Annotated in this window: 55 protein-coding genes (2 of these 55 only partly in view); 22 read left to right on the forward strand and 33 right to left on the reverse strand. The window is 58.2% G+C overall.

The features are described 5' to 3' along the window. A protein-coding gene (locus GDA65_17620) for a hypothetical protein (protein ID MBA5864502.1) crosses the window boundary here: on the reverse strand, positions 1-236 show its 5' portion. 292 nt of this gene lie to the left of the window's left edge; only the first 236 of its 528 coding nucleotides appear in the window; the start codon lies at positions 234-236; the stop codon falls past the left edge of the window. Positions 237-625: 389 nt separating this feature from the next. Next, complete coding sequence (locus GDA65_17625; protein MBA5864503.1) at positions 626-1,102, reverse strand: hypothetical protein; 477 nt, start codon at positions 1,100-1,102, stop codon at positions 626-628. A 190-nt stretch (positions 1,103-1,292) separates the two neighbouring features. On the opposite strand from GDA65_17625, the gene GDA65_17630 reads away from it, so the two are divergent. Continuing rightward, entirely contained in the window at positions 1,293-1,607 is a 315-nt protein-coding gene (locus GDA65_17630; GenBank protein ID MBA5864504.1) for a hypothetical protein, read from the forward strand. A gap of 430 nt (positions 1,608-2,037) precedes the next feature. Here GDA65_17630 and GDA65_17635 read toward each other — a convergent pair whose 3' ends face one another. After that, on the reverse strand, positions 2,038-2,841 hold the full coding sequence (locus GDA65_17635) for a transglycosylase SLT domain-containing protein (GenBank protein ID MBA5864505.1): 804 nt from the start codon (positions 2,839-2,841) through the stop codon (positions 2,038-2,040). A 556-nt stretch (positions 2,842-3,397) separates the two neighbouring features. On the opposite strand from GDA65_17635, the gene GDA65_17640 reads away from it, so the two are divergent. Further along, positions 3,398-4,327: a diguanylate cyclase gene (locus GDA65_17640; protein MBA5864506.1), complete on the forward strand. Its 930-nt coding sequence runs from the start codon at positions 3,398-3,400 to the stop codon at positions 4,325-4,327. Between the two features lie 64 nt (positions 4,328-4,391). Here the strand turns inward: GDA65_17640 and GDA65_17645 are convergent, their stop codons facing one another. Continuing rightward, on the reverse strand, positions 4,392-5,225 hold the full coding sequence (locus GDA65_17645) for a hypothetical protein (protein ID MBA5864507.1): 834 nt from the start codon (positions 5,223-5,225) through the stop codon (positions 4,392-4,394). 316 nt (positions 5,226-5,541) lie between these two features. On the opposite strand from GDA65_17645, the gene ybgF reads away from it, so the two are divergent. Further along, the gene (gene ybgF, locus GDA65_17650; GenBank protein ID MBA5864508.1) at positions 5,542-6,063 is read left to right on the forward strand and encodes a tol-pal system protein YbgF; all 522 of its coding nucleotides are present in this window, start codon (positions 5,542-5,544) and stop codon (positions 6,061-6,063) included. A 65-nt stretch (positions 6,064-6,128) separates the two neighbouring features. Here the strand turns inward: ybgF and GDA65_17655 are convergent, their stop codons facing one another. Both GDA65_17655 and GDA65_17660 read right to left on the reverse strand, forming a co-directional pair. Beyond that, positions 6,129-6,647, reverse strand: a complete 519-nt coding sequence (locus GDA65_17655; protein ID MBA5864509.1) for a DUF2726 domain-containing protein — start codon at positions 6,645-6,647, stop codon at positions 6,129-6,131. Between the two features lie 15 nt (positions 6,648-6,662). Further along, positions 6,663-7,847, reverse strand: a complete 1,185-nt coding sequence (locus GDA65_17660) for an anhydro-N-acetylmuramic acid kinase (protein ID MBA5864510.1) — start codon at positions 7,845-7,847, stop codon at positions 6,663-6,665. 162 nt (positions 7,848-8,009) lie between these two features. Between GDA65_17660 and GDA65_17665 the strand changes: the two genes are divergently transcribed. The 3 genes from GDA65_17665 to GDA65_17675 all read left to right on the forward strand — a co-directional run bounded on the left by GDA65_17665 (position 8,010) and on the right by GDA65_17675 (position 10,882). Beyond that, a complete protein-coding gene (locus tag GDA65_17665) occupies positions 8,010-8,930 on the forward strand; it encodes a hypothetical protein (GenBank protein MBA5864511.1) in 921 nt (306 codons plus the stop codon). 57 nt (positions 8,931-8,987) lie between these two features. Further along, entirely contained in the window at positions 8,988-9,770 is a 783-nt protein-coding gene (locus tag GDA65_17670) for an ATP-binding cassette domain-containing protein (protein ID MBA5864512.1), read from the forward strand. Positions 9,771-10,060: 290 nt separating this feature from the next. After that, entirely contained in the window at positions 10,061-10,882 is an 822-nt protein-coding gene (locus tag GDA65_17675) for an iron chelate uptake ABC transporter family permease subunit (protein MBA5864513.1), read from the forward strand. Between the two features lie 105 nt (positions 10,883-10,987). Here the strand turns inward: GDA65_17675 and GDA65_17680 are convergent, their stop codons facing one another. Further along, positions 10,988-11,428: a GNAT family N-acetyltransferase gene (locus tag GDA65_17680; protein MBA5864514.1), complete on the reverse strand. Its 441-nt coding sequence runs from the start codon at positions 11,426-11,428 to the stop codon at positions 10,988-10,990. Between the two features lie 63 nt (positions 11,429-11,491). Between GDA65_17680 and GDA65_17685 the strand changes: the two genes are divergently transcribed. Next, positions 11,492-11,671 (forward strand): hypothetical protein, encoded by a 180-nt coding sequence (locus tag GDA65_17685; protein ID MBA5864515.1) that lies wholly within the window; start codon positions 11,492-11,494, stop codon positions 11,669-11,671. A gap of 95 nt (positions 11,672-11,766) precedes the next feature. Here GDA65_17685 and GDA65_17690 read toward each other — a convergent pair whose 3' ends face one another. Further along, entirely contained in the window at positions 11,767-12,189 is a 423-nt protein-coding gene (locus GDA65_17690) for a hypothetical protein (GenBank protein ID MBA5864516.1), read from the reverse strand. Between the two features lie 60 nt (positions 12,190-12,249). After that, entirely contained in the window at positions 12,250-13,233 is a 984-nt protein-coding gene (locus tag GDA65_17695) for an RluA family pseudouridine synthase (GenBank protein MBA5864517.1), read from the reverse strand. A 448-nt stretch (positions 13,234-13,681) separates the two neighbouring features. Here GDA65_17695 and GDA65_17700 point away from each other — a divergent pair, with 448 nt between their 5' ends. After that, positions 13,682-14,101, forward strand: coding sequence for a hypothetical protein (locus GDA65_17700; GenBank protein MBA5864518.1), 420 nt, complete (start codon positions 13,682-13,684; stop codon positions 14,099-14,101). A 75-nt stretch (positions 14,102-14,176) separates the two neighbouring features. Here the strand turns inward: GDA65_17700 and GDA65_17705 are convergent, their stop codons facing one another. Together GDA65_17705 and GDA65_17710 are read right to left on the reverse strand one after the other, a co-directional pair. Further along, the gene (locus tag GDA65_17705; GenBank protein ID MBA5864519.1) at positions 14,177-14,941 is read right to left on the reverse strand and encodes a hypothetical protein; all 765 of its coding nucleotides are present in this window, start codon (positions 14,939-14,941) and stop codon (positions 14,177-14,179) included. Between the two features lie 90 nt (positions 14,942-15,031). Beyond that, on the reverse strand, positions 15,032-15,964 hold the full coding sequence (locus tag GDA65_17710; GenBank protein ID MBA5864520.1) for an RluA family pseudouridine synthase: 933 nt from the start codon (positions 15,962-15,964) through the stop codon (positions 15,032-15,034). A 130-nt stretch (positions 15,965-16,094) separates the two neighbouring features. Between GDA65_17710 and GDA65_17715 the strand changes: the two genes are divergently transcribed. The 5 genes from GDA65_17715 (at position 16,095) to GDA65_17735 (ending at position 21,167) form a co-directional block, all read left to right on the forward strand. Beyond that, entirely contained in the window at positions 16,095-16,673 is a 579-nt protein-coding gene (locus GDA65_17715; GenBank protein MBA5864521.1) for a DUF3365 domain-containing protein, read from the forward strand. 87 nt (positions 16,674-16,760) lie between these two features. Continuing rightward, positions 16,761-18,185 (forward strand): circularly permuted type 2 ATP-grasp protein, encoded by a 1,425-nt coding sequence (locus GDA65_17720; protein MBA5864522.1) that lies wholly within the window; start codon positions 16,761-16,763, stop codon positions 18,183-18,185. Positions 18,186-18,258: 73 nt separating this feature from the next. Beyond that, positions 18,259-19,239, forward strand: coding sequence for an alpha-E domain-containing protein (locus tag GDA65_17725; protein MBA5864523.1), 981 nt, complete (start codon positions 18,259-18,261; stop codon positions 19,237-19,239). After that, positions 19,236-20,006, forward strand: coding sequence for a peptidase (locus GDA65_17730; GenBank protein ID MBA5864524.1), 771 nt, complete (start codon positions 19,236-19,238; stop codon positions 20,004-20,006). Before GDA65_17725 ends, GDA65_17730 begins: the two co-directional genes overlap by 4 nt. Positions 20,007-20,570: 564 nt before the next feature. Next, entirely contained in the window at positions 20,571-21,167 is a 597-nt protein-coding gene (locus GDA65_17735; GenBank protein MBA5864525.1) for a DUF3365 domain-containing protein, read from the forward strand. A 132-nt stretch (positions 21,168-21,299) separates the two neighbouring features. On the opposite strand, the gene GDA65_17740 is transcribed toward GDA65_17735, so the two are convergent. The 18 genes from GDA65_17740 to rpmH form a co-directional block, all read right to left on the reverse strand. Further along, positions 21,300-21,947 carry a hypothetical protein gene (locus GDA65_17740; GenBank protein ID MBA5864526.1) on the reverse strand — a complete coding sequence of 216 codons (648 nt, stop codon included), beginning with the start codon at positions 21,945-21,947 and terminating at the stop codon, positions 21,300-21,302. 301 nt (positions 21,948-22,248) lie between these two features. After that, positions 22,249-22,671 carry a F0F1 ATP synthase subunit epsilon gene (locus tag GDA65_17745; protein MBA5864527.1) on the reverse strand — a complete coding sequence of 141 codons (423 nt, stop codon included), beginning with the start codon at positions 22,669-22,671 and terminating at the stop codon, positions 22,249-22,251. Positions 22,672-22,795: 124 nt separating this feature from the next. Next, on the reverse strand, positions 22,796-24,238 hold the full coding sequence (atpD, locus tag GDA65_17750) for a F0F1 ATP synthase subunit beta (protein ID MBA5864528.1): 1,443 nt from the start codon (positions 24,236-24,238) through the stop codon (positions 22,796-22,798). Between the two features lie 68 nt (positions 24,239-24,306). Next, on the reverse strand, positions 24,307-25,194 hold the full coding sequence (gene atpG / locus GDA65_17755) for an ATP synthase F1 subunit gamma (GenBank protein ID MBA5864529.1): 888 nt from the start codon (positions 25,192-25,194) through the stop codon (positions 24,307-24,309). Between the two features lie 65 nt (positions 25,195-25,259). Then, positions 25,260-26,777: a F0F1 ATP synthase subunit alpha gene (locus tag GDA65_17760; protein MBA5864530.1), complete on the reverse strand. Its 1,518-nt coding sequence runs from the start codon at positions 26,775-26,777 to the stop codon at positions 25,260-25,262. A gap of 2 nt (positions 26,778-26,779) precedes the next feature. Continuing rightward, on the reverse strand, positions 26,780-27,328 hold the full coding sequence (gene atpH, locus GDA65_17765; GenBank protein MBA5864531.1) for an ATP synthase F1 subunit delta: 549 nt from the start codon (positions 27,326-27,328) through the stop codon (positions 26,780-26,782). Between the two features lie 240 nt (positions 27,329-27,568). Beyond that, positions 27,569-28,651, reverse strand: a complete 1,083-nt coding sequence (mnmA, locus tag GDA65_17770) for a tRNA 2-thiouridine(34) synthase MnmA (protein MBA5864532.1) — start codon at positions 28,649-28,651, stop codon at positions 27,569-27,571. Positions 28,652-28,683: 32 nt separating this feature from the next. Continuing rightward, complete coding sequence (locus GDA65_17775) at positions 28,684-29,139, reverse strand: polymer-forming cytoskeletal protein (protein MBA5864533.1); 456 nt, start codon at positions 29,137-29,139, stop codon at positions 28,684-28,686. Between the two features lie 131 nt (positions 29,140-29,270). Further along, entirely contained in the window at positions 29,271-29,747 is a 477-nt protein-coding gene (locus tag GDA65_17780; GenBank protein MBA5864534.1) for a hypothetical protein, read from the reverse strand. A gap of 138 nt (positions 29,748-29,885) precedes the next feature. After that, positions 29,886-30,737, reverse strand: a complete 852-nt coding sequence (locus GDA65_17785) for a ParB/RepB/Spo0J family partition protein (GenBank protein MBA5864535.1) — start codon at positions 30,735-30,737, stop codon at positions 29,886-29,888. Beyond that, complete coding sequence (locus GDA65_17790) at positions 30,715-31,491, reverse strand: AAA family ATPase (protein ID MBA5864536.1); 777 nt, start codon at positions 31,489-31,491, stop codon at positions 30,715-30,717. Before GDA65_17790 ends, GDA65_17785 begins: the two co-directional genes overlap by 23 nt. A gap of 69 nt (positions 31,492-31,560) precedes the next feature. Next, positions 31,561-32,214: a 16S rRNA (guanine(527)-N(7))-methyltransferase RsmG gene (gene rsmG / locus GDA65_17795; GenBank protein ID MBA5864537.1), complete on the reverse strand. Its 654-nt coding sequence runs from the start codon at positions 32,212-32,214 to the stop codon at positions 31,561-31,563. 85 nt (positions 32,215-32,299) lie between these two features. After that, positions 32,300-34,180, reverse strand: a complete 1,881-nt coding sequence (gene mnmG, locus GDA65_17800) for a tRNA uridine-5-carboxymethylaminomethyl(34) synthesis enzyme MnmG (protein MBA5864538.1) — start codon at positions 34,178-34,180, stop codon at positions 32,300-32,302. 12 nt (positions 34,181-34,192) lie between these two features. Next, a complete protein-coding gene (gene mnmE / locus GDA65_17805) occupies positions 34,193-35,623 on the reverse strand; it encodes a tRNA uridine-5-carboxymethylaminomethyl(34) synthesis GTPase MnmE (GenBank protein MBA5864539.1) in 1,431 nt (476 codons plus the stop codon). A gap of 21 nt (positions 35,624-35,644) precedes the next feature. After that, a complete protein-coding gene (yidC, locus tag GDA65_17810) occupies positions 35,645-37,396 on the reverse strand; it encodes a membrane protein insertase YidC (GenBank protein ID MBA5864540.1) in 1,752 nt (583 codons plus the stop codon). A gap of 46 nt (positions 37,397-37,442) precedes the next feature. After that, positions 37,443-37,652 carry a membrane protein insertion efficiency factor YidD gene (gene yidD / locus GDA65_17815; protein ID MBA5864541.1) on the reverse strand — a complete coding sequence of 70 codons (210 nt, stop codon included), beginning with the start codon at positions 37,650-37,652 and terminating at the stop codon, positions 37,443-37,445. Further along, positions 37,649-38,020, reverse strand: a complete 372-nt coding sequence (gene rnpA, locus GDA65_17820; protein MBA5864542.1) for a ribonuclease P protein component — start codon at positions 38,018-38,020, stop codon at positions 37,649-37,651. Before rnpA ends, yidD begins: the two co-directional genes overlap by 4 nt. 179 nt (positions 38,021-38,199) lie before the next feature. Beyond that, positions 38,200-38,337, reverse strand: a complete 138-nt coding sequence (gene rpmH / locus GDA65_17825) for a 50S ribosomal protein L34 (protein ID MBA5864543.1) — start codon at positions 38,335-38,337, stop codon at positions 38,200-38,202. 658 nt (positions 38,338-38,995) lie between these two features. Here rpmH and GDA65_17830 point away from each other — a divergent pair. The 6 genes from GDA65_17830 to GDA65_17855 all read left to right on the forward strand — a co-directional run bounded on the left by GDA65_17830 (position 38,996) and on the right by GDA65_17855 (position 47,368). Continuing rightward, positions 38,996-40,144 (forward strand): L,D-transpeptidase family protein, encoded by a 1,149-nt coding sequence (locus GDA65_17830; protein MBA5864544.1) that lies wholly within the window; start codon positions 38,996-38,998, stop codon positions 40,142-40,144. A gap of 185 nt (positions 40,145-40,329) precedes the next feature. Then, positions 40,330-42,030, forward strand: coding sequence for a glucose-6-phosphate isomerase (locus tag GDA65_17835; protein ID MBA5864545.1), 1,701 nt, complete (start codon positions 40,330-40,332; stop codon positions 42,028-42,030). 1 nt (position 42,031) lies between these two features. Further along, complete coding sequence (gene pgl / locus GDA65_17840; GenBank protein ID MBA5864546.1) at positions 42,032-42,802, forward strand: 6-phosphogluconolactonase; 771 nt, start codon at positions 42,032-42,034, stop codon at positions 42,800-42,802. An 8-nt stretch (positions 42,803-42,810) separates the two neighbouring features. After that, a complete protein-coding gene (gene glk, locus GDA65_17845) occupies positions 42,811-43,896 on the forward strand; it encodes a glucokinase (GenBank protein ID MBA5864547.1) in 1,086 nt (361 codons plus the stop codon). Continuing rightward, the gene (rpiA, locus tag GDA65_17850; protein MBA5864548.1) at positions 43,893-44,594 is read left to right on the forward strand and encodes a ribose-5-phosphate isomerase RpiA; all 702 of its coding nucleotides are present in this window, start codon (positions 43,893-43,895) and stop codon (positions 44,592-44,594) included. The genes glk and rpiA overlap by 4 nt, the downstream gene beginning before the upstream one ends. Continuing rightward, positions 44,591-47,368 carry a M1 family peptidase gene (locus tag GDA65_17855; GenBank protein ID MBA5864549.1) on the forward strand — a complete coding sequence of 926 codons (2,778 nt, stop codon included), beginning with the start codon at positions 44,591-44,593 and terminating at the stop codon, positions 47,366-47,368. Before rpiA ends, GDA65_17855 begins: the two co-directional genes overlap by 4 nt. 23 nt (positions 47,369-47,391) lie before the next feature. Here GDA65_17855 and GDA65_17860 read toward each other — a convergent pair whose 3' ends face one another. Both GDA65_17860 and GDA65_17865 read right to left on the reverse strand, forming a co-directional pair. After that, a complete protein-coding gene (locus GDA65_17860; protein ID MBA5864550.1) occupies positions 47,392-50,064 on the reverse strand; it encodes an FtsX-like permease family protein in 2,673 nt (890 codons plus the stop codon). Continuing rightward, positions 50,061-50,765, reverse strand: a complete 705-nt coding sequence (locus GDA65_17865; protein MBA5864551.1) for an ATP-binding cassette domain-containing protein — start codon at positions 50,763-50,765, stop codon at positions 50,061-50,063. Before GDA65_17865 ends, GDA65_17860 begins: the two co-directional genes overlap by 4 nt. A gap of 115 nt (positions 50,766-50,880) precedes the next feature. On the opposite strand from GDA65_17865, the gene GDA65_17870 reads away from it, so the two are divergent. Beyond that, positions 50,881-51,624 (forward strand): arylesterase, encoded by a 744-nt coding sequence (locus GDA65_17870; GenBank protein MBA5864552.1) that lies wholly within the window; start codon positions 50,881-50,883, stop codon positions 51,622-51,624. 381 nt (positions 51,625-52,005) lie between these two features. Here the strand turns inward: GDA65_17870 and GDA65_17875 are convergent, their stop codons facing one another. Beyond that, positions 52,006-52,818 carry a hypothetical protein gene (locus GDA65_17875; protein MBA5864553.1) on the reverse strand — a complete coding sequence of 271 codons (813 nt, stop codon included), beginning with the start codon at positions 52,816-52,818 and terminating at the stop codon, positions 52,006-52,008. A 271-nt stretch (positions 52,819-53,089) separates the two neighbouring features. Continuing rightward, entirely contained in the window at positions 53,090-54,109 is a 1,020-nt protein-coding gene (locus GDA65_17880; protein MBA5864554.1) for a hypothetical protein, read from the reverse strand. Between the two features lie 1,163 nt (positions 54,110-55,272). Here GDA65_17880 and GDA65_17885 point away from each other — a divergent pair. Beyond that, entirely contained in the window at positions 55,273-56,679 is a 1,407-nt protein-coding gene (locus GDA65_17885; protein MBA5864555.1) for an AAA domain-containing protein, read from the forward strand. A gap of 75 nt (positions 56,680-56,754) precedes the next feature. Continuing rightward, a protein-coding gene (locus GDA65_17890; GenBank protein MBA5864556.1) for a DUF58 domain-containing protein crosses the window boundary here: on the forward strand, positions 56,755-57,671 show its 5' portion. It continues 226 nt past the right edge of the window; only the first 917 of its 1,143 coding nucleotides appear in the window; it begins with the start codon at positions 56,755-56,757; its stop codon lies beyond the right edge, outside the window.

The raw sequence follows: 57,671 nt of genomic DNA on the forward strand, positions 1-57,671 counted from the left end.
TAGTACAGGGCTTCAACTGGCTGCCTGTCCTCGGTGCAAGCAACGGCCTTAAACACACGGGTATCGCGCTCATCAAACGTCCCCGGTTGAGCTAGCCCGCCTCCTGTCCATGTCAGGGATAGCAAAACCAACCCGCTCCCAGTAAAGAGATAGCGACCCCATCGGCTTAGGCCGGACCGCTCCAGGATGGCGCTCACCGGTAATACACATGCACTGGAGAGAAGTGCTGTGCCCATACTGTTCCTTTCTCAAGCGCTCGGACCATTTCCGGCCTTGATGGTGACCTGTTTCATGTGGATGTCTTGTGCTCGGCCAATCACTAGACGAAGCTTCAATTGAGCGGCCTCGACATGAAAAAACGCACCCCCGGGTCCTGTAGCCGAGGAACCGGACTGAAATAGCATGCAGCCTGCCGTCCCTTCGTTATACATGCCATGAGAACCAGATAGCGAAACGTTCGCGCAACATCCTGTTCCCGTGGCTGGAGGTAATGGGATCTGATAGCAGACAGCGGGTCGGTGATGCCTCTTGCTCATTCAAGCCCAAATGAACCAACTTGCAAAGAATGGCCTCCCCTCCATTGTGTCCTCAACGCTCGTGACATCCCTTAGAAACAAGACTTTGCCTACCTGAGCAGATCAGTTGAGTGAACAGAAAAATCGCTTACTATCTCACGCTGAAAGTAGGTGTAGCAGTTCACAAAGGCCGGACTTTCCGGAAAGACGCATAGTACGCCAACCAGTTGCCCGCACAACAATGCCCAGTGCGCAGCGAAGAGCGCTGATTGAATTGGGCAGAGTCCTTTATTGCGCAATGAAGCGAGCGAGGCGCCGGAAAACACGACTGTCAGGCTTTGGATGGAAGGTCCATAGCTGCACACATATTCATGCGTGGTAGCAAATAACAGGCGAATTCCTTCTAATGACCGATATCCGCTATGTCGGCAGACCGGACACACCAGGGCGCACAGTCCCAAGCCAGTCAGAGACCGCATTCTGGAATCCGGTTCCATTTTTCCATCACAGCCCGGTCCCGGACAGAGCGGTGTTTTGCTCTGCAGGATCGACGTCACTTTCGCCGGGTGCACGGGAAATTCCGCCATGATCACCCTCCAGGCATAGTGTCCACGCCTCGAGTCGGCTTTTGTTACACTAGGGTGAAACGATATGGAGGGAAACCCCACTAGGCAGTCCCCTAGCTTTCTGATCGCTCGCCCCCGCTTATCAGTGAACACGCTGGAGCAGATGGGATAACCACGCGCAGGGGAAAAAGATAATTTCAATCACTCGACTATAGTCGCCGGAATTCGCCCCTCGCTGCTGGCCGGAAGAATTGATGTCACGAAAGAGGTCGTGAGCGGCCGTCTCGTGCCGTCATCGAGCAGCACACGTCTCACGGATGGGCATTTTACTATTGACCGACTGATAGGGAGGCTTGAGAAGGCGTTGGACCAGGCGTTGTATGACAGTTATCACCGTCTGTGGGGGACAGGTGATATGCCCCTGAAATTCGGTCCGGAAAGAGATTGTTCAAAACTACTCGATTATGAATGGCGGCTGGAAGAACGGCTTCGATCGCACCAGGCGCCCTCCGGTATCTGCCAATAACACGCGAACACCTTGCCTAATGAAGTATTGCGGCAAGGTTTACTGCCCATCTGTCACGCTGATTCAATGCGCCACTGTCTCGCCTCAATCCGTGCTATGTGGAGCGGGAATCGATCACGGTGGAAATGTACACTCACGCAGCTCTTGGTAGAACAATCCCTGCGCTGTGCCTGGTACCGGATGCATTCATATTCAACACCTTCCTTTCCGGCTCTCTGCGGAAATGCCTACAACGGAACGGTCTCTGATGTATGGATCCTTCCACGGCGCATCCATTTACCGACGCTCCTAGCTATCCATGAGCCCTTCTTCTGCACTCGCCGATTCACGGCTGCGACGGACATTTGGCGCGCCGGTCTTGCAACGTGATCCGGCGATTTCACGACGAACCAGCATGTATAAGACGGGCTAAAGGAGTCCGTGGCTGCCGCTACTTTTTAGCAGCAGGGCGAGTATTCCGGAAATCGACTGGAACAGCTACGGACTCCAGCCGCAACGGCTTCGAGTGGATAGCCAACAACACCGCCTTCCCCGGGGTCGCCTGGTAATTCCCGCGAAAGCTCTTGTAGTAAATCATCACCTTTCGGACATAGTCGCGGGTTTCGGGGTAGGGCGGGATGGCGTGATATCGCTCCACCCGTCGTTCACCCGCATTGTAGGCCGCCACTGCTAATCGTACATTCCCGTTAAAACGATCCAGCAAATACCGCAAATGTCGCGCGCCGCCGCGAATATTGTCCCCGGTATCGTACAAATTCTGCACACCGTGACGAATGGCCGTTTCGGGAATTAACTGCATGAGACCCACCGCTCCGGCCCGCGAAATGACGGTGGGGTTAAAGTCCGACTCTGCCTTGATCACGGCCAGCAGCAGGGCCGGATGCAGCTGAAACTGCCAGGCATAGCGCTCCACGGCGTCCTGTACTTCTTCCGCAGGCACTCGATGCGATAGCCGGTTGGCCTGCAATTCGGCCGGACGAAAGCGCCGGTCAGTGGGAACATTCGTCATCTCGAACAGGCCGTTCGCTCCCACATAGCCGTAGATATCGCTTTCTCCGAAGGCGGACTCACCTATCATCAGCACACTCGCTATCGCCAATGAACACGCCCAGGAGACGGATGCCCGACCGTCTCCATTCGGACGATGATCGGGGAGATGTGTGCGTTGACAAGCGCGCCCGTTCCGAGCTGAGTGTTCGTTGGCCATACGTCCTCCCCGTCCCCTGCCGTTCATGTGGTGGGGACTTCAGAGCGTTGCGAACCAGTCATGCTCCCGCAGAATTCATGCCACTTCGTCGCTCGCACAAAAACGTTCAGCGCCAATAACTTCGCGTGGTTAGGTCAAGGGTTTCCAGCCACAATGTCGCTCCGACACGAAGGATCCTGAGACGGGCCGTTTTGGGGCACCACCTGGCCGTATTTTGGTCATCAGTTCGTCCCGGTCCGTCGCAGGAGAGAGGCGAAATCGGCAGTGACGTGAGATGAACGAGCAGGGCCATCACGACAGCGTGGCCCATTTCCTCGACACCATGATCACGCGAGGAAGCAGGCTATTGTTTGACGGTTCGACGCGACATGCTAGAATCCCCGTCGAGCCGGTCCTTCAACTGTAGGAAACCATGGGCCGGGAGAGATCCCGCTCTGAATCCGAGTCCAGTCTTGCCATTCACATATGATGAGCGCGACCCTGCCGGACCTCATGGCTGATCGTTTGGCGACGATCTCTACGCCACAGCACCTCCGCGTCAGCCCATCACAGTTGGCTACGATTCGAACCTGAGCGCCGCCGCATGATTAAACTGCTGCTGGTGGAAGACAATTCCGTCGATGCGCAACTGACGCAGGATCTCCTTGCCGAATGGTCGCTGGACCGATTCGAGATTACGCATGCTTCCATTCTGGCGGATGGCCTAGCCCGATTGAGCCGGGAGCGATTCGATGTCGTCCTCCTCGATCTGTCGCTCCCGGACACGCATGGCCTGGCCACGGTGACGCAGGTGCTGGCAACCAGCCCTGATGTCCCGGTCGTCGTATTGAGCGGCCACGATGACCATCCGCTCGCGCTACAGGCGCTCCAGCACGGCGCGCAGGATTACTTAGTCAAGGGAGACGGCGGGGCTGAGTTTCTTGCACGTTCGATACTCTATGCCATCGAACGCAAAAAGGCGCAGGAACGGCTGACCTACCTTGCGCAACACGATGCGCTCACCGGCTTAATCAATCGGGCGCTGTTTCGTGACCGCTTGATCCATGCCATGGCGCGCAGCAAGCGGAAAGACCAGCCCCTCGCGGTGATGCTCCTCGATCTGGATCGTTTCAAAGCCGTCAACGACACGCTCGGGCACGATATCGGCGATGAGTTACTGAAAGAGGTTGCGACACGATTGATGGAATGCGTGCGGGAGGTCGATACGGTCGCCCGCATGGGCGGCGATGAATTTACCGCCATCCTGGAAGGCATTTCAGGCGAAGACGATGTGCTGGTCGTCGCGAAGCGAATCGTGGAATCGATCGGCGCGCCGTTTCAGATCGGGTCGCATCGCATCTCGATCGGCGTGAGTATCGGCATCACTCTCTACCCGTTGGATGATGAAGATCTCGATGAACTACTGAGGCACGCCGACAAAGCCATGTACGCCGCCAAACAGCAAGGCGGAGGCCGGTATCATTTTCATTCACCGGCCGGCCATTCTCCCGGCGTTCCCACTCCAATCCCGTAAACAGGCTGCGCAACGCCTTCGTCCATCAGCCGCACATCGACTCCACGGAAACGCCATCGCGCCGCTACCGCCCGATATCGGCAAGGGGTTGCTCCGTCACCACCAACGAGCCGCGAGGATTGGGCAGGAAGACGTTCGTCACGACCAATTCCTCCTGTGATGGAGTCGGATGCGAGTCCGGGGTCATCACGAGTCCCCAGTGCTGGTTGTCGCGACAGACATTATCCAGGAGGAGGGCCTCTGCATGATGGAAGAGGAGCATCCCGCTCAGCATGTTGCTGTGACACACATTCCGGACGCACTCCGGATGGCTTCCCGGATCCCGCACCGCCAAACCGAAGTGGTGGTTGCCGTAACACACATTTTGCGCCACCCGCGGCTGCGCGCCCGCAAACACAAAGATGCCGCTTTCCCGATTGGAACAGACTTCATTATCGATAAACGTCGGTCTGGCCTCGGGACCATAGATCACCACCCCGGACAGGATGCCTTCCATAGCCCGGCACTGTGTAATCGTGCATACCGAGTCTAAAACATTCATGGCGGAGTGCTGATCGCTGCCCACATACCGGAAAGTAATTCCGGTAATCATGCCATTGGGCACCCGTTGCAAATAGAGCGGTCCCCCGCGACGACTATAAATTTGCACCTGGTCTCGACCCGCCCCGACCAGGAGCACCGGCTTATCAGCGACAAATACCTTATCTTCATAGACACCGGGGCGAATAAACACCTGGTCATCGTCACCGGCGTCCTTGAGCGCCGCGCTGGGACGACTGTAGGCAGCGGGATCCCGGGCATCGACAATCAGCGTCTTCCCGCCTTTTGGATTGGGTGGGGGTTGGGTGAGGAGGTCCTTCGATACGCCGGTTGAACCAGGCTTGTGTGGTCTATCCATACGACCGTCTCAATCCTCTCTGAACTTGCGCTGGCCAAGTCAATCACAACAACATGGGGAATACTAGCCGACAACGACCGACCACGTTCCGTCTGTCAACCTGTCTGTCGTTACCCTCACGACCGGTCCTTTCCGTACAATCCTGTGTGCTTTCCGCACAGGATTTTCTGAGCTCTTCGCCACTCCGATCGCGCCAACCCTACAATTTCACAGCAGGTTCTTCGATCGTCTCCGGCTGGTGCGGTTCTTTCATATCGACGGCCACGACAACGGACCGGCTCCGGGCACTGCCACCACGAAAGAAAGAGGGGCTGCGATGACCATGGTTCAACTCACCCTTGGTAAGATGCGAGGCATCGGTGCCGCAATGGTGTTGTTCGGCATACTGGCGAGCGCTTCCGACCTGTTCGCAGCGCAGCCCCAGCCGCCAGATGCCTCACGCCGCCTGTATGATCGCGTAATGGAAGAGTTTCGTCATAAAGACTATGTCGCAGCGCTCGCCGGGTTTCGGTTCTTCCTCGAACTCCATGGGCGATCCTCTTTATCCGCCAATGCGCAATATTGGATGGGTGAATGCCAGTACCGCATGGGACGGCACGACGAAGCGCTGGGATCGTTCTTCAGGCTCATTTCAGATTATCCCATGAGCCAGAAACTTGCGGCTTCGACTCTCAAAATCGGACAAATTTACACGAAGCAGGGCGACCTTGAAAACGCCCGCATGATGTATGAGCGGGTGACGGGCCAGTATCCCGAGAGCCCGGAAGCTGAAGTCGCTCGCAAGGCCATAGACGCCGCTGCCGCTAAGGGAGAACCCATCGCGGCTGAACCGAATTGATCGGCATGCCGCGTTCGGTCACCGTAGGCCGGCTCGGCGGTCCGGGTCTCCTGCCTTGACTGGCCTTAGTCCGGATCGGCCAGATCCAACACCGTCACAAGACCGGGGACCGTATACGCATGCAATGGGCTCAGCCGCACAAGTTGCACGCCGGCGGCGCGCAGCGCATCGTCGAGCAGAGAGGCAGTCCTCCCATCCGCGTCAGTCTCTCCTGCCGGTCCCTCCACCTGGACCACCTTCTCCACCAACCGGCTGCCTGGATGCACCAGCACAAACGTGGCGCGTGTGAGCGCCAGCTCGCGCAGCGTCTCCACCGGAGGCATTCCTGAGGGCACGCGCAAATCCAACACGCTCCAGAGGGGAATTTGCGTGAAGAGCAGATAGCGATCTTCCACCGCAAGGCGCAGAAGATTGTACAGCTGCACTTCGTGATCCGTCAGTAGAGGCTTGGGGGCGAAGGTTACACCGGACGCCGGACTTCCCGCTTGCGTAGCCGGCGCACGCCGCCGAGCGAACGTCTCCCACGCTAGGCTTCCCAGAAAGACCAGCGCGCCGATACCGAGGATAGGATACAGAACGTCCATAACAATTCGATTGCCTCAACGAGGCAAATAGAAGTCCCTACTCCGCATACCCGCGCTGCCGGGAACCACGGAACCCAGGAACACGGAACGACGAGCCCCCGTCACTTGCGGGACATTGGTGCAGCGCCCGCGCAACAGGTCGTAAGCGAGCAACGCGAATGCCGTCGCCTCAAACGCCTTGCTGCTCCATCCGCATTCATCAAAGGTCAATACCGGCGCAGGATCAAACACCGTCCGGAGCGACCCCATGATGGCTCGATTGAAAACGCCGCCTCCCCCGACGATCACATCATCGATCCTGCCGGGAACCCAGCGCCGCGACGAGCCGATCGCTTCCGCTGTCCAGGTCGCGCAGATCGCCAACAGATCTTCCGTCGACAACCGCAACCGCTTCTGCCTGGCGAGCAAGGTACGAACCAAGGGCGCACCAAACTCTTCCCGTCCGGTAGACTTCGGCGGACGCCGCGTCAGGAACGGGTGGGCCATGAGTTCCGTGAGCAGAGCCCGATTGACGGTTCCCCTATTCGCCCATCGCCCCCCGGCATCATAGGCACGCGTACCTTTTGTCGCTTCCTGCACGATGGCATCGAGCACCATGTTTCCCGGGCCTGTGTCAAACGCCCGCACCTCTGCCATCCCGCCGCCCGCGGGAAGATAGGTCACATTGCTGATCCCGCCGATATTCACCACCAACCGCGTCCGGCGCGGATGGCTGAAGGCGATCGCATGGGCATACGGGACCAGCGGCGCTCCTTCACCACCTGCCGCCATGTCACGCGGCCGGAAATTTCCCACGGTCGTGATTCCCGTACGCTCCGCAATCACCGCCGGCTCGCCAATTTGTAATGTCGACCGGATCAGGCCCACGCCGGGCTCGCGCCTTCCCTTCGGCAAGTGGTGGATGGTCTGGCCATGGGATCCAATCACATGGATATCGGCCGGCTGATACTTCGCCGCTCGAATCACCTTGAGCGCCGCCTTCGCAAACAATTCACCCAGGTACATATTCATGTGGCAGATCTCCGCCACGTGGCCGTGAAGCGAGAGATCCACCACTCGTTGCTGCAGTGTTCGCGGATAGGGCACAGAGGCGAAGGCGATGGGCGTAATGGTTGGCCTCCCCCCGCGCCGGACGATACTGACCAGCGCCGCGTCTACACCATCCGCCGATGTCCCGGACATGAGTCCGACAACTTTCATCCCGTCCTCTCTCAAGCACGGCTGCCAAGCACCCCCCTGGCATTCGGTGCGCTACGCTAATCGAAACCATGCGATGGGTCAAGCGGCGCGTTGTGGCCAAGGACTCCATCTGCGTACGCCGTCGCGTTGACTTTGCGTACATCGGGTGTTACCGTCCGCCGGATGTTTCGCTTGATTTTTTTGCCCCTTTTCATCGTGGTCGCGGTGCTGTGGACCCCTTCCGCAGCGGTCCGCACCGCATCGGCAGCTGAACCGCTCAACGTCGTGGTCACGCTCCCGGTCCTGAAAGATTGGGTGCAACAGATTGGCGGATCGCATGTCCATGTCGTCTCGCTCATGACCGGTTATGAAAGCGAACACACCTATTCCCCCAAGCCCAGCGACCTGGTCGCAGTCCGTAAAGCCAGCCTCTTGTTCGAGGTCGGAGCGGGACTCGAAGTGTGGGTCTCATCGCTCGTCAAGAATGCGGGAAACGCCTCCTTGCAGGTGGTCACGACCTCCAAGGATATCGAACTGATTCCGGATCACCCCGAATCGACTGCCGATGCCCACACGCATCACCATGCGAGTGGCAATCCTCACGTCTGGCTGGATCCGTCCGCAGCGGCCACGATGGTGCAGCATATTTCCAAGGCGATGTCTGAAGCCGACCCATCTCACGCCGCGGAATACCGGACCAACACGGCGGACTATCTCCAGGCCCTGCTGCGTGTTCAGGAAGAATCGTTGGACCGGCTCAAAAAGGTGCCGAACCGGGCGGTCATTGTCCATCATCCGGCTTGGCCCTATTTTGCCAGGCGCTACGATCTGCATATCGCCGGAACGATTCTCGCCCAGCCCGGAGGGGAACCCTCCGCGCGGCACCTGCACACGTTGATCGAAGCCATTAAACGTGGCCATATCCGGGTGATTATCTCCGAGGTCCAACTGAATCAGAAAGTTCCACAACTACTGGCCCGGGAAACCGGAGCACACATCGCCGTCCTGACCACCTTGCCCGGCGGCCTCCCTGGAACCGAGACCTACCTCGACATGCTCCGCTATAATGTGCTCCAATTGGCCCACGCGCTTGAACAGACATAACTGCCGCCCCCAACCGAACATCGACGACAACCAGCATCTTCATCGAACGCGCCGCGCATGACCCATCCCATTATTCGTTTTGACCATGCCACTTTCGGTTTTCCCGGCACCGTTGCGCTGGAGGATCTCTCTCTGTCCATTCCCGAATCGGAATTCGTCGGGGTGATCGGCCCTAACGGATCCGGGAAAACGACGCTCTGCCGCGCCGTGCTCGGATTGATGGCTCCCCTGAGTGGCACCCTGCAAGTCCTCGACTGCGCCTGCGAAGAACTGCGCTGCCACCATCGAGCCCTCATCGGGTATCTCCCGCAAAAAGGCATGCTTGATCGCAACTTTCCCGTCACCGTCCTGGAAGCGGTCATGATGGGGCGATACGGCGCGCTCGGCCTGTTTCGACGGCCTTCCGGAAAAGATCGCGACATCGCCCGTCAAGCGCTCACACAGGTCGGTATGGACCACCACCGGGACTCCGCACTGGGCGCCTTGTCCGGCGGTCAGCAACAACGCGTGTTCATCGCCCGAGCCCTGGCCCAGCAACCTCGCATTCTGCTCTTGGATGAGCCCACCACCGGCCTGGACCTCACGGCGCAACACAGCGTCGTGGAATTGATCCAACAGCTGCATCACGACCTGAAGCTGACGATTCTGATGATCACCCACGACATCAATATGATTCGCTCGCGAGTGGATCGATTGGTCCTGCTCAAAACTAAATTGTTCGCGGCGGGACCTCCGCAGGAGGTGCTCAAACCGGAGATTCTCAGCCAGGTCTACGGCAAAGAGCTGGTCATTACCGATAAAGACTTCATCATCGTAGAGGACTACCATCATCACCACTGAAGCGTGCTATCCGAATGACGGAGCACGAATCGAATGAGCAATCGCGGCTTATCCCGCACCACCGTCCCCGGCCCGCGTTATTTCTGACGGTTCGCCGTGGAATCGCCGCGTCACGTTGCGAGACCGGCGCCCGGAACCGGGAGGACCCGCGGCGTCCCGGTGCAGGAGGTCGAGGGGCCGAAGGGCGAGCCCGCCGCCCGAAGGTCCGTTGCAGCCGAGAATCGGCAAGTGCCGCAGAAGGGAAGGCAGGCTAGTGCATCCATCCAATGGTCCAATGACGTAGTGAGACAATGTTAGAGCTATTCGCCTACGATTTTATGCAACGCTCGCTCCTGGCCGCGGCTCTGGTGGGCTTGGTCTGTTCTGTGATCGGCGTGTTTGTGGTGTTGCGAGGCCTGGCTTTCGCCGGTGCAGGCACGGCCCATGCGGCATTTGCCGGCGTCACGCTGGCCTATCTCCTGGGCCTGCCTCCCCTGAGCCTCGCCATTGTGTTCGGACTCGCGACGGTATGGATCACCGGCTGGGTCGAGGAAAAGGGCCGCATGAAGCTGGATGTGTCCATCGGCATTCTCTACACCGCGACCATGGCCCTGGCCATTCTGTTTCTGGGGCTGATGAAGACGTATAACCCGGAAGTCTACGGCTACCTCTTCGGCAGCGTGCTGTCCGTGACCACCGAAGAGCTTCTGACCATCGCGGGACTGAGCATTGCCGTGCTGGGAACGATTCTCCTCCTTTCAAAAGAACTGTATTTCATCGCCTTCGACCAGGAAATGGCGGCGGCGTCCGGCGTGCCGGCGCGGCAAATTTTTTACCTCCTCCTGACACTGGTGGCTCTCACCGTCGTGATTGCCTTAAAAACGGTCGGCGCCATTCTCGTGTTCGCGATGATTCTCATCCCGGCATCCACCGCCTACCAGCTCACACATAGCCTGACCCAAATGACGCTCTATTCCATGCTCATCGGTATCTTCTGTGCCGTCGCCGGCGTCCTGCTGTCCTATGCGTTTGACCTGCCTTCTGGTCCATCCATCGTGCTGCTAGCCACAAGCCTCTTCTTCCTGGCGGTTTGTTGTTCACCGAAACGACGGCATCGTATTCACGCGGAATAGCCGGGAAGGCCGGGCTGTTTGCCGAAATGCCATGCCCAACAATGATGCATCGTTGCCCCTGGTTCGATACAGGGAGGAGACGGGAACAAGGAATGGAATCGTGTGTCAGGGCTGAGGCTCGGGCTTTGTTCGGGACCAGACCATGCCCGTCTGCTCCTTGGCGCTGAATCCCAGGCGTTCGTAAAATCCCGGTCTACGCGTGCACAACCAGAACAACTCAACGTCCTGCAGCGTGGGGTGATCGAGAATGCGCCGTACAATTTCAGTGCCGATCTGTTGCCCCTGATAGTCGCGATCGACGATCACGTCCCAGATGGAGGCGCGAAACACATAATCCGTCAGCACACGGCCGAAGCCCACCAAGCGAGCACCGTCCCATGCCGAAATGACCAGATCCGTCTTCGCGAGCATGGCTTGGGCCTGCCCCAGCTTGCGATGCTTCGCCCAGGGGGCCTGGCGGTACAAATGAATCAGTTGGGTCGCGTCGAAATCGTTGCGATCGGAAAATGCGATGGGTCGTTGGCCGGTCTTGAGAGCGGGAGGCATCTTGTACTAAATTAATCCCTCCGAACGAGGTCAGTCGGTTCAACGTAGTGTAAGAGGAAGACCATGGGAACGCAAGTAAGAAGCTGTCCGAAGTGTTTTCAATTGATGTGGCTCAAGCAAGACCATTACGACGTGATCGACGAAGAGACGGTCCGTACGAAATGTCCGCACTGCCACTCGACCGTCCGGTTTCAATTGGTCACGGCCGGGGCGAATGCCGCCGGACCAAAGATGGGCCACTGATCCGTCGAACGAGTGCTGAGTTTTGAATGATGAGTTGTTGCATCTATGACCGGGCATTCAACTCACCACTCAGGACTGAGAACTCGCCACTGCCTTTACATTCCTCGCCCGGCCCCTTCCAGTTCCGGTTGACTGCCGGGAAGAATTTTGACTAACGCGCTGCGGTACTCGCCCAGGCGCTTCTCCTCAGCCGGCACAACTTTGATTTCCTTGTCCCGCTGCATCCGCTCCAAATGGTCGAGCACAGCCAGAAGCGGCTGCACCGCGCCCAGCACATTGCCGACCTCGAACGCTTCGAGTGATTCGATGAGGTAGTCCTGCAGGCCCCTGAACGGGGAGCGACCGCTTTGCTCGCGAAATCGCAAGAGCGCTTGTTCAAATGCCTCCACCGCTTCCGGTTTGGGCTTGACCCCCGTCGGCACGGAGGCCAGATGCACCACCGTCGGTAACTTGGAGGCATAACCTTTGAGTTGCGCAATCAGCTCTCCGATCCGATCGAGCACGGCACTGGTTTCCATGATAGTCCTTTCCTGAATGCCACCAACAACACCGTGCACACCCCGGACACTGAGCCTCGCTCACGCCCTGGACATCACCGCGTGCGTGGTCGCGGCATGAAGCAGGTCGCGCACCTCGGCCATATCTGCGGGGAACGGCACGTCGAACTGATGATACTCCCCACCCGTGGGATGTGTGAATCCCAGCGTGCGGGCATGCAGCATCACCCGTGGTATCGGAATACCCGCAACCGTCATCACTTTTGAGCCCCCATAGGTTTTGTCGCCCAGGATGGGATGGTCGATGGAGGTGAGGTGCACCCGCAGCTGATGGGTGCGCCCTGTCCTAGGGGAAAGCCGCACCTGCGAGGCGGTTTTTCCGTATCGCTCCACGACCTGGTAGTCCGTTGCGGAGGCTTTGGGGTTGGTCGTCCGCGCCGAAAACTTCTTTCGCTCTTTCGTATCCCGCCCGATCGCCAATTCAATGAGACCGTGCCCTTTCTTCGGCACGCCCCAGATCAACGCTTCATAGACGCGGGTGATCGTGTGCGATTTGAACTGAGCGGCCAGCGCCCGGTGCGATTGGTCGGTTTTCGCAATCACCATCACCCCGGACGTTTCTTTATCGAGCCGGTGAACCAGACCGGGCCGCTCTTTTCCGCCGATATGGGACGGAGTCACCCCCGAGGTTGAAAAGTGATGCAAGAGGGCATTCACCATCGTTCCCGACCAATTCCCAGGTGCAGGATGCACGACGAGGCCGGCCTGCTTATTGAGCACCAGGAGATCAGAGTCTTCGTGGAGAATCTCAAGGGGAATCGCCTCAGGCCTCAGATCCAGAGGCTCGGGTCGCGGCACCTCCAGCCTGATTCGATCACCCGGCTTGATCTTCTGACTCGGCCGGACGGGTTGCCCGTTGATTTGAATGCGTCCTTCTCCGATCAGCCGCTGCAAGGCCGAGCGGGAAAAGGTTGGGTCGCGATTGGCGAGAAAAACGTCGATCCGTTTGGACGATTCCCCTCCGGTGACAATAATCTCAACCGGAGTGGTGATGACTCTATTCACGTGGGGCTTGCCTGACCTGTGACCGATACATGAGCGTGCGTAAGCTGCCACAGGGGCTCGGCAAAAACAAGATGCGACAACCACCCACCGGTTCTACACATGTAACGCACACGCCATCCACATCTCATCCACATGTTGCTCGATTTGAGGGCCAGGCTCATCCATCATCGTCACCCGGGCAAGGCCTGTTCATTCCTGACAGTCCGTCGGAAATTTTGACGCCGCCATCGTGGGCCTTCTCATGGGTGCTTCCAGCATACCTCTCCCCTCGAACTAAAATCATGTGGTTAGCGACCTGCCTGGCCTACGTCTCGTGGGCATTCGAATTGCTTTTCTATGACGTAGGTTTGGCGTCACCCATAAGTTGGAGCAGACCCTGGCGATGACCTCAGATTTAATCCACAGAATTCTCAGGTCGCTACAGAATTCTTTTGGTTCGAACTCACCGATGCACGCGCCCGCTGTGGACAACCACAAGCCTTCGCCCGAACCGGTCACCCAGCAGGAACGTCGCATCGATGCGCGATTTACGGTCAAGACTCCGTGTCTGTACGGGTTGGCGCCAGAACGGCGGCGGGAGACACCGCTGATATCCGGGAAAGCCCATTCGTTGAACATTAGTTCAGAGGGGGTCCTCTTGTTGCTGGACCAGAAGGCCCTGGGGGGGCAGCTGCTCACGCTCCACAATCCCGCTCTCCAACCACAACGTGAGGCAAGTCTGTTTGAAGTGCGCTGGACAACGGAACTACCGGTCGGATCGCAGCAGCCGTGTTACCTGGTTGGCTGTCATCTCGCCTTCGGACGTTTTCCCTTCTTTCTCCTCCAACGCCGGCACTTGGACCGCGACATTTCAAGCCTCTCGCTGTAACGACCTCGCCCTCGGTGCTTGCCCTCTCGAGGATGGCTCACGCGCAGAATGGAAGCTTTCTGTCGGAGAATGTCGTCAGGCTGCGGAACGATCGGAAGGATGAACCGAGGAAGCCCTCGAGGCTGAACGAAGGGAGATCAACTGGCGTCTGTCGTCGATAAAGCGAATGCTGACCGTCGCGCCGGATCGTGCGAGATACGACGAAATTCCATAAATGAACAAAGCAATACCGCTCATCTCCAGGGTTTCTTCTACGCCGACCATTAAGCCGTATGGCAGATCCGTCCATGTGTGGGTGAGATAGTGATACCGAGATTCGAGCATTTCCACGCCCAGCGCCCCGGTGACATACAGACTCCCGGCCAGCACAAACACCCATCGTGTCGCAGCCGGTAATCGTGTCAGGAATCCCAGGTATAAAACGCCGAGTAGTCCGACAAAGCCGCCTCCCACGAGGATCCATGAGTAGAAGAAGACCCCTGTAGGACGCAGCCCATCGAACACCCTTATCATTTCGTGGATCTGCGCGGCCTCATCCAGGGAGAGATAATAAAATATCAGGGCAAGACCCGCCCAGTGGCGCGCATTGACTCCCCCGGCTTGGCGCTCACCAGCCGCGACAACGGTGAGCAGCAGCGCACTGAACAGCAGGGCGACGGCCGAATACCAGGCCGGGATATTGGCTTCGTTCACCAAATTGAATTGCCGCTCCAGTCCCCATTGATGCGTGTAGCCCGCCACATGATTCAGGTATTGGCTGACAAAGTGAGCGGTCGAGAAAAAGGTGATCGTGACAGCTAAATATTTGACCAGGACAACCGGCTTGACAATCAGCGTCATGACGCCTCCTCCGACGACATGCGCACCTGTGCACCATCGGCACGAGTGCCTGCTCGCAGTATACCAATCGCTACGGGATAGCCAAGAAATTCAAGGAATGCATGCCGCCTCCAGACGAAGCGCCTGGTGGAGCGCGTGGAAATCTGGTGGCGCGGAGGCCGAAAACTCGCAGTAGGTTTCTGTGACGGGATGCGTAAACCCCAGCGTACGCGCATGCAGCATGACCCGGTGAATGACTTGCCCCTTGATCGCACTGACTCGCTCGCCCCCATAGGCTCTGTCGCCCAGGATCGGATGGCCGATTGTGTGAAGATGTGTCCGTATCTGGTGCGTACGGCCCGTGTGAGGACTGAGCACGATGCGTGCCGCCGCTTCCCCGAAGGCTTCTTCGACTCGATAGTCCGTGACCGCAGGCTTCGGGTGAGCCGTCCGGGTTGACGTGCGTTTGGGGTTGTTCCGATCCGGGCCAAGCGCAGCATCGATCCGGCCTTCCGATTGAACCGGCACGCCCGCGACAAGCGCTTCATAGTGACGGGTCATGGAATGACGTTCGAACTGCACCGATAGTTTTCGATGGGCCTCCTCCGTTTTGGCCACCACCATCACCCCAGACGTGTCTTTGTCTAAACGATGCACCACGCCCGGCGTCACCGCCTCGCCTGAATGCGCGCAATAGTTCAGCAACGCATTCAAGAGCGTATTGGACCAATGTCCCGGTGACGGATGAACCACAATCCCGGCGGGCTTATTCAACACCAGGCATGCATGATCCTCGAACAGGATCTCCAATGGTCTCGTCTCTCCATCGATTTTCAACGGCATCGCCTGCGGAGCATCAATGGCAATCATATCTCCCGCTTTGATCCGCTGACTCGACTTGGCGATGTGACCATTGACCCGCACCCAGCCCGCGGTAATCATCCGCTGTAAGGCCGCGCGCGAGAGCTTCGGCTCGCGGTGCACGAGGAATATGTCCAACCGTTTGGGCTGCTCCCCGGCAGAGATGACAAATGCCGTTTGCATCGCGCTGTTACGCTACGGCAGCGCGTCGTCCGAATGCAATCATAGAAGGCCGACCGATTGCCTCTCGATGACAATCGGCCTATGCTGAACGTTGCGAGGCCGGTTCGACTTGTGAGAAGGAGGGTGGACCATGAGAGGGAAACTCGCGTTCGTCGTCACGTGCCTGATCCTGGTGAGCGGATTCGCGAAGACAGGACTAGCAGCAGACTTGCCGGGAATTCCTCCCGAAGTAGTCGCTGACTACCTGCATGCAGTGATTGAAGCGGACCGAACGTTTTATACCATCCATGTTGTCGAGCGAATGAAGAAACAGGGCGGTACACCCGCATCGGAAACCTGGCGGAAGGACAAGACCACGTTGCCGCTGCCGGCCCAATTTCTTCGGGAGGCCGGTGAATTGGCGACCTTGACCGGGACCAGGGTGCGCTACCGCCTCATGAGCTTGTGGCCAATCAACCCCCAGAACGCACCGGCGAGCAACTCGGAGCGAAACGGGATGGAAGCCGTGCGACTCCACCCCGAACGACCTGTTTCCGGCACCGTCACCATCGGCAGTCAGCCGTATTTCCAAGCCGTCTACGCCGACCGCGCCGTAACACAGGCCTGCATCGCTTGCCACAATGCGCACCCGCAGAGCCCGAAACACGATTTCAAGATTGATGATGTCATGGGCGCGCTGGTAATAGAAATTCCCCTGAGCAAGGAGTAGGCTCGGACGGCAGCGTCGATACCCCGCCGGGAAGCGGCGCTCCGTGTCGAGCCGCCCGAAGAACGACGGAAAGCCGTGAGATCTCACATGAAGTTTTCCACCTACGACCCAGGCGAGTTCTACGACGAATTGTTCGAAGGAATCGGCCGCCCCCGACGGGGAAGCGCGTTACTGCTGCGGAAGTTTGCGTCGCTCCCCGATGGAGCGCTGAGAAAGCGCCAGCAAGCCGCGGAACGCGTCATCCTGAATATGGGCATGACGTTCGGCGTGTACGGCAGCGACGAGGGGCACGAGCAGATCTTTCCCTTCGACATCGTACCCCGAATTGTGGAGGCGCCGGATTGGGCGCTCATCGACACCGGCCTTCGCCAACGCCTGCGCGCACTGAACCTGTTTATTGATGATGTGTATCACGAGCAGAAGATCCTCAAAGATAACGTCATCCCGAGCGAACTGATCTATTCCAGCAAAGGGTTTCTGAAAGCCTGCTGGGGCCTCAATCCCCCTCGCGGCATCTGGTGTCACATCGCCGGGATCGACCTGGTGCGCATCAGCGACGGCCGGTATTACGTCCTTGAGGACAATATGCGCTGCCCGTCCGGAGTGGCCTATGTGCTGGAAGCCCGGCAGGTGATGAAACGAACATTTCCAGAGCTGTTTGAGACCTATCGCGTCAGACCGGTCGACGAATACCCAAGCCGCCTGCTGGAAACCCTCCGCTCCCTGTCGGACCTTCCCGATCCCACGATCGTCATTCTCACGCCCGGCAGCTATAATTCCGCCTACTACGAACACTCTCTTCTGGCTCAGAAAATGGGGCTCGAACTGGTGGAAGCCGGTGACCTGACCGTCATCGACGGCTCGGTCCACATGCTCACCACGAAGGGCTCCCAACGAGTGGACGTGATCTATCGGCGAATCAATGACGAATATTTGGATCCACTGGTGTTCCGTTCCGATTCTCTGCTGGGCATTCCCGGAGTCATGGAGGCGTATAAGAACGGCCGTGTCGCAATCGCCAATGCGCCCGGCACCGGCATCGCCGATGATAAGGCGATCTATGCCTACGTTCCCAAGATCATCAACTATTACTTGGCGGAGGAACCAATTCTCCCCAACGTGCCCACCTATGTCTGCTGGGAACGTCGAGACCGAGACTATACGCTGGAACATCTCGATCAGTTGGTGGTCAAAGCGACAAACGAAGCCGGTGGATACGGCATGATGATCGGACCACGAGCTTCTCAACAAGAGCGAGAGGACTGCGCCCGTCGCATCCAGGCCGACCCTCGCAACTACATCGCCCAGCCCACCCTCGCGCTCTCTCGATCGCCTACTTTGGTGGAAGACCATATCGAGGGGCGACATGTCGATCTGCGCCCCTACGTCCTGCAAGGGAAAGGGCTCTATGTGTTGCCTGGCGGCATGACTCGCGTGGCTTTGAGAAAAGGGTCGCTGGTCGTCAATTCGTCCCAGGGTGGCGGCAACAAAGATACGTGGGTGTTGTCATGAGTCTTGCGCGCACACGAGCTTCTTGTGAATCGGTGAGCCAACGACTCCTCACGCACCATGATCGGACCCGGCGATGCTGAGTCGAGTGGCCAGCTCCATCTATTGGGTCAACCGCTACATCGAACGTGCGGAAAACTATGCGCGGTTCATTGAGGTCAATCTGAATCTGTCCCTCGATCTTCCCCGCGACACGATCGAGCAATGGGAGCCGCTGGTCGCCACGACAGGCGATCATGAAATGTTTGTTGCGCGCTATGGAAAAGCGACGAAGGAGACCGTGCTGCATTTTCTTGTGGCGGATGCCGAGAACCCGAATTCTATCGTGTCCTGCCTCTTGTGCGCGCGGGAGAACGCACGCTCGGTCAAGGAGATCATCTCCAGTGACATGTGGGAGCAGGTCAACCGCTTCTACCTGTTGGTCAGGGACGCCGTCACACGCGGGATGTCGCACCATGACCTCCACGCCTTTTTGGCCGACGTGAAATCCGCGAGTCATCTGCTGTGGGGTATCACCGATGCCACCATGTCCCATGGGGAGGGCTGGCACTTTGCGCGCCTCGGCCGCCTTCTTGAACGAGCGGATAAAACTTCTCGCATTCTCGATGTCAAATATTTCATCCTCTTGCCGACCGCCGATGAGGTCGGCACGCCGTTCGACATCATCCAATGGTCGGACTTATTGAAATCCGCGAGCGCCTTGGAGATGTATTACAAACGCTATGGACGCATCGCTCCGGATGACGTGGCCGCGTTCCTCATCCTTGACCCCACGTTCCCCCGAGCCATCCGCTATTGCCTCATTAAAGCGGAAGACTCTCTGCACGCGATTAGCGGATCCGAACGAGGATCGTATCACAATGTGGCTGAAAAGCGATTAGGACGCCTGCGCGCCGAACTCGACTTCGTCGACATTGAAGACTGCGTCACAAGGGGCCTGCATGAATTCGTGGACCACTTTCAAGCACGGCTCAATCAAGTAGGCGAGGCTATTTCTGAAACGTTCTTTGCGCCTCGCCGAGTTCAACACATAAGGTCCGTCACGGAGGAACAATGACGTTTTGCTTGGGGATGAAGGTGGAGGAGGGGTTGGTCGGGATTGCCGACACCCGGGTGACGACAGGGGCGGAATGCATCACTGCGGGAAAGGTATCCATCCATCAACATGGCCGCCACTCGATGTTTCTCATGACATCGGGGTTACGATCGGTTCGAGACAAAGCCGTCACCTATTTTGATGAGGCCATCAGCGAAAGCGACCAAACGTTCGATAAACTGTTCAAAGCGGTCAACGTGTTTGCCGCACAGATCCGCCGTGTGGCCGAAGAAGATAAACACGCGTTGCAGAATGCCGGACTGACGTTCAATCTCCACGCCCTCGTGGGCGGACAACTGGAAAACGACCTCGCGCACAAACTCTACTTGATCTACCCCCAGGGCAATTGGGTTGAAGTCAGTGAAGGCACCCCCTACTGTATCATCGGCGAATCCGGCTACGGGAAGCCGCTCCTGGATCGGGTGCTTCGGTACAACTCCAGCTTGGATCTCGCACTGAAGGTCGGCTTCCTCGCCTTTGATGCTACACGCACGAGTTCCACCAGCGTCGAATATCCGCTCGATGTCGTGCTGTACCGGCACGATACGTTCGACATTTTCGAACACCGCTTTCACAAAGAAGATCTTGCTGAGATTTCTTCCTGGTGGCAATCGCGCATTGCCGATTCGGTGGAAAAGCTTCCCGCCTCGTGGGTCGATCGTTTGTTGGAGTCTGTGCCGAAAGGCACCCGCTCATCTCCTCACGAGCACGGCAATCCAGCATCATAAATCTGGCTCACGATTCTAGGCTAGCCCGGCCACCGGCCGACTATCTGTGTCCCGATGGCACGTCGCGCTCACCCACGCCACTCGCCCAGGTTACCCTGCTCTCGTGCGCACCGAAGTCGCGCTTCACATCACGCCCCCAGTCATTGGGGTCTATGCGACAGGATGACGGAGAATGAGATGGACCTTTTTCCCCCAAATTGTGTCGCGCCCTCGTCAGAAGATGATTAGACAGCGCATGGATCGAAGCGTACTATGATGAGTGACCGCATGATCTGATGGGCACGCTGGCTCGTACAGGTAGGGGACTGGGACGATGTCTTCGGTACCTTCCCACGACCGGTTCCTCCTCCAGGAGGCTACGCGTGGCACCGCTCTGCTGATCCCGACACGCACGGCTGTTCACCTTCTCGTCGCATCACCTTCCACTCGCCGATTTGACATTTCATTCGGGAAGTTCACTCTCGCCCAAAAGACTCGCCGTCCAATCCTTCACACACGTCATCCACTCGCCGGGTGTGATCTGCTCATGCCGGCACATCCGCGCGCACAACCAAGGAGGTTTCTATGACATCCTCCAACACACTGCTGCGTGCCGCGACCCTGATGGGATTCGCATTAGGAAGCGCGACGCTGTTGTGGCCAACTCACGCTATACCTGAGAACGCACCGATCAGCCTCCCGATTGAGACGGTGGCCAATTACATCCACGCCGTGATTGAAGCAGACCGGGATGTGTATACCAGGCATGTCGTCGAGCGCTTGCAGACCAAGGGTGTGGTCGTAGCATCGGAGAACTGGGAGCAGAAGAATACCTTGCCGCTACCGGCTCAGTTCCTGATGGAGTCGGGACGGTACATCGCCAAGAAGGGCCTGGGCATCCAGTATCGACTGATCAGTCTGTGGCCGATCAACAAGCGCAATGTGGCGGCGAACGAACTGGAGAAGGCCGGGCTCGGAACCATCTTGACGCAACCGAATCGACCTCACACCGGCTTTATGAAGATCGGGGAGACCCGCTATTTTCAAGCGGTGTATGCCGATCTCGCAGCCACCCAAGCCTGCCTCGGTTGCCACAACGCGCATCCCGACAGCCCCAAACGTGACTTCAAGCTCAACGACGTGATGGGTGCCATCGTGATTACGATCCCGGTCGGCCCATAAACATAGCGGCCGCGTATGCAGACAGTGGCGTCAGATCGGTTACCGGCAGGACGGACCAGAGTCCTGCCGGGGAGAACAGAACTGGTCCTGCCCCTAGAATCGTGTCGAGTCGGTCTCAGGGATGGGGACGAATCACGGAGTTGGTGTGCTGCGAATTTCACGACGCTTCAATCGATCAACCTCAGAAGCCTGGTCTGCCAGTTGCTGCTTCAGTCTTTCGATCTCTTCGCGAAGTCGAAGAATGATCTGGTCTGACTCCACCTGCACGGAGTTGGATGATCCCGACCGAGCTGCATCAGGTTCAGGTCCCGTGGCGAACACATGCGATCCGCGGACAGGAACAGGAGCCGTCGCCGATCCCGTGCGCTGGAGAGAGAAAAGAAAGGCACCATGATCGAGGATCAGTTCGCTGGCGGACGCTTGATGCCCCCCTGACCAGTTGGCTTTCGTCGTCAGGACAAATCGCCGGGGCTCAATTCCCAGAACGCCGCCGCTGCCATTAACTGAATGCAGGGGATTGTTCTGAATCTTCACCAGCTCCTTCGAATTCTTCTGGAGGAGGGTCCGATGATTCGCAACGACAATGTGGAGCCGATCGGCCGCCTGAAAGAGGCCGCCTGACGTCACGGTGCGATCTTCGGTATCGTTGTGCTTGATGATCGTGAAGGCCACCCATTCATGTGGTAAGGCCTGTTGGAACGCGGCTCTCATACCCGGCAAGATCTGCTGCAACTCTTCGACTGAAAAGACTTCGCGTACCGGCTTCGGCTCGTCCATCATGCCAACGCGCTGTTCGAGAAACAGCTTGCTGAGAATGGCAAACAGGTCCTGTTCGCTCCAGTGAGCTGGATGTTGGTACTGAACTGGGGGGCGCTCAGAAGGTTCAACAGAATCTAACCGAACGAACCATGTCGCCTCAGCCTGAACCGGTCGATGCTGTATTAGTGGGGCGGCACAAGCCGATGCCAGGAGAAGAATGGTGAGTCCAATGCAGGAACGGAAGAGATTGGCACTGAATATTTTGGCGCCGGATGACCGGGCGCAAGGAAATACAGCGGCGGTAGGCCGAGAGATCAGACCTTTACGCGTGGCCGGCCTTTCGAGCACGATCAGCGATTTTCTTACGGAGACGAGCCTTTTCAAGGCTGATTTCCGCCTCTCTCACTTCTGACGGAAGACCGCCGGCCTGTAACCGCTGTTCGGCTTTTTCCACGGCCTGTTGCGCCCGGCCAACATCGATATCTTCGGCCTTCTCAGCAATTTCCGCCATCACCGTGACCTTCACGGGCGTGACTTCGGCGTATCCCCACAAGATCGACATGTAATGCCAGATGTCATGCGATTTGTAGCGGAGCTCGCCGATACGCAGACTGGACAGTAGATGACAATGACCCGGCAACACGCCAAACTCCCCTTCGCTACCAGGGGCGATGACCTCATCAACCTCCTGGCTCAGGAGCAATTTTTCCGGCGTCACGACCTCTAACAAAATCTTACCGGCCATCTTCTCTTACTACTCCTTATCCCATCTGAGAGGGAATCGAAGTGTCCTCTCCTGCGCGCGTTCAACGAGGGTCTTCTGAGACCGCGCGTTGCGCGAGCAAAGAGGACGCTCGAGGCACTCTCCCTTAGACCTTCACTCCCATCTTTTCAGCCTTCGCCACTGCTTCCTCAATCGGACCGACCATGTAGAACGCCTGCTCGGGCAGGTGGTCGTATTTTCCCTCGAGGATTTCCTTGAAGCTCCGGACCGTATCCTTCAGCTTCACATACTTGCCAGGCGCACCGGTGAACGCTTCGGCCACATGGAACGGCTGAGACAGGAAGCGCTGAATTTTGCGTGCGCGCGCCACGGCCATCTTGTCGTCTTCTGACAGTTCGTCCATACCCAAAATGGCGATGATGTCCTGCAGATCCTTATACCGTTGCAACACGGACTGGACTCCTCGCGCGACCTTGTAGTGCTCTTCGCCGATCACCTGGGGATCGAGAATGCGTGAGGTCGAATCGAGAGGGTCGACGGCCGGATAGATACCCAACTCGGCCAATTGGCGGGACAACACTGTGGTGGCGTCCAAATGCGCAAAGGCCGTCGCCGGCGCCGGGTCAGTCAAGTCGTCGGCCGGCACATAGATGGCCTGAACCGACGTGATAGACCCTTTTTTCGTCGAGGTAATCCGTTCTTGAAGCGCGCCCATTTCGGTGGACAAGTTCGGTTGATAACCGACCGCCGATGGCATACGGCCAAGCAACGCGGACACTTCCGATCCCGCCTGCGTAAACCGGAAGATGTTGTCGACGAACAACAACACGTCCTGATTCTCTTCGTCACGGAAAAATTCGGCAACGGCGAGACCGGTCAACGCAACCCGGAGACGCGCCCCCGGTGGCTCGTTCATCTGCCCATAGACCAGCGCCGCTTTGGACTTGGTATAGTCGTCGGGATCGATGACCTTGGACTCCTGCATTTCATGCCAGAGATCGTTACCTTCACGTGTGCGCTCACCGACGCCCGCGAACACCGAGAATCCACCGTGGTGGAGCGCGATGTTGTTGATGAGTTCCATGATGATGACGGTCTTGCCGACTCCGGCTCCGCCGAAGAGACCGACTTTTCCGCCCTTGCTGTAGGGTTCCAACAAGTCGACCACCTTGATGCCGGTCTCCAGCACTTCGGTCTTTGTGTCTTGATCTTCGAGACGCGGCGCCGGCCGGTGAATAGGATAGGTTTTCTTCGACTTGATCGGGCCCTTTTCATCGACCGGCTCGCCAAGCACGTTGATCAGTCGGCCCAGGGTCTCACGACCCACGGGAACCGAGATCGGTGCACCGGTATCGGTCACATCCATCCCGCGCGTGAGACCGTCCGTCGTCGACATCGCGATGCCGCGGACGCGATTTTCCCCGAGGTGGGAGGCCACTTCGAGGGTGATCCGAACCGCCGGCTTTCCGGCCGCCTTGTTCTCTTCTTGCGTCACCTTGAGCGCGTTGTAGATATTCGGCAGGTGGCCGGGAGGAAACTCTACGTCGACCACGGGGCCGATGACTTGAATGACTTTTCCTGTGCTCATAACGCTCCTCTTGTCGTCACTGATGCAGCCGGCAGCTTACCGTCGTGCAGCATTCCTCAGTCAGGATTTTATTTCAGGGCCTCTGCTCCGCCCACGATATCCATGAGTTCTTTGGTGATAGCCGCCTGGCGGGTCTTGTTGTAATACAGAGTGACTTTTTTGATCAGCTGACCGGCATTGCGGGTGGCGCCGTCCATCGCCGCCATGCGTGCGCCATGTTCCGCGGCTGCCGACTCCAACAAAATTCGGTACGTTTGAATCTGAAAATGCTTTGGCACCAACGCGTTCAACAATTCGGCCTCATCCGGCTCGTATAAGTAGCTGCCACCGGTGGCAGCCTGCTCCGTCCCGTTGGGCGCAGCGCCGAACTCAACGGCCGCGTCGATAGGGAATAATTTCTCGACGATCACGCGCTGTTGGATCGCAGACTTGAACTCGTTGTACACCACATAGAGTTCGTCAAACGTGCCTGTGACGAAATTTTCAGTCAGGTCACCACCGATGTCGATGGCATGCTCAAAGCTCAACTTATCGAAAATCCCCGTCCACTCCTGCCTGATCGGCCATGACCGGCGGCGGAAATAATCCCGGCCCTTGCGTCCGATCAGGCTGAGATTGACCGACAAGCCTTGCGATTCGCATTGCCGGACAAACTCGGCGCTCTTTCTGACAATGTTACCGTTGAAGCCGCCGCAGAGACCGCGATCGCTCGTGACGACGAGGATTTCGATCTTCTTTCCTTCCCGCTTTTGGAGCAACGGATGGGACGTACGATTCACACGTTGGCTGAGATTGCTCAGCACGCCACGCATTTTGTGCGCATACGGACGCGCGGCCAGAATACGATCCTGCGAGCGCTTGAGCTTCGCCGCCGCGACCATCTTCATGGCCTTCGTGATTTTCTGCGTATTCTTGAAGGCGGCGATTTTCCGCCGCAGAGATTGTAAGCTCGGCATTCGTGTACGCTCTCAGCCCGTCGTGCTTCAGCGCTCAGCTCGCTGCTGAACGGTGACGCGTGGGGCTATTTTGCTCCGTAGCCCATTTTCTGCTTGAAGGTCCCGATGATTTCTTTCAGCTTGCCGCCCACCTTATCGTCGATTTTCCCGACAGTGGCGATGTCTTTTCGCATGTCCTGGTGGTTCTGCCCGACGTAATGGAGCAGATCGGCCTCGAATTGCAACACCTTGTCCACAGGCACATCATCCAAGAATCCGTTGACGCCGGCATAAATCGACAACACCTGATCGGCGACTGGCATCGGCTTATATTGCCCTTGCTTGAGCAGCTCCACCATACGGACACCGCGGGCGAGCTGCATCTGAGTGGCCTTGTCGAGTTCGCTGCCGAACTGGGAGAAGGCGGCCATTTCGCGGTACTGTGCAAGATCCAATCGGAGCGTACCGGCGACCTGCTTCATGGTCTTGATCTGCGCGGAGCCGCCGACGCGGGACACCGACAGACCGACGTTAATCGCCGGACGGATACCGGAATAGAACAAATCGCTGCCGAGATAAATCTGGCCGTCTGTGATCGAGATGACGTTGGTCGGAATATACGCCGACACGTCGCCGGCCTGAGTCTCAATAATCGGAAGGGCCGTCAAACTGCCGCCGCCCAATTTATCGCTCAATTTTGCCGCACGCTCCAAAAGACGAGAGTGCAGATAAAACACGTCGCCGGGATAGGCCTCACGACCGGGCGGACGACGGAGCAACAAAGACAGCTGTCGATAGGCAACGGCGTGCTTCGACAAATCGTCGTAGACGATCAGCGCGTGTTTGCCGTTATCGCGGAAATACTCACCGATCGCGGCGCCCGCAAACGGGGCCAAGAACTGCATCGGTGCAGGATCGCTGGCAGTAGCCGCCACGACCATGCTGTACTCCATGGCATGGTTCTCTTCGAGGGTCTTCACCACGCGTGCGACGGTCGACCGTTTCTGGCCAACGGCAACGTAGATACAGAAGACGCCAAGGCCCTTCTGATTGATAATGGTGTCGACGGCGATCGCGGTCTTTCCGGTCTGCCGGTCCCCGATGATCAACTCACGCTGACCGCGACCGATGGGGATCATGGCATCGATGGCCTTGATGCCCGTCTGCAACGGTTCCCGCACGGACTGCCTGGTATTCACGCCTGGCGCCACCACTTCGATGCGTGACGAATGTTGGGAGTTGATCGGGCCCTTGCCATCGATCGGCTGTCCGATGGCGTTGACCACCCGTCCGACCAGCGCTTCACCCACGGGGATTTCGGCAATTCGGCCGGTGCGCTTGACAGGATCACCTTCCTTGATCCCGACATCGTCGCCCATCAGCACGGCGCCGACATTGTCTTCTTCAAGGTTCAAGGCGATGCCGTACAGTCCGCCCGGGAATTCGAGCATTTCTCCGGCCATGGCGCCGTCGAGTCCGTAGACTTTCGCAATACCGTCTCCGACCTGAATGACCGAACCGGTCTGGCTCACATCGACTTGTTGATCGAACCCCTTGATCTTCTCTTTAATGATGGAGCTGATCTCTTCTGCCTTGATCTGCATGGCTACTCCTTGGTCAACACACGCTGCATGGCGCTCAGTCGGCCCCGGACCGTGCTGTCTACGACGGTGCTGCCCAGGCGGATATGGAGGCCGGCGACATGTTCAGGTTCTGTATGGAAAGTGACATCGACATCGCGCTTCAACAGATCGCGCAACCGGGTGGTGATCCGATCCTGCTCGGTTGCAGGCAGCGCATTGGCGGATGACACGAGCACTTGCTGCGTCCCCTTGGATTCATCTACCAGCTTAGCAAAGGCCTCGGCGATGTCGGGCAGGAAACTGACGCGATTCTTTTTTACCAACTGATCGAGGAACCGCTTGACGACCGGTGGACATCCAAGCTTGGTAGCCACTTCGATCAGCACACTGAGCTTGGTGCCTTCAGGGAACACAGGAGAGGCCACGGCATGCCGCAATTCGGCTGAATGCGTAAAGGCCTCCCCAAGTCCATTCAGGGCCAAGCGGGCCGGCTCGATGCTTGGGTTATCAAGAAGTTCGAACAGAGCTTTTGCGTATCGACGTGCGACGGCTGTCTTAATCACAATACCTATCCGCTACGGTTAACCGTGTTTTGATCAAACAGGAAGCTTGCGTGCGGTGGGCACGACAAAAAGCGCGCCAAGTTAGCATTCAAACGCGGGCACTGTCAAGGAGGATCCCATACATGAGAGAGATGACTGGCTGCGAGATGACCGCCAGACCGGCTGGGAAAAGCGGTGTTGAAGAGAGGCGACCGGGGGCACCTTCATGAGAAGGGACTCGCGCGGGGGCTGAAACGAAAAGGGCACAGCCTAGCTGCGTTGAATGATGCCGCCGCCGAGGACACGATCTCCGCGATAAAAGACCGCTGACTGTCCGGGACTCAGCGCCCGTTGCGGCTGGTGAAATTGAATCTGCAGCGCCCCTGCGGCTGAAGGCAGAAGCGTCGCGGCGGCCGGTGGAGTGGCATACCGGATTTTCACCTCCACATCGACGGGCTGACGACCGATACCCGTATCGAACAGACTGAGATCCGCCACAGTGCAATCGGACTGCACGAGCTGCTCGTCTGCGCACAACACCACCTCGCCTGATTCGGGAATCACTTTCTGCACGTACAGTCTCTGCCCGACCGCAATACCCAATCCGCGTCGCTGTCCCGGCGTGTAAAAGGCTATCCCTTCGTGCCGGCCCAACACTTCACCATCCACGCCCACAAAGGATCCCGGCTGCTTGAGCTCTGGCCGTTCCTGCTCGAGGAACGTACGATAATCGCCCTGGCTCACAAAACAAATCTCCTGGCTCTCCTTGAGCTCTTCCACCGGCAATCCCAGGGATTCCGCTTCCTTCCACACGTGGCTTTTTTGCATCTCTCCGACCGGGAACAACAGCTTTGGCAGCCAGTCCGACTGAATGCGGTACAGAAAATAGCTCTGGTCTTTGCGTGCATCGAAAGCCCGGTGCAGCGACCATTGCCCCCCCGCCTGCTGCACGCGCGCGTAATGCCCGGTCGCCACGTAGTCCATGCCCCGCTCCTGCGCCAAGGCATAGAGGGAACGGAGTTTCACCCGCTCGTTGCACCGCACACAGGGATTGGGAGTAGTACCGGCGGCATACCCCGCGACAAAATCATCGATGACGCCCTGCTGAAATACCTCGCGGCGATCGACAACCTCATAGGAAATGCGCAGGCGCTCCGCGACAAACTTCGCAATCCCGATCTTGCAGCAGCCGCGCTCTTCCCAGCGCTTGGAAACCGCGGCCTGCTCGTCTTCATGCTCCCACACCTGGAGGGTGACGCCGTGGACTTCATACCCTTGCTGGACGAGCAAGGAGGCAGCGACGGAGCTATCCACTCCGCCGCTCATACCTAGCAGCACTGTCTGACGTGTCATAACTGATACCGGGAGAACAATGAGCCGGGCACTTACGGCTCTTGGGTTTTGACTTTGCCGCGATGGGCGACGAGGTCGCGCACGCCCGGATCCTGCGGAGAACCGAATTCGGAAGACTCATCCTCCGACCACTTCTCAGCGCCCATATTACTCATACCGTGAAAATGCGCGCCTTCCTCGATCGTGATCACGGGACTCTGGATGTCCCCGATGAGAATCCCGGGCTTTTGAATTTCCACCTTCTGCTGGGCAGTAATCGAGCCCTTCACGCGTCCGCTGATTTCCACGGACCCGGCGGCGATCACGCCTTTGATCACGGCGCTTTCCCCGACGATCACCGCGCCACCCGTGTGAACCTCCCCCTCGACGCGGCCATCGATACGAACGGTTCCGTCAAAGGTGACGATGCCTTTAAAACTCGTTCCCTTCCCGAGAAACGTAAACTTATCGGATTCCGCGACGGACTGCTTTTTGGTCTCACCCCACATCAGCGTCCTCCTTCACGCACCCCACGACGGTGACCGGCCGTGGCGCGGACTGAAATGGAACTCTAGTGATGCCGACTTCCGGCACGGAAGGCCGGCGGCACTCTGTCCAACGACTTCGTGATCGAACCGGACTAGCTGTTGACGAGCTTGACGCCCTGTCCGCGCGAAGTCCCTTGCGGTTCGCGGGTTCCAGTCTGACTCATCTCCAATGTACCATTGAACACAACACCCTCTTCCATCGCCAGCAACGGAGCCTTGACGCCGGCGTTCACCACCGCGGGCGCGCGCAACTTCACCTTCTCGCGCGCACTGATGTCGCCGGTAATCTTTCCCTTGCATACCACCGTGCCGGCCGTGATTTTCGCCGTGAGGACCGCGTCCTCACCGACCAACAGGACTCCCTCGGTATGAATCTCCCCGTCCAGGTTGCCGTCGATACGCACCGTGCCGTTGTAGGAAATGACGCCCTTAAAGCTCACGCCCTTCCCGACAAAGGCATTGATCTCTTCGTTCCCTTCGCGGGGTGCCGCAGATTCTAAATTTTCCATTTCACTTCCCTCGCTTTGTCCGGCTTGTCGTTTTCCTTCTGGTTTGTCCTTAATCCACATGGTTCATCCCTCCAAACAAATAACCACACGCTTCACGGCCGACCGGCAATGTTTACCGTTCCGATCGATGGCTCATAGAGATTCCGTCGGCATTGTACTCCGGTCAAACCGCAAAAATCTGCCCTGAAATTGCCGCTGCTAACCGTTGAGCAACCGTTCGACTACCCCGTCCAATTCCTCCGGAGAGAAATAGTGAATGATGATCTTGCCGCCGCGTCGGCCTTTCTGAACATCCACCCTGGTGCCAAGGCGTTTCTGCAGCCGCTCTTCGAGATCGGAACGTAACGGCGCCCGCATTGGACGCTTCCCCGTCTTTTTTGCCTCGGCGTGATCCTGGACCAACCGCTCGGCCTCCCGCACCGACAGTTGCCCGCTCACGATCTGTGTTGCCAAACTGATTTGCGCAGCCGGCGTCATTAGGCCAAGGATCACTTTGGCGTGCCCTGTAGATAATTGGTCTGCCTCGATCATGTGTTGCACTTCGACGGGAAGCGACGTCAATCGCAACATATTCGCGACCGACGACCGGTCGCAGGCTACCTTTTGCGCAATCGCCTCCTGCGTGAGGCTGAATTCATTCAGCATGCGCTGATATGCCCGCGCGGTCTCCATGGGGTTCAGATCATCACGCTGAAGATTCTCTACCAGCGCCAGCACCATGGACTCCTGATCGGACACATTTCGGATCAGAGCCGGAATCTTCTGCATTCCCGCCAACTTAGCAGCTCTCAGGCGACGCTCTCCCGCGATCAATTCATACATGCCGTCGCCCTTCCTGCGCACCAGAATGGGTTGCAGCAGGCCATTCTGCTTGAGCGAAGCCGTCAGCTCAGCCAGCTCGACCTCGGAGAATTGCTGCCTTGGCTGAAAGCGATTAGGGACCACGGCCTCCAACCGCAACTCCTGAACATCTCCCCGCTCGGGATCGGCCGTGCTGCGACCGGTCGGCAACAGAGCGTCGAGACCTCTACCGAGGGCTTTTTTCTCCATGGACCACAAACTCCTTGGCTAGGGAAAGATAGGCTTGGGCGCCGGATGATGCCATGTTGTAGAGCAACGCCGGACGGCCGTAACTCGGGGCCTCCGCCAACGTGACGTTACGAGGAATCATCGTGTGATACACCGATTCGCCGAAATGGCCTCGTATTTGCTCAACAACTTGGCGTGCAAGCGAATTGCGCGCGTCATACATCGTCAGCACGATGCCCTCAATCTCCAAATTCGGATTCAGCGACTGCTTGAGACGACTGATGCTCTCCATGAGTCGTCCGAGCCCTTCCATGGCGTAATATTCGCACTGCACGGGAATAAGCACGGAGTGGGCAGCCACCATTGCGTTGATGGTGAGAAGGCCGAGGGCAGGCGGGCAATCCAGAAAAATAGTATCATAGCGATCAGCAACTTCGGCCAAGGCTTCCTTGAGCCGCTGCTCTCTGCCCTCCATGTTCACCAGCTCAACTTCAGCGCCGGCCAGGTGGGAATTTGCCGGGACCAATGACAAACCATTCACCGCAGTCTGCATGGCAAGAGAACTAATACTTTCTTGAACAATCAGGGCATTGTAGATCGTTTTTCCCAGCGACATGGCATCCACACCAAGACCGCTGGTCGCGTTTCCTTGGGGGTCAATATCAATGAGCAGGACCGATCCACCTTCAATTGCCAAGGCTGCCGCAAGATTCACTGAGGTGGTTGTTTTTCCTACTCCACCTTTTTGATTTGCAACAGCAATAATTCGAGCCATGTAAGTATCCAACCCCCTCGCGCAGCCAATTGACTCCGATGTTCCACGTGGAACATCGACTTCGCCCCATCATTTTGAGAATACCGAAAGCACGCGATGCCCATACCCGGATGGAAGCTCATACTCGACTTCCTCCGCCAAAGCAAGACCAGCAAGGCTAAGACCCGTTGGAACCGGTTCAGCGCGGTACAAAATCACTTTGCCGCCTGGTTTGAGGAGTTCGGAGAGCAACTGCCCCCTCTCATCGACCTTGAACGCCCGCACCACGATGTAATCGAATGTCCGCCGATTGGCGCGCGCTGCATACGGCTCTAACTTGGTGGCGGCAATCGTCACCTGCTGCAAACCTAGAGAACCGACGACATACCTCAAAAATGCCCCCTTTTTCTCACTCGGCTCGAGCAGTTCCACCACTAAATCCGGCGCAACGAGTTTAAGCGGCAGACCTGGAAAGCCGGCACCAGCCCCAACATCCAACATTTCACTTTTATTCATACTATCAATGACTTTAACGCCAGCAATGGAATCGATAAAATGCTTCGCGAGGATCTCAAGATCATCGTCGATGGACGTGAGATTGATCGCCCTATTCCACTTTTTGAGCTCACAGAAATAATTCAAAAAAAGAGGCAGGCAGGAATCAGGAAAGGGAATAGCGAGATCTGAGGCGAATCTTCGAAAGGATTCTTCGAACTGAAATGCGTCGTGTTCCACGTGGAACAATTACGCGAAACACAACCAGCGGTCAAGAATGTTCTTCAGCGACGTGATATGAGACTGACGAAAATAGAAATCCCCCTGGCGCAAATCAATCGCCGGCGACGGGCTGCCGCCTATGGCGTTCAATTGCCACCAGCAAGAGAGAAATTGCAGCAGGGGTCACGCCGGAAATTCTCGAGGCTTGTCCAACAGAGGCCGGCTGTACACGCTTGAGCTTTTCCCTTACTTCGGCCGAAAACCCGGAAACAGCGTCATAGTCAAAGCCCCCAGGGATCAGACGATGTTCGAATTTTTGCGATCGTTGAATCTGCTGCTGCTGTCGCTTGATATACCCCTCATACTTCACTTCGAGCTGAATGGCATCCCTAATCTCCGGATCCTCAACCTCAGATCCTCCGAACACTGAAGCAATCTTTTCGTAGGTCAACTCCTGGCGCCGGAGAATTTCGGCCAACGTTTGCGTTGGAGTGACGGCCCCTATCTCGAACTCTTCGAGTAACCGCCTGACTTCCGGAGTCAACTTCGGCCTTGTATCCTTGAGTCGCTGAACTTCGCGCTCAATAGCGGAGCGTTTATCCTGGAATTTTCGGTGAATCCAATCCGGAACGAGTCCGATGCGATGCCCGATATCCATAAGGCGAAGATCCGCATTGTCGTGGCGCAGCACCAGCCGATATTCCGCGCGCGAGGTAAACATGCGGTAGGGCTCTCTCGCATCTTTGGTGATCAAGTCATCAATGAGTACGCCAATGTAGGCTTGCGACCGATCGAGCACGAGTGGGGCCTCGCCTCGCAGCTTTAAGGCTGCGTTGATGCCGGCCATGATTCCCTGCGCCCCTGCTTCTTCATAGCCAGATGTCCCGTTGATCTGACCCGCATGGTACAGCCCCTGAACGAGTTTCGTCTCCAAGGAATTATGGAGTTGGCGAGGTGGGAAATAATCGTATTCCACCGCATAGCCCGGCTTTAAGATTTTCGCCCGATCCAGTCCGGGGATGGTTTTCAGCATGGCTGTTTGCACATCTACGGGCAAACTGGTCGAAATGCCATTCGGGTAGAATTCGTTGGTATCCAGTCCTTCCGGCTCGACGAAAATTTGATGTCGGTCCTTATCGGCAAATTTGACGACTTTGTCTTCAATCGACGGGCAATAGCGAGGGCCAACACTATCAATGACTCCGCTGAACAATGGCGATCTATCGATATTTTTAGCAATAATATCATGTGTTTGCGAGTTCGTATGCGTCAAATGACACGGGACCTGTGGCAACGGGATTCGACTGGTGCGGTAAGAAAAGGGCGGGGGCGGATCGTCACCGGGCTGGAGCTCCATGACGGAAAAATCGATGGTATCGCGGTCCAGCCTGGGTGGAGTCCCCGTTTTCAGGCGGCCGATCTCAAATCCGAAATCCCGCATGCAATCAGACAGGTGTTCAGCGGACGCCTCTCCGGCCCTTCCCGCCGGAAAGTGACTCAGACCGATGTGGATGAGACCTTTTAAAAAAGTGCCTGACGTGAGCACCACCGCACGAGCCGGAATGTGATTGCCCGAATCGGTCACAATGCCGGTCACGGCTCCGGCCTGCGTGAGAATCCGATCAACGGTCCCGCCTCTGATGGAAAGGCCCGGTTGTGCGCGAAGTGTCTCCTGCATCACCTGGCGATATATCCTTTTATCGCACTGCGCGCGCAAGGCACGAACGGCGGGCCCTTTGCTCGTGTTGATCATCCGGAATTGGATTCCCGCCTGGTCCGTATTTCGGCCCATTTCTCCACCCAAGGCATCAATCTCTTTCACAAGATGCCCCTTGGCAATTCCTCCGATCGCGGGATTACAGGACATTTGGGCAATCCGCTCGGGATCCATGGTGAGCAACAACGTACGCGCGCCCATGCGAGCCGCCGCCAGGGCCGCTTCACAGCCCGCATGCCCCCCCCCGACCACGATCACGTCGCACTGCTCACTCATGCCGACATCCTTTCATTTCCCGATACAAAACTCGGCAAAAATACGCTCCAGAATCTCATCGGTCGTAATGATGCCCGTAATTTCTCCTAAGGCATCTGCCGCGGTACGGAGATCCATCGCGACCAATTCCCCGGCACGGCCGGCCTCGACGGACTGCCGGGCCTGATCGACTCCTTGCAGCGCCCGTTCAAGCGCGGCCGCGTGGCGAAGGTTCGTGACCAGCACACCGTCGTTCGACTCCAAACTGCCCGGTAGCAGCCGGCTGCGAATGGCCTCTCGCAATTCGTCCAGCCCGATCCGCAACGTGGCGGAAATCTCGAAAACATCGCCATGGCCAGAATAGGCCCGCCCGAGATCCTCTCTCAACAATTGACGCGGCAAGTCGCATTTATTGACGACCAGCAGCGCACGCTCGGATTCCGGCTGAGCAAGGAGGGCACGATCGCTTTCCGACAAGGGTTGGGACCCGTCCAGGAGTATCAGCGCAAGATCGGCGTCTGCCCAGGCCAGTCGGCTACGGCGGATGCCTTCGACTTCTATCGGATCGTCTGTTATGCGGATTCCTGCCGTATCGACCAATCGCACGGGAATGCCATCGATGCTGACCAGTTCTTCCAGCAGATCCCGGGTCGTGCCGGGAATAGGAGTCACAATGGCCCGATCGCTCTGCAACAGGGCGTTCATCAAACTGGACTTCCCGACATTTGGACGTCCCAGGATAGCCACCACTGCCCCTTCTCTCCAGATACGGCCGTCACGTCCCGATCGAACCAAATGCCGTAGCTTATGCAGGGTGGCATCGAGCAGCCGCATCAATTCGTCCTGGCGGACAAACGAAATATCTTCCTCTGCAAAATCCAAGGCGGCTTCGACGTGCGCCAGCGCGACAACCAGCCCGGAGCGGATCTCCTCCACGTGACGAGACAACTCGCCCCGTCGCTGGGACTGGGCAAGGGTCAGGCTGCGTGCGGTCTTCGCGCGAATGGTGTCGAGCACCGCTTCCGCTTGCGCAAGATCGAGACGCCCGTTCAGAAAAGCCCGTTTCGTAAATTCACCCGGGTCCGCAAGCCTCGCACCCGCCGAGAGTAATCCCCGGCACACCTGCTCCAGAATGACCGGACCACCATGGCATTGCACTTCCACGACATCCTCCCCGGTGAAGGAATGCGGGCCTTTCATCACGACAACGAGCGCTTCATCGATAAAATCGGGCTCACGCACGTCTTGCGTGGCGGCAGCAGGCGGGTTCGTATCGCGTGCACGGAGGTCGGCGAGCGTCAGCTGATGCGTACGAAGAGCGTGAAGCGATTTACCCGATCGGAGACGCACAACCTGAGAGGCCACTTCGAGAGCGCGATGGCCGCTAATGCGGAGTATGCCGACCCCTCCTTCGCCGGGAGGTGTGGCGATGGCACAGATGGTATCGTCTAGCGCGCCAAGCATGACGCACCCGGTGAGGTGGTATTATTCGGCGGAGGAGGTGCTTCGCCGCTTACCGTTACTTTTCTGTTCTTTTGACTCTTCAATGGCAGCAGCCGCAACGTCCTCCGAAGGCGCTTGCCACTTCTTCCCGAACAACCGCTCGGTCACGACCTGCTGAGTAATCGTGAGTGTATTGTTCGTCAACCAGTACAACACTAAGCCCGCCGGGAAGTTCACGAACAGGAAGGTCATGAAGACCGGCAGGAACAACATGATCTTCGCTTGCGTCGGGTCCATTGTGGTCGGGGTAATCTTTTGCTGAATGACCATGGTGGCGCCCATGATGATGGGCAGCACGTAATAAGGATCCTGCACCGAGAGATCTTTGATCCACAGCATGAACGGCGCTTGCCGAAGATCGATGGTCATATAGAGGATATTAAAGAGCGCGACAAAGACCGGCATCTGCAGCACCATCGGTAGACAGCCGCCGACGGGGTTCACCCGATGATCCTTGTATAGTTTGATCAATTCCTTGTTCAGCCGTTCGCGATCATCCTTAAACTTATTCTGGACAGCCAGGACTTTCGGTTGAATGACCTGCATCTGCTTCATCGACTTGTAGCTTTTATACTGCAACGGCACGAACATCAGCTTGATCAACATGGTCAAGAGAATGATCGTGACCCCATAATTGTGCGTAAATTCGTGGAGAAAGCGCAAAACATAGAAAATCGGCTTCGCCACCGCCTTGACCAGTCCCCAGCTGCCAAAAACAAACCAGCCGAAGTCGATCGTGTCTTCCAGACCCGCATTGAATCCTTTGAGGGTGTCGTACTCTTTGGGACCGGCATAGAGCTGCATTGCCATCGTTGAGCCGGCAGTCGGAGCAGGGAAACGGACACCGGCGGACACCAGCTTGTCCCCTTCTTTTTTCGCAAGAGCCGCCGCAGCCTTCTGCGGCATCAAGACGCTAAGAAAATACTTGTCCTGAATGGCAGACCACTTCACGTCCCCCTTGCGCTCGGCTTCGCCGTCAGGCGTCTCCTTCAGCACCTTGTCATCGACTAGGGACGCCGATCCCATCAGGCCAATAAATCCTTCACCCCATTCTACGATGCCAAAATTGGTCCCAAGGGTCACGTCCACCGGCGTAGTCAGACCTTGTGTCCGGATCGCAATGTCCACCACATACGATTCGTGATGGAAGGTCAAATCCTTCTCAATGTCCACATTCCGCTGCGCGTCGTGATACCGGAATATGAGGTGACCGGTAGGATGGGCACTATCTAGACGAGAGAAGTCCTGAGTCACCTGGTAGAGGGCAGAACCGACGTCGGAGGTAAACGACTGATCGTTGGTGACCAGACTGAGAGGCCCCTTGAAGCGCCCTCCCGCGTATACCAGCTGCACCGGCACAGGCCCCTGCTCGGTTGCGGTGGTATACCGCTTCAACTCCCAGGACTTGATCACTCCCCCGCGGTTGCTCAACTTGGCCCGAAACAACTCTGTATCTACTTCGATCGTCTGTTCTTCTGTTGTCGGTCCCGTCACGCCCTCGGATGCCGCAGGCTGGGAATTGGAACTGGTAGAAGCGGAAGACACAGGACTCGCAGTCTGGGTTGAGGCCTTCTCGGATCCCGCCGACTTGTTTTCGGCGACTGGGGTATTTGCCGTGGTCGCGACTTGTACAGGTTCCGACGGCGGAAGCAGCCCCATGCCTTTGAGCAGATAGTCATAGCCGATAACGACGGCCAGAGAGATGATGAGGAAAACAACGACGCGTTTTTCCATGAACGTTACGTACTAAGTAAAGAATGAGTGGTTGTTGTCACAGCGATCACCGTACCGGATCCACTCCGCCGGGATGGAATGGGTGACATTTCAGGAGCCGTCGCCCAGCCATGACTCCTCCCTTGAACAGTCCATATCGTTCGATGGCGTCTTGAGCATAGACTGAACAGGTCGGGTGAAAGCGGCACGCAGGACCCAGCATCGGCGACAGACAGGCTCGATAGACCGACAGGAGGCCGATACACAAATACCTCACGACGAGGGATCCCCAAAACGGGCTAACCGCTGTCTTTGCAATGTGCTGCGCCATACGCTTTGCAGGTCCACGAACGGCAAATTCAGGCAATCTCGCTTCGGAAATACAAGAAATGCATGCCCCGATACCAAAGACGGCCGAACTGCGCGGCCCAATTCCCGAAACAGACGCTTCGCCCTGTTCCGACGCACCGCCGTTCCAAACCGTCTCCCGATGACAATCCCCATCATGGCATCCTGAGGCATCATACCCGGACAAATTTGGAGATTGAACAATCCTGTTGAAACACGTCGTCCATTTTTCTTAACGAGCTGGATATCCCGGCTCCGTTTCAAGAAAAACGGCGCAGACGCCCGTCCTGCCGTCATAACCGACCTGTCTACGGGTGACCAGGGTCGACCGCGCCTTCCCAACCGGAAGCGGCGTACCGCCCTAGGTGTCGCCCTTGTTCTTCCACGACCAGGCTAAGACGACAGTACTCACCCACGGTGACCACCCACCACCTGGATGTTTGCCTACATGCAGATTGCCTAGCGGCAGGAAAGAATCAGACGGTGAGGCGAGCGCGGCCCTTGGCTCTGCGACGAGCGATAACTTTGCGGCCGTTCTTCGTGCTCATGCGCTTCCGAAATCCATGCTCCCGCTTGCGCTTGAGATTCGAAGGTTGCTTAAACGTGAACGACATGGCGCACTCCTTCCCGAAAGATCATTTTTCAATGAAGAGGCCGCATTATAGGGGCGCAATGTAAGGCTGTCAATCAATCTACAACCGGGTCTGGGCCGCGAAATTAAGCAAATGAAATCCAAACCGCATACACCTTGCACTTTCTCCCGATGCACAGACACCCAACCCGCCTTATTCACGGGCACTTCTGCTGCGACGGGCCGGCGGGCTCGCGCCTCAGCCCCTCACCGTCCTGCACGAGTACGCCACGGGCCCTCCCGGCTCCGCGCCGGTCTCGCAACGTGACGCGGCGACTGCATGACGAACCGTCATGAATAATGCGGAAGAAGAGTCATCCGTTCTTGAGGCACTCTTGCCCGATTGCGGCAAAGATGCCACAGCAGATAGCCAGCTCGGCAACTGAACCTTTCATCGTAACTATTTGTTCTCGCGAGGCATTCAACGGCCGCGGTCAGAATGAAATTCCTGGCACCTACATTGCGTAGGAAGATTTTGGGTTCATGGGACCAGCGCCATTCACGTGGAGCCGGCAAGAAGACGCGGCACAGTAGCAGCGCAATCAGCAATGGGACAACACGGTAACGCTACCGCAGGGTTGAGGACAAAAGACGAGAAGAACTCGCGGGATCAGCCATTCACAATATAGAATATCCCCATTATGAGCCGCCCACATCAAATCTTCCGCATCTTCTCTAGCTTCACCCTCGTCGGCCTCTTGGCGATGGGTGTGGGCGGGTGCGTCGAAACTGTTCCCGAGGAATTGGTAGAAGCCATCGAGAGCATCGACCGTGATCTGGTGACACTTCGAGCCTCCGATGTCACTCCGGAAGACTATTCCAAGTTCTCCCGCCAATGGATTGCGCTAAAGGGTCGAATCCAGTCCGAAGAAAATATCGTCCGGTGGCCCTGGGAAGACAATGAGCTGGAAACCGACCTGGAAGCCCTTCAAATCGAGGGCACGCAGCTTGTGAGCAACGTGAATAGCCGCATTCAAGCACAGCGCACCACCGCCGAAACCAAATTAGCCAGGATCGAACAACGGCTCCGACTCCTCAACACCCGGGTAGGAGACATCGGCAGCCGTGTGGTGCTCGGCGAGCATCCGGTCGAAACTGAAATGCACGTCAAACAGGCCCGGCTGTTCCTTGAACAGGGACAATTTGAACATTCGATCATGGCCTCAGAGCAGGCCGGCAAGATTCTGCTTACCCAAACCGAATTACTCACGAACGAATTAGGGCGATATGCGGACGATAATCTTATCGCGGCCTGGCGAGAATCTGCACAACGAACCATCGACTGGTCTCGAACGCATCGGGCCCAAGCCATTGTCGTCAGCAAGGCTGACCGCGTCCTCACGCTGTATAAGAACGGTCGCAAAGTACTCACCTATCCCATTCGATTAGGATCACGAGGCATCAAGGCAAAGCAGCACTATGGCGATGGCGCAACCCCTGAAGGCGAATATCGCATTCAACGCAAACGCGGGCCTGGACAAACGCCCTACTTCCGCGCCCTGATTCTCGACTATCCCAACATCGACGACCGGCGTCGATTTGAGGAAGCCCAAAAGGCAGGGTTGATCCCCAAAAGCCACCATATGCCGGGGCTCATTCAGCTTCACGGCATCGCGCAAGGGATTTCAGATCAACCGTATGGCAGTATCGTGCTGGACAACCCCCAGATTGCCCGGCTTTTTGATCAGGTCGCCGTGGGGACACCGGTCACTATCGTCGGCGCGTTGGAATCCCAGAACTCCATCTCGCTTGTCCTGGCTGACCTGGGCGATCAGGAAGAGGAAACCTAGCGTACGCCACGCTCCGCCTTTATCAGCTCTGCCGCCTCTGCACTTCCTTTCCAACATCAGACCGACTCTTCATCTCCCGCAGCATCCCAGCAACCTTCCCGGTTTGCCTTTTCAAACTCCCGAACCTAAGATAGGACTTAGTCAACGTGCATCTTCGTTCCTCCACCTATGGAAGAGAGCGTGTTATGCCGATCCGCCCCAAGGTGTCATCCTTTCTGGACGACCAGACCCTCGCGACGACATTCGATGATCTGGCGAGCAGCCGCGCGATTGAGCGCCTGTGGACACGAGACCATACCCTTTGGAAACCGAGTCCGGCTGAAATCGACAACAGACTGGGGTGGCTGATGGTCCTCGATCACATGCAGGACGGACTTTCCGATCTGCGAAGCTTTGCTCAGGCCGCTCGGGAGGCTCGCACGACCGACGTGGTGCTGCTTGGAATGGGAGGCAGCAGTCTGGGGCCAGAAGTATTGCGCTGCACCTTCGGCTCTTCGAAGGGCGCGCCTCGACTCTGGGTCTTGGACTCCACCGTACCAGGCTGGGTACGGCAGGTAACCACCGCGATCCAACCGGCCCGGACATTGTTTCTTGTCGCGAGCAAATCCGGCGGAACGATCGAAGTCATGTCTCTCTTCGCCCACTTCTGGGAACTTGTCCATCAGACAAGAGGGCATCGCGGCGGCGCGCAATTTATCGCCATTACAGATCCTGGAACCGGGCTCGAACAACTCGCGCGGGAGCGCGGGTTTTGGCGCACCTTCACCAACCAGCCGGACATCGGCGGACGCTACTCCGTCCTCTCGTATTTTGGACTGGTTCCAGCTGCTCTGCTTGGACTGGACGTGGGAAAACTCCTCACTCGCGCACTGGCCATGCGCGAAGCCTGTCGGGATACGGCGGCGAAAGAGAATCCTGGAGCCGCCCTGGGAGGCATGATGGCAGCCATGGCCCGAAACGGGCGGGACAAGGTCACCCTTCTCACCTCACCTGCGCTGACCTCATTCGGACTCTGGGTGGAGCAATTGCTTGCCGAAAGCACGGGAAAGGAAGGGACCGGACTTATCCCCGTGGCAGGAGAACCGCTCGCATCACCGACCGCTTATGGGTCCGATCGGGTATTTGTCTCGCTGCGGCTGAGAGGCGATCGCAATGCTTCCCTGGATCGAACTGTTACCGCTCTACAGCGAGCAGGACATCCCGTTTATTCCTTACACCTGAAGGATCGCTACGATCTGGGTGGCGAGTTTTTCCGGTGGGAGTTCGCCACGGCCATCGCCGGCCATGCACTCGGCATTCATCCATTCGACCAACCGAATGTACAGGAAAGCAAAGACAACACGGGCCGCGTCTTGAAAGAAGTGGAAACCCAGGGGAAATTACCCACCCTTGCGGTGCTGACACCGAAACAGGCCTTGACGCAGTTGCTCGAACAGACGACGCCGAATCGGTACGTGGCCATTCTGGCCTACACCACTCCCACACCTCAGATGGAAGCGGCATTGCGAGCACTACGCAAGGCGCTCATGGTGCGATACCACCTGGCTACGACGGCAGGATATGGCCCTCGCTATCTCCATTCGACGGGACAACTTCACAAGGGCGGACCGAACACCGGACTGTTTCTCCAGTTGGTCGATACGATGAAGCCGGATCTCGCAGTCCCGGAAAAATTCTATTCGTTCGGCACCCTGGCTCAAGCTCAGGCCATCGGTGATTTGCAATCGCTGCACACGCACCAGCGCCCGGCCGTCCGGATTGCTCTTGGACCGAATCCCGCACGGACCGTCCGCAGCCTTGTGACCCTCCTCACACCAGCCAAGGCTACGCGCCGGAAATCCGTTCCTAAGAAACGGACGACTGGAACTCGTCGCACCCGCCGTTGAGATGACACAAACACCGGCACATCACATCTTCGCGGATGCGCACGCACTCGTCCACGCCGCAGCAACACTCTTCGTAGCCGTGGGGCAACAAGCGATCAGGGAACGTACGCGGTTTCTCGTGGCTCTTTCCGGAGGCTCCACTCCGAAGGCGCTCTACACAGTCCTGACGAGCCAGGAATTCGCAACACGTCTCGACTGGAGCAAGGTGCACTTCCTCTTCGGTGATGAGCGCGCGGTTCCCCCTACGCACCACGACAGCAACTTTGCCCTGGCCAATACTCTGTTGTTCACACCGCTGAATATTCCATCAGCGCACATCCATCGGATGCGCGGGGAAGTCCTGCCGGATGCCGCGGCGATTCAGTACGAAGACCTATTGCGGCGCCTGACGGCCACCACACCCGGACAATGGCCGGTGCTGGACCTGGTTCTCCTGGGCATGGGGGAGGATGGTCACACAGCCTCGCTCTTCCCGGGCACGCCGGCTCTCACGGAACAGACCCGCTGGGTCACGCCCGGCCTATCCCCGCAAGGCACGCGATCCCGCATCACCCTGACCCTAGGTGTGATCAATCATGCGAGTGTGATACTGTTCCTCGTGACCGGAGTGAATAAGGCCAACGTCGTACGTCGCATCCTCGAGAATCGTGCCGACGCCTCTGATTCTTATCCGGCAGCGCGTGTGCGTCCTGAGGCGGGACGACTGGTGTGGTATCTTGACCGCGCCGCGGCGTCCGAAATGGCTGCGGCGACAGACGGGTTATCATCCTAAGGGGAACCATGATTCTGGCAGGCGATATCGGCGGGACGAAAACCAATTTGGCACTCTATGAGTGGACCACCGGACGTGTCGAACCCGTCCGCGAAGACAGCTTCCACAGTGCGGACTATAAAACCCTCGAGGAGATCATCGACGAATTCCTCAGCACCCCGCCCCCCAAACCGGCGGCAGAGGGCGCGCTTGTAGACGAGCCCGTCGATCTAGACCGCGATGCGACGACAGAAACCGTCGAAACCGCTCCCGAACCGATCACATTAACGGCAGCCTGTTTGGGCGTGGCTGGACCGGTGATCGACAACCGTTGCCGAACGACCAATCTGCCCTGGTTCATTGACGGAGCCGCCCTGGCCGAACGATTCGTCATCCCCCGCGTGCGCCTCTTGAACGATCTGGAAGCCACCGCTCATGGCCTCCTCCATCTCACTGCCGATGAAGTCGTGGCGCTGAACACGGGCGCCCCGCCCAAGAAAAAACAGGCCCTTGCCCTCATCGCGGCAGGAACCGGGCTCGGGGAATGTCTTCTCTACTGGGATGGAAGCCGCTACCATCCCATGCCGTCGGAAGGCGGACATACCGATTTTGCGCCGAACAGCGACAGCGAGATCGAGCTGCTTCGACATCTCCGCGGCAGCTATCTCCACGTCAGCTATGAACGCATTGTGTCGGGACCCGGTCTGCATGCGATTTATGAGTATGTGCGTGACACGAAGAAAAATGAGCCGACCTGGCTGGCCGAAAAAATCAAAGCCGGGAATCCGGCAGCCGAAATCGCCGAGGCCGGACTCAAGGGCCAAGCCGAGATCGCCACACAGGCGCTGGATCTCTTCGCATCCATCTATGGGGCAGAAGCGGGCAATCTGGCGCTAAAAGCGCTCACCCTGGACGGAGTCTACGTCGCGGGAGGCATCGCCCCTAAACTACTCAAGAAACTGCAGGACGGCTCGTTCATGCGCGGTTTCACCAACAAAGGCCGCTACAAACGGCTCATGACTCAGATTCCGGTGAAGGTCGTGATGAACGAAAAAACCGCCCTGCTCGGCGCCGCCTCCGTGGCGGCAGAACTCACATCGTCTCCTTCATTATGACAACATCCTGCGACCTCGATTTGGAAAAGCGCCACGCGGCGCTGAAGGCGACTGAATTCGTCCATGACGGCATGGTCGTCGGGCTGGGAACCGGTACCACGTCGAAACATCTCATTATCGCCCTTGGAGAGCGGGTGCGCTCGGGGCTCAAGATTCAAGCCGTTCCCACGTCTCACGACACGGCCGCCCTCGCGAGACAATCCGGCATTCCTCTGATCGAATCCGACAATGCCTGGATGATCGATGTTGCGATCGACGGAGCCGACCAGGTTGATCCCGCATTGAATCTCGTGAAAGGCGGCGGTGGCGCGCTGCTGAAGGAAAAAATCGTGGCAGCCGCCGCGAAACGATTTATCGTCATGGTCGACCACACGAAACTCGCGCCGGCGCTCGGCGGCAGCTTTCCCCTGCCCATTGAAGTGGTGCCGTTTGGATGGGGCAGCACGGCGCGACACATCGAAGAGGCCTCAGGGGGCAGGGCCGTATTGCGCCAGCACAATGGGAACGTGTTCCAGACCGAAGCCGGGCATGTCATCCTCGATCTGCATATGCCGAACATCGATGACCCAGCCGCACTCGAAATTGAACTGAACCAGATTCCCGGTATCGTTGAAACCGGTCTGTTCATCGGGCGGACCAGCATCCTGATCGTCGGCCATGGACAAGGCGCCGACATCACCCATGCCCCGGAGTCATGAACGAGGCGCACGGCGATCCGCCGGTGACACGCCGGCAGACGGCGGCGCTGATCGTGCGTGCCGCCACCCATGCGGTCCTGTGGCTGAGCGCATGGCAGGGAGCGGCGTCCCTGTTCTTCGTGCCGGCAGCCTGGAGCCGAACGAATCCATCACACAACCAACGACAGCCTAAGAACACTATGATGACCCCACCTTCACCTGCGTCCGATCCTTACCGCCTCCCGCGCCACGTCATTCCCACACACTATGACCTGCGGATTGAGCCGGATCTCCAATCACATTCGTTTACGGGACACGAGATGGTTACCCTGACCGTGACCGAATCCACCAACGAGATTCTCCTCAACGCGACGGATCTGGACATCTCGACCGCGACATTGTCGGGTGAGGGACAACCTCCCCGCACCGGAACTGCGCGGATGGACGATGAACACCAGCGATGCCGCATCACCTTTCCATCCGCTATCCAACCGGGCGTATGGAGGTTAGGCCTCGCCTTTCGCGGCACATTAAACGACAAGTTACGCGGCTTCTATCGCAGCACGTATAAAGATGACCGTGGCATGGCGCATACCCTCGCCGCCACGCAGTTTGAAGCCACGGACGCACGACGGGCGTTCCCTTGTTGGGACGAGCCGCAGTTCAAGGCCGTGTTCGCCGTGACCTTAGCCATCGACCCCGCTCTGACGGCCATCTCGAATACGCGAATCGTCGACGACCGGATCGAGGGCGGCAAACGAATCGTGCGGTTCGCGGAATCCATGAAGATGTCCACGTATCTGGTGGCCTTCATCGTCGGCGAACTGGTGTCGACAACCCCGATCATGGCCCGGCAGACGCCGGTTCGCCTGTGGTCCGTGCCGGGCAAGCAACACCTGACCCCATTCGGGCATGAGATCGCCGTCTACTCACTCAATTTTCTAGCCGAGTACTACGATATTCCCTATCCGGGCGACAAACTTGACCTGATCGCCATTCCCGATTTCGCCTCCGGCGCGATGGAGAATCTGGGCGCCATCACCTTTCGGGAAACCGCCTTATTACTCGATCAACGCACCGCCACGCACGCGGAGCAAGGACGTATTGCGGATGTCGTCGCCCATGAGAACGCGCACATGTGGTTCGGTGACTTAGTCACCATGGCCTGGTGGAACGGGCTCTGGCTCAACGAAGCCTTCGCCACATTCATGGAAATGCTGGTGGTCGATGCCTGGAAGCCGGAATGGGAACGCTGGACGGCCTTTGGCATGGCACGCGCCGCCGCCCTCTCGGTGGATGGATTACTGAGCACGCGACCCATTGAATTTCCCGTGCGCGCGCCGAAGGAAGCCGAAGCCATGTTCGACGTGCTGACGTACGAGAAAGGCGCCTCAGTCCTTCGCATGCTGGAACAGCATATCGGCCCGACAGTGTTCAGGGACGGCGTACGCCACTACCTGACGGCGCATGCCTATGGAAATGCCGAGACCACCGACCTTTGGGTCTCCCTTGGACAAGCCTCCAAACAGGATGTCCCGGCCCTCATGAACGAATGGATATTCTCGCCCGGCTATCCCTTGCTCTCGCTGGCTGTCGAGGCGCCCTCCACGCTGACGCTGACACAACGCCGGTTCACCTATGCCCAACACTCCTCCACGACACCAGCCGAGGCGGCGGCGCCACGCTGGCAGGTTCCGGTTCAATTGCGCATCACCACGGCGCGAGGCACTGAAACCAGACGCATTCTGCTCAGTGATCGGGAGAATCGCATCTCCCTGCCCGAAGGCTGGACCTCGGTGCTGGCTAACGAAGGGGGACACGGGTTTTACCGCGTTCGATACAGCGCCGATTTACTCAGCGGCCTGCAGAAGGACGGCCTGAACCATCTGGCTCCGGTGGAACGATTCAATCTCTTGAATGATACCTGGGCCGCCACCCTGGCCGGCATGGTCTCGTCGGCCGACTACCTCGCCTTGACCGAACATTTCCGCGGGGAAGAGGACCCCCATGTCTGGGCCGTCATGTTGGGGTCATTCTCCACGATCAATCATCTCCTGGCCGAAGACGATCGACCGTTGCTGGCTGCGTTGGTACGCGACCGGGTCGCGCCCTTGTTTCAGCATCTCGGATGGACGCCGCGCGCCGACGAGCGTGATCTCGTCAAAGAATTGCGCGGCGACATCATTCGCGCGCTAGGCACGCTGGGACGCGACGAGAGCGTGCAAGCTCAAGCGCATGACGCCTACACAGCCCTTCAGCAGCAGTCGCGGCCCATCGACCCCAACGTGATTCCAGCCCTGGTCTCCATCCTGGCCTTTACCGGTGATGCGGCTCGCTATGAAGAATTTGCCGGCCGGTTCCGTCACGCAGCCACCCCGCAAGAAGAACGCCGCTATCTTTTTTCTCTTGCCGCGTTCCGAGCACCCGACCTGCTGGAGCGGACGCTGGCGAAAACCTTGACCGACGAGATCCGCACTCAGGATGCGCCGTTCCTGGTCAGCAGCCTTCTCCACAATGTGTACATCCGCGACAAGGCCTGGGAATTTGTGAAGACCAATTGGGAGCGGATGGATAAGCTGTTTCCCAAAAGCGGGTTGCGGAGAATGTGCGGAGGGATCACCGGCCTCTCAACCCCTGAATTGGAACGGGACGTCCGGGACTTTTTTGCGTCCCGCAAGATTGACCTCGGCGGAAAGACGCTGGAGCAGTACTTAGAACAACTGCGGATCGCTGTCGAGTTTCGTACACGCGATCGCGAGGCGATTCGCGCCGTGTTGGCTCGCAAGATGACCTGACAGGATCGAAATCGTCTCTCGCGTCATTCGTGCCGAAGCACGGTTAAGGGGGGCTGGCCGAGAATGCGGTAGGTGCTGAGGAATCCGACGAGGAGCGTCAGCAGAACGGTACAGGCCAATCCGATGCCGAGCAAGGGCAATTCCAACGCCCAGGGCAATTCCAGGATATAGCGTAAGATCGCCCAGGCGAACAGACTGGCCAGGGCGACGCCGATCACCCCCGCCACACATCCCAGCACAGCATATTCGGCCGCAAACGACCGCGCAATCAACCCGCGGGTTGCGCCAAGCGCTTTGAGGATCACCGCCTCATACAACCGTTGATACCGCGTGGCCGCCAGCGCCGCCGCCATCACCAGCGCTCCGGCCATCAGGCAAAACAGCGCAACGCCGCGAATCGCCAGCGACAGACGATCGAGCACGCGCGCAAAGCTGCTCAAGACTTCGCCGATGTTGATGGCCGTGACATTGGGAAACGCCGCGACCACGGCCGACTGAAGGGCGACTTCGTCCTGGGGAGCCACCCGAACCGTGGCGACGTACGTCATCGGCGCCGCATCGAGCGAGCCGGGCGAGAAGATCATGTAGAAATTGGTTGAGAAGTTCCCCCACTCGACTTTTCTGATGCTGCTCACCTCGGCTTGCAGAATGGTCCCTTGAATGTTGAGATCCAGCAGGCTGCCGATGTCGAGATCGAGACTTTTGGCGGCTTCCTCTTCGACAGACACCTGCGGCCTCGAAAACACCTGCCCCGGCTTCCACCAGGCGCCTTTCACAATCGTATTATCCTTGGGCACGTGATCGAGAAACGTCAGCACATATTCGCGATTCGCGTACCAGCTCTTGCGTTTCTCATCCTTCGATTGGGTAGGCGGCTCCTCCTGCTGGGACTCGCGCTCGTCGCTGACCGTTCTCCCGTTGATGGCATGGATCCGCGACCGCACCAACGGAGTCAGGTAAGGAGCGAGATCGCCGGTGCGTCGATGAACCAGCTCGCCAAAAGCCTTCGTCTGATCGGGTTGAATGTCGATAAAAAAGAAGGTCGGCGAATCGGACGGACGGTTTTCTCCCACCTGCCGCACGAGCGCATGTTGAAGTAACGCGATGGCCAGAATCACCATCACGCCGACGCCGATGGACACCATCACCCCCAGGGTGTGTCCGCCCGGACGCTGAAGGTTGCTGAGCGCCTGTCGCAAGGACAACGCCCCCGGCGCCGGCAATGCTCGCAATCCGCGCAGGAGCGCCTGGGCCGCCGCGGCCAAGCTCACTATGGCTACCAGCAACCCGCCGATAAACAGGCTTCCGATCGCCAGCGATCCAGCCTGCCACATAGAGAGCCCTGCCAGTCCGATCCCGATTCCTACCGCCGTAACGGTTCGAAGAGGATCCGCCGTCATCAAACGTACTGCGCGTCTCCACCAGGATCTCTCGCGTCGCACCAGCGAGGCGCCTGCGCGTTCCACGTCACGCCTGAAGATGGCCGCCGGCTTGATGTCCCGAATAGTCAGCAGAGGCCACAGGCTGAATAACAGCGTCGTCAGTACGCCCAGGCCCAGGCCTTTCCCAAGCGGCGCCACTGCCGCGAAGGAGAGTACGGAGGTAAACTCGACTTGCTGGAGCACGTCTGTCGCCAGCAAGGTGGACACCGCCTGCGGAAGGACCGCTTGCAAGGCGACCCCAATGCCGATCCCCGCCACGCTGCCCAACAGGCCTAAGCCGACGGCTTGGCCTAGATAGGAATAGATGATGGTTTGGGTATCCGCCCCCACAGTCTTGAGAACGGCAATAGAGGGAAGCTTTTCCCGGACGAAAGCGTGAATCGACAGCGCCACGCCGATCCCTCCGACAAACAGTGCCGTCAGCCCGACGAGCCCGAGATACCGCGCCAATTGATCGAGAAACTGCTTGAGCTGTGGTTGAGCATCCCGATACGAAGACACGCGCGCGGAGTCGGCCGCGAGACGTCCCCGAAGCTCGTGGACAAGCGGGGATAGCGCCACGGAAGAGGGAAGTTTCAACAGATGCCGTTCGCGCAATCGGCTCCCCGGCTTGATGAGATCGGCTGCTGCCAGCCCTTCCTGCGAAACCAGCACGCGCGGGCCGAGGCTGAACATGTTGGCCATGCGATCCGGCTCCGTATGAATCACGCCCGTGATCCGGAATGAAGCCTGCCCAATCCTGATCGCGTCGCCCACGACCAGGCCCAGCCGGATCAGCAACGCTTCCTGGACCACCGCTCCATGGCACATATCTCCACAGCGCTCACCTGCAAGGTGAAGCAATTCGGTCAATGGCCGATCCGGGTCCACCCGCACCACGCCATACAAGGGGTACCGTGCTTCGATCGCTTTCAACTCGACAAGCTGGCTGACGTCAATTCTGCCTTGGGCCCGATCAACTCGCGCCACCATCGCGACCAGTTCAGTCACACGCGTGGCCACGATCCCGCGCGACGCAAGATCCGTCAGCACGGCGGAGCCCGGCCCGCCTAGAGGTCTGGACAGCCGGATTTCCAGATCGCCCCCGAGCAACCCGCGCGCCTCTCTGAGAACTGCGCGCTCCACATTGGTCGAAAAGAGCGACACCCCGAGCACCGCCCCGACGCCGAGTGCGATGCAGGCGAGAAAATACACAAAATGCCGCCAGGACGACCGCAATTCCCGCCAGGCCAGGATGAGCCAGAACGGCATCATATCTGGTCGCCGGCCTCGTGGTAGTGAGATGAGGTGAGCTGATCAGACCCAATCCGGCCATCTCGCAGGGTAATGACCCGCTCCATCGAAGCAGCCAATTGCAGATCGTGCGTGACCAGAACCAGGGTGGTGCCGGCATCCCGGTGCAATGCCATGATGAGCTGGATCACCTGCTGCCCCGTATGAGAATCCAAGTTCCCGGTCGGCTCATCGGCCAATAGGATCGGTGGCCGGCAGGCAAACGCACGCGCGACGGCAACCCGCTGCTGTTCCCCTCCGGAGAGCTGAACCGGATAGTGCGAGACCCGGTGCCCTAACCCCACCGCCTGCAACAATTCGAGGGCCCGTTGGCGGGCATCACGGTCGCCTGCCAGCTCCAGCGGAATCGACACGTTCTCCAACGCAGTCAACGTCGGAATCAGGTGAAAGGACTGAAAGATATACCCGACGTTGGCCAGGCGCAGACGCGCCATCGCCTTTTCGCCAAGTCCCGTAATTTCACGTCCGTTGAGCCAGATGGCTCCGGATGTCGGCCGATCAAGCCCCGCGATCAAACCCAGCAGGGTAGACTTGCCGCTCCCGGACGGCCCGACAATTGCCACGGTTTGCTTCTCTGGAATGTCCAGGGTGACATTGTCGAGAATCGTGACCGTCTCGCCTCCGGCTTCCAGTTGCATCGTCACATGTTGGGTGGCAATCATCGTCATGGTGATCCGTCGACCGCATGTTCAAAAACAGTTTTCATATTATACTGTACAGATGACGAGCGGCCCCGACCTTTTCCGACTCACCTCATGTCTGTTCAGAGGCGGCCTCATGGCGCTGCTCTTGAGCGGGCTCGTGGGCTGCGACCAATCTTCCTCCGGGTCTCCCTCTTCGCCCACCCCCGCTGATCTTTCCAGGCCTCAGGCATCGAGTGAGGACAAGCCCGCACCGGATCCGCCTACCTCGGCGGCAATTCCACAATCCGACAACCGGCCCAGAATCGTCGCATTCGGCGATAGTTTGACCGCCGGCCTGGGAGTCTCCCCCGACCAGACGTACCCTGCGCAACTTCAGAAACAGCTCGATGCACTCGGCCTTCATTATCAGGTGCTCAATGCCGGCGTCAGCGGAGAGACGTCGGCTGGCGGACTCCGTCGAGTATCCTGGGTGCTGGCCGGAAAACCGTTTCTGGTGATTCTCGAATTAGGCGGAAATGACGGACTGCGTGGCCTAGGGCTGCCGGAAACACGTTCGCACCTGGACGCGATGATCACACAATTGAAGGAGGCCCGGGTGCAGGTGATTTTGGCGGGCATGAAGCTGCCGCCGAACTACGGGGAAGAGTATACGACCACATTTGAAGCGATGTATCGAGACCTGGCGAAGGCTCATTCCCTTCCACTGATTCCGTTTCTTCTGAAAGGAGTAGGCGGTGATCAGACGCTTAATCAACCCGATGGCATCCATCCCACCGGGGAAGGCTATCGGATTGTGGTGCAAAACGTGCTGCACACACTGCTTCCGCTCCTAAAAAGCCGCGAATCCAGCCACGCGAATCCAAAAAAGAAGGCGTGAAACATTCTCTCCGTCCTTCTGTAACGGAGGAACATTTCACGCCGCTCGATCTGGAAAAGCTAGTTAGCTCTTCTTGAAGAAGGTGTCGTACACCCCGAATGCCAGGATCAAGGCGATCAAGGTGTAATAGAGGCCCGTGATACCACTGTAATCCGGCGGACCTTCACTGACATTGGCCAATGCATTGGTCGCCTGAAGCGCCCCGATTCCACCCAAGACTCCTGCTATCAGCTTGTTCATGATCTCCCCCTTGTAGTCAAGGAATGCCCAAAGAGGCCCGCATTGTACTGAAGGGACCAGGGATGACGCAAGGGGGGAGAAAAAAGAAGGCTGCGGCCCGGAGTCACACAGAAGAGCGCCTGTTTGGACGAAGGATCGCCCTTACACCTTCCCCAGTGCTTTCAGCATCGCCGCCACATCTCGACAGGTATCGGAGAGCCCTTCCAATCGGCGTCCTTTGTCGGTCAAGAGACCGGCAATAGCCCTGACTTCGCTCTCGAACTGTTCAACATGGCGGGAAAGTTCGCTGGATTTCCCAAGAGAGGCCTTTTGTTGCTCTAACTCTCGTTGGAGATCTTGACACGTTGCTTGCAAAGACTTGGCTTCCTTGACGGAGACTTCCAGATCCTGAGTCAGACGGGCGACCACCGCGTCCCGATTGCGAATATCCGTATCGAGTTCGATTTGCGCGACTTCGCTTTCCCGCCTTCGTTCATCCAATTGCTGAATGATCCGCGTCCAGGTCGAAACCAGGCCCGGTTCGATATCGGGCTGAGCGGGAACTGGCTGACCGGATTGAATGGCCTGAACCACCCGTTGCATCCAATCGCTGAATTGATTCAGTTCGCTGAGTTTCACATCACCGGAAGGGGCGGATTTCGCCGTGGCCCTCTCAGCCTCAGGGCGAGGGGCCGCAGGTCGCGCCCTGGGAACTACCCGCGCCTTCGACCAGCGGTGATACTCGAGCAGCGCGGCCACGCCGTGCCGGCAGATGGGTTGTTCGTGTAATGTGCAGGAGCACGCAGCCTCCAGGTGGCCATTCTTGAGACAAATGGTCTGCTCATACAGCCCGGAATTGCCCATCACAGACGAAGTGAACTCGGTATCCGAGGCGTCGGTCAGTTGCACCCGGCGTTCCGTCTGGTACTGCCTTCCGATTTGGAACGCATTGGGCTCCACGATGGAGCTGATCATGTCCGCCTCCAATAAACTGAGGCGATCCGCCGAACATGCGATTTTCCCCCGCATCGTGCCACCTGTGGAATGGTTGGTTCCAGTGAGTCGCCCTTGCAACTTGTCGAACGATCGCCGCAGTGTCATGGAACAATTACCTCTGAGGCCTATCACCCAGGCACGGAACCTGAGCGTGCGCCAGGCTCCCCCATGCGACCGTCCCAATGACGGGGGGCGCCTGGAGAGGCCGAACCAATTCGGCAGGGCCGCCCTGACTCGACCACTGAATCTCTTATCGGCACCGTCGAGGAGCCCCTTGAGACCCTTGCGGCGTCAACCACACAAAATCCGCAATCCCTTCCTGCATGGCCTGATAGAGTTCTGCCGCTCGTTCCTGTTCGAATGTGGCCATATAGATGGTCACCGGTTTGAGTCCATCCCGAACCCGTCGTGCGACGCGATTGGGCACCGGTACTCGATATTGGACGTGTCCGCCGCCGGTATAACTCACCACTGGCCCCTGGGCCTGGTCACCACCCGCGATGCGAACCCGGTTCACTGCCGCCGTGACCGTCTTGGCCATGCCTTCGTCCCTCACCATGGAGGCTTCGTACATGGTCTGGTAGTCTTCCGGTGCACCGCCTCCATGGCAGGCCTGGAGTTGAGACAGAATCCGCGAGCGATACGCCGGATCATCCACAATGGTTTCCTGTTCCATGCCCCACTGACGCCACTCTGACTGCTCCTTCGCCTGCGCTAGCCCCAGTTTAACGACCTGGCGAATCAGTGTTTTCGGTGAATTCATGGCCAACACCGGAAGCCGCTGATCCCTGGCAAACTGCACCAACGGCTCATAATCCTCAAAGGCTCCGCCCCAATTTCTCTTCCATCCGACATGCTCCAGAAACTCCTGGCGAGGAGGCTCCTTCGACAGAAGATACTGGTCGAGCGCCGGCTGGCCTTCCCATCCGAACATCTCCATTGTGAGCAGAGGCCGGCGCCCCCGGCTCACAAGAGACCGAAGCACCGTCAGCGCAGCCTCGATGTGGGACGGATTGTGATGTTCTTCTCCCAGATAGATCACATCATATCCCGCCAACTCATCCAACCATTCACTTCGTGAAACCGGGCGTCCGGTCTTCGCATCCAACACCTGCCCCACAGACCATTCGTCCCACACCTGGGGGTTCGCCGCGGTCACATGTGCGTTCGTCTGGCAGCCCCACAGGGCAAGCAGCAGACCAAGCATGGCGACCGCACATCTGAGGCACTTCCAGCTGTTCTCGCGCGAATGCTGTTGTGAGAGACGCATATCGTCTACCTAACATACGCCTCATGCAGCCGCAAGACGAGGCGCTTGACTCCTTCACAACCGGCCCGATACTCTGCGCGACGCGACCGAACTATCGTGCATCGGCAACCCGCGCGCCTTTCTATACACTCCTGACTGATTCATGCCTGTTGATTCCGACAGCCTGGCAGCCTTCCGGAAACAGGTCAGCTCCGCCAGGTCACTCGATGCCTCTTCCTGGGATGCCTCGCGTCACCTCGTGACTCCGACAGACTGGCCCGCGACCCGGACGACCCTGATCGACGCAATTGAGGCCTCTTCCATACCGAACGGGCTCAAGCAGCGTCTCATGGCGGCGATACCCGCAGTGCTCGCAGCTGCGGATCGGACCTCTTGCGCCGACCTGCTCAAGCAACTCACCGGGCTCCCGCCCACCAAAGCCCTGCGGGCCTTGTGCGTTTTTTTTGAGGTGCGAACGAAATCGACGACCAGGTGGCCCCTGCCGACCGTCTCGCCAGACACCATCGACCGGTTTATCCGAGAGCACCAGAATCCGTTTGATGTATTAACGGACCAACTTCCGGCATCGGTGTTGGATCTGGGGGCAGGGGACCTTTCCTTTGCCGAAGAACTGGCCACCCTGTATACACCGTCATTGACCGCGCAACACAGGCCGCTCGTGCTCCACTGCCTCGACCGGCTTGATCCCGCGTCGCAACTTGGAGGGCCATTACATGCCCCTCCGCTTCGCCTGAATCGCCTGCGCGCCAAGCCGGGCCTGCAGTTCCGGTTCTATGGCGACCAGGACATGTTTGCCCTCGACGCCTTGGAACGAGATCAGCGCCTGGCAGCCCGCTATCTCATCGTCACCTGCTGGGCGCCGGCTACGCCCACCTTTGCCTACGAACCGACCCGCCTCTCCCCCACCTGCCTCGCCGAAGAACTGCGACGCACCAAGGGGGATTCCCGCCAAACTCGACACGGAAAAGAAGCCGCCCTTGAGGTGCACCATGCCGGACGGAGCCTGCTGTTTCCGCCCTGGAAGTTCGATATTCGCGGGCCGCTTGCCCTGCTGGAGTTGATGGCCACCCGCGGAGCCCTCTGCGTGTTGGGGGCTGTGGACTCCCAGGTATGCTGGGAAATCCTCTCGCAGCTGATCGATGACCCGCGTGTCAGGCCCGCCGATGTCGTGTTGTCAGCACAGACGCTGCCTGAGGTCTTCGGGGACATCTACCATCGACTGTCAGCCCTCCCTGTCAGCGGCTCCTGCCTGTTGTCGGACCTGGCGCCGCTGCGGCAGCGTTTTCCCTCGGTGCTTCGCATGGGTCCCGGCCGCCTTGCATCCTATCGCTTCCGGCAGGTCAGAGTTCAGCGGGGTGCTTTATTCGAAGGCCTTCCTGCCAGCAGCACGGCCAGGCAGTTCCAGAGCATGTCAGAAGAAACGCCCCCCTGGTTGCTCACGCTCGTACCCGAACCCGTCTCACTGTCTTAACTACTGCGTACAGGTTCGTGTCCAAAGCGGGCAGGATTCGATTCCTCCCACGACCCCGCATGAAAGCCCGTATAAATTGACGGTCCCCGGCCCCTTTGTTAGACTTCGGGCATACACGCCATGGTACGAACATAATCTGCTCCCAAAACACCCCATCGTGAATTCTTCTCAATCTATCAAACTGTTACAGGACAATATCGCGCTGGTCATCAAGGGCAAGCCGCGGGCCATTGAATTGGCGGTTGTCTGCCTGTTGGCGCGCGGGCACCTGCTGATTGAAGACGTGCCGGGGGTGGGTAAAACGACCCTGGCTCACAGCCTGGCCCGTTCGCTCGATTGCTCCTTTAAGCGCATTCAGTTCACCAGTGACCTGCTGCCATCCGACATCGTCGGCATCTCCGTGTTCAATCGTCAAAAACAGGCCTTTGAGTTCATGCCGGGTCCGCTGTTTGCCAACATCGTGCTGGCCGATGAGATCAATCGCACGACGCCGAAAACGCAGAGCAGCCTACTGGAAGCGATGAGCGAAGCCCAGATTTCCGTGGACAACCACACCTATCCACTCCAACAGCCGTTCATGGTGATTGCCACTCAAAATCCTGCGGAATATCATGGCACCTTTCCGCTTCCGGAATCCCAACTGGATCGATTCCTCATGCGAGTCTGCATCGGCTATCCGACGCCGGAGGAAGAAAAGAAGGTGCTGGACAGGCCGCAATCGCTGCATCCGGCCAATGAGATTGAGCCGGTCCTGAACGCGCAACATATTCTGGATCTTCAGGCCCAGGCGGATAAAGTGAGAATGGAAGACAGCCTGATGGAGTATCTGCTGGCCATCGTGCTGGCCACCAGACAGAACCCGTTATTTTCCCTCGGGGTGAGTACGCGAGGCGCACTCGCCCTCTGCAAGTCGGCGAAGGCCCTCGCGCTCGTGCGAGATCGAACCTATTGCCTGCCGGAAGACATTAAGGAACTCGCTCCGGTCGTCCTCTCGCATCGCGTCATGCTCAGCCGCGCTCAAGGCACACGCACGAAAAGCGTCGAGCACACGGAACGTGTCATTCACGACATGCTCGAGAGCATTCCGGTTCCGGTGTAACCACTGCCCTGGCGCCGGAGTGGCCCAGCCACCAACCGCGCCACACGACCGTTCGCTGGACGACAGGCCACCAGCATGGCATCCATGACCCTCCACACCTGGCTCCATCGACTCTCCCGGCATCGCGCGATCAGCGTGACAACGGAAGGCGTTCGCTTCCTGCTGCTCACCCTGGCCGTCGGAGTCGCTGCCGTCAATACGGGCAACAATCTGTTCTACCTCCTCCTGGCCATGATGCTCAGCCTGATCGTGTTATCCAGCTTCCTCTCGGAACAATGCGTGCGGCGGCTGGAGTTTCATCGTCATCTCCCCGACACGCTCTTTGTGAATCAACCGGCCTCCGCAACGCTCTGGATTGCCAACCGCAAATCGCATATTCCGAGCGTCTCCCTGCGGCTCGTGGACGTCGTCGCCGGCCAGGATCATGATCGCGGCATTCACCTCGCGCACCTCGCGCCGGGGGCGTCGACCTTGCGCTCCTACCCGCTGCGCATCACACGCCGAGGGCGATATCAACTCGACGGGCTCCGCGTCGTCACCCCCTTTCCCTTCGGACTGTTTCACAAGAAAGCGTTCTACCCGCAGGAGGCCAGCCTCATCGCCTGTCCCGAACTCATTCCGCTGCCGCCCATGCGGGTCCAGGAAATGAACGCGATCGGCTATGATCAAGCCCAGGCCCGGCGCGGCCACGGAAATTCACTCTACAATTTGCGAGAGTTTCGCCCCGGGGATGATTCGCGCGCCATCCATTGGATGACGACGGCACGAACGGCCAAACTCATGCTCAAAGAGACCGAAGCCGAAGATCAACGCATGATCACGCTCGCCGTCTTTACGGTCGCACCGGACGAAGAAGAGGAGACGTTCGAACGAGCGCTCTCCATCGCCGCCTCGTTGACTGATCATTTTCTGACCAACGGCGTGCGGCTCCGCTTGCTGCTCGGCGATCAACCAGAACTCCTGGCCGACGCCGACGAGCCGCCACGGCATCT

This window comes from Nitrospira sp. CR1.1, assembly GCA_014055465.1.
Classification (GTDB): Bacteria; Nitrospirota; Nitrospiria; order Nitrospirales; family Nitrospiraceae; genus Nitrospira_A.

Excerpts from the sequence above, each read along its gene's own strand:
- mnmA (MBA5864532.1), bottom strand. The coding sequence starts at position 28,651 with ATGACACGTCAGACAGTGCTGCTAGGTATGAGCGGCGGAGTGGATAGC.
- GDA65_17675 (MBA5864513.1), top strand. The coding sequence starts at position 10,061 with ATGTTAGAGCTATTCGCCTACGATTTTATGCAACGCTCGCTCCTGGCC.
- yidC (MBA5864540.1), bottom strand. The coding sequence starts at position 37,396 with ATGGAAAAACGCGTCGTTGTTTTCCTCATCATCTCTCTGGCCGTCGTT.
- GDA65_17625 (MBA5864503.1), bottom strand. The coding sequence starts at position 1,102 with ATGGCGGAATTTCCCGTGCACCCGGCGAAAGTGACGTCGATCCTGCAG.
- GDA65_17830 (MBA5864544.1), top strand. The coding sequence starts at position 38,996 with ATGAGCCGCCCACATCAAATCTTCCGCATCTTCTCTAGCTTCACCCTC.
- GDA65_17665 (MBA5864511.1), top strand. The coding sequence starts at position 8,010 with ATGTTTCGCTTGATTTTTTTGCCCCTTTTCATCGTGGTCGCGGTGCTG.
- GDA65_17690 (MBA5864516.1), bottom strand. The coding sequence starts at position 12,189 with ATGGAAACCAGTGCCGTGCTCGATCGGATCGGAGAGCTGATTGCGCAA.
- mnmE (MBA5864539.1), bottom strand. The coding sequence starts at position 35,623 with ATGCTTGGCGCGCTAGACGATACCATCTGTGCCATCGCCACACCTCCC.
- GDA65_17790 (MBA5864536.1), bottom strand. The coding sequence starts at position 31,491 with ATGGCTCGAATTATTGCTGTTGCAAATCAAAAAGGTGGAGTAGGAAAA.
- GDA65_17645 (MBA5864507.1), bottom strand. The coding sequence starts at position 5,225 with ATGGATAGACCACACAAGCCTGGTTCAACCGGCGTATCGAAGGACCTC.
- pgl (MBA5864546.1), top strand. The coding sequence starts at position 42,032 with ATGACACAAACACCGGCACATCACATCTTCGCGGATGCGCACGCACTC.
- GDA65_17730 (MBA5864524.1), top strand. The coding sequence starts at position 19,236 with ATGACGTTTTGCTTGGGGATGAAGGTGGAGGAGGGGTTGGTCGGGATT.
- rpmH (MBA5864543.1), bottom strand. The coding sequence starts at position 38,337 with ATGTCGTTCACGTTTAAGCAACCTTCGAATCTCAAGCGCAAGCGGGAG.
- rpiA (MBA5864548.1), top strand. The coding sequence starts at position 43,893 with ATGACAACATCCTGCGACCTCGATTTGGAAAAGCGCCACGCGGCGCTG.
- GDA65_17780 (MBA5864534.1), bottom strand. The coding sequence starts at position 29,747 with ATGTGGATTAAGGACAAACCAGAAGGAAAACGACAAGCCGGACAAAGC.
- GDA65_17865 (MBA5864551.1), bottom strand. The coding sequence starts at position 50,765 with ATGATTGCCACCCAACATGTGACGATGCAACTGGAAGCCGGAGGCGAG.
- glk (MBA5864547.1), top strand. The coding sequence starts at position 42,811 with ATGATTCTGGCAGGCGATATCGGCGGGACGAAAACCAATTTGGCACTC.
- atpG (MBA5864529.1), bottom strand. The coding sequence starts at position 25,194 with ATGCCGAGCTTACAATCTCTGCGGCGGAAAATCGCCGCCTTCAAGAAT.
- GDA65_17705 (MBA5864519.1), bottom strand. The coding sequence starts at position 14,941 with ATGACGCTGATTGTCAAGCCGGTTGTCCTGGTCAAATATTTAGCTGTC.
- GDA65_17745 (MBA5864527.1), bottom strand. The coding sequence starts at position 22,671 with ATGGCCGGTAAGATTTTGTTAGAGGTCGTGACGCCGGAAAAATTGCTC.
- GDA65_17725 (MBA5864523.1), top strand. The coding sequence starts at position 18,259 with ATGCTGAGTCGAGTGGCCAGCTCCATCTATTGGGTCAACCGCTACATC.
- GDA65_17835 (MBA5864545.1), top strand. The coding sequence starts at position 40,330 with ATGCCGATCCGCCCCAAGGTGTCATCCTTTCTGGACGACCAGACCCTC.
- GDA65_17685 (MBA5864515.1), top strand. The coding sequence starts at position 11,492 with ATGGGAACGCAAGTAAGAAGCTGTCCGAAGTGTTTTCAATTGATGTGG.
- GDA65_17680 (MBA5864514.1), bottom strand. The coding sequence starts at position 11,428 with ATGCCTCCCGCTCTCAAGACCGGCCAACGACCCATCGCATTTTCCGAT.
- ybgF (MBA5864508.1), top strand. The coding sequence starts at position 5,542 with ATGACCATGGTTCAACTCACCCTTGGTAAGATGCGAGGCATCGGTGCC.
- GDA65_17875 (MBA5864553.1), bottom strand. The coding sequence starts at position 52,818 with ATGATCAGCTCCATCGTGGAGCCCAATGCGTTCCAAATCGGAAGGCAG.
- GDA65_17760 (MBA5864530.1), bottom strand. The coding sequence starts at position 26,777 with ATGCAGATCAAGGCAGAAGAGATCAGCTCCATCATTAAAGAGAAGATC.
- GDA65_17720 (MBA5864522.1), top strand. The coding sequence starts at position 16,761 with ATGAAGTTTTCCACCTACGACCCAGGCGAGTTCTACGACGAATTGTTC.
- GDA65_17885 (MBA5864555.1), top strand. The coding sequence starts at position 55,273 with ATGTCGTGTTGTCAGCACAGACGCTGCCTGAGGTCTTCGGGGACATCT.
- mnmG (MBA5864538.1), bottom strand. The coding sequence starts at position 34,180 with ATGAGTGAGCAGTGCGACGTGATCGTGGTCGGGGGGGGGCATGCGGGC.
- GDA65_17860 (MBA5864550.1), bottom strand. The coding sequence starts at position 50,064 with ATGATGCCGTTCTGGCTCATCCTGGCCTGGCGGGAATTGCGGTCGTCC.
- GDA65_17700 (MBA5864518.1), top strand. The coding sequence starts at position 13,682 with ATGCACGCGCCCGCTGTGGACAACCACAAGCCTTCGCCCGAACCGGTC.
- GDA65_17880 (MBA5864554.1), bottom strand. The coding sequence starts at position 54,109 with ATGCGTCTCTCACAACAGCATTCGCGCGAGAACAGCTGGAAGTGCCTC.
- GDA65_17660 (MBA5864510.1), bottom strand. The coding sequence starts at position 7,847 with ATGAAAGTTGTCGGACTCATGTCCGGGACATCGGCGGATGGTGTAGAC.
- GDA65_17715 (MBA5864521.1), top strand. The coding sequence starts at position 16,095 with ATGAGAGGGAAACTCGCGTTCGTCGTCACGTGCCTGATCCTGGTGAGC.
- GDA65_17870 (MBA5864552.1), top strand. The coding sequence starts at position 50,881 with ATGGCGCTGCTCTTGAGCGGGCTCGTGGGCTGCGACCAATCTTCCTCC.
- rnpA (MBA5864542.1), bottom strand. The coding sequence starts at position 38,020 with ATGACGGCAGGACGGGCGTCTGCGCCGTTTTTCTTGAAACGGAGCCGG.
- GDA65_17670 (MBA5864512.1), top strand. The coding sequence starts at position 8,988 with ATGACCCATCCCATTATTCGTTTTGACCATGCCACTTTCGGTTTTCCC.
- GDA65_17735 (MBA5864525.1), top strand. The coding sequence starts at position 20,571 with ATGACATCCTCCAACACACTGCTGCGTGCCGCGACCCTGATGGGATTC.
- GDA65_17740 (MBA5864526.1), bottom strand. The coding sequence starts at position 21,947 with ATGATGGACGAGCCGAAGCCGGTACGCGAAGTCTTTTCAGTCGAAGAG.
- GDA65_17855 (MBA5864549.1), top strand. The coding sequence starts at position 44,591 with ATGAACGAGGCGCACGGCGATCCGCCGGTGACACGCCGGCAGACGGCG.
- GDA65_17785 (MBA5864535.1), bottom strand. The coding sequence starts at position 30,737 with ATGGAGAAAAAAGCCCTCGGTAGAGGTCTCGACGCTCTGTTGCCGACC.
- GDA65_17655 (MBA5864509.1), bottom strand. The coding sequence starts at position 6,647 with ATGGACGTTCTGTATCCTATCCTCGGTATCGGCGCGCTGGTCTTTCTG.
- GDA65_17640 (MBA5864506.1), top strand. The coding sequence starts at position 3,398 with ATGATTAAACTGCTGCTGGTGGAAGACAATTCCGTCGATGCGCAACTG.
- GDA65_17710 (MBA5864520.1), bottom strand. The coding sequence starts at position 15,964 with ATGCAAACGGCATTTGTCATCTCTGCCGGGGAGCAGCCCAAACGGTTG.
- GDA65_17635 (MBA5864505.1), bottom strand. The coding sequence starts at position 2,841 with ATGAACGGCAGGGGACGGGGAGGACGTATGGCCAACGAACACTCAGCT.
- atpD (MBA5864528.1), bottom strand. The coding sequence starts at position 24,238 with ATGAGCACAGGAAAAGTCATTCAAGTCATCGGCCCCGTGGTCGACGTA.
- GDA65_17775 (MBA5864533.1), bottom strand. The coding sequence starts at position 29,139 with ATGTGGGGTGAGACCAAAAAGCAGTCCGTCGCGGAATCCGATAAGTTT.